At 42.7% G+C, this 57,671-nt stretch carries 58 protein-coding genes, 1 pseudogene, 1 riboswitch and 2 other annotated features; of the genes and pseudogenes, 9 read left to right on the top strand and 50 right to left on the bottom strand.

The genetic code is table 11. From position 1 onward, the window contains the following. Nucleotides 1–149 precede the first annotated feature (149 nt). From rplL to I2484_RS08070, 23 genes are all read right to left on the bottom strand, one after another. Nucleotides 150–509: a 50S ribosomal protein L7/L12 gene (rplL, locus tag I2484_RS08180; protein ID WP_207150550.1), complete on the bottom strand. Its 360-nt coding sequence runs from the start codon at nt 507–509 to the stop codon at nt 150–152. Nucleotides 510–576: 67 nt separating this feature from the next. Continuing rightward, entirely contained in the window at nt 577–1,077 is a 501-nt protein-coding gene (gene rplJ / locus I2484_RS08175; RefSeq protein WP_207150549.1) for a 50S ribosomal protein L10, read from the bottom strand. Between the two features lie 32 nt (nt 1,078–1,109). Continuing rightward, nucleotides 1,110–1,256: a sequence feature (ribosomal protein L10 leader region), on the bottom strand. A 42-nt stretch (nt 1,257–1,298) separates the two neighbouring features. After that, the gene (gene rplA, locus I2484_RS08170) at nt 1,299–2,000 is read right to left on the bottom strand and encodes a 50S ribosomal protein L1 (RefSeq protein ID WP_207150548.1); all 702 of its coding nucleotides are present in this window, start codon (nt 1,998–2,000) and stop codon (nt 1,299–1,301) included. 120 nt (nt 2,001–2,120) lie between these two features. Further along, nucleotides 2,121–2,546: a 50S ribosomal protein L11 gene (rplK, locus tag I2484_RS08165; protein WP_067204710.1), complete on the bottom strand. Its 426-nt coding sequence runs from the start codon at nt 2,544–2,546 to the stop codon at nt 2,121–2,123. Nucleotides 2,547–2,714: 168 nt separating this feature from the next. Beyond that, entirely contained in the window at nt 2,715–3,248 is a 534-nt protein-coding gene (gene nusG, locus I2484_RS08160; RefSeq protein ID WP_207150589.1) for a transcription termination/antitermination protein NusG, read from the bottom strand. A 161-nt stretch (nt 3,249–3,409) separates the two neighbouring features. Continuing rightward, complete coding sequence (gene secE, locus I2484_RS08155; protein ID WP_207150547.1) at nt 3,410–3,595, bottom strand: preprotein translocase subunit SecE; 186 nt, start codon at nt 3,593–3,595, stop codon at nt 3,410–3,412. Nucleotides 3,596–3,647: 52 nt separating this feature from the next. Beyond that, complete coding sequence (gene rpmG, locus I2484_RS08150) at nt 3,648–3,797, bottom strand: 50S ribosomal protein L33 (protein WP_207150546.1); 150 nt, start codon at nt 3,795–3,797, stop codon at nt 3,648–3,650. A 198-nt stretch (nt 3,798–3,995) separates the two neighbouring features. Further along, entirely contained in the window at nt 3,996–4,655 is a 660-nt protein-coding gene (gene sigH, locus I2484_RS08145) for an RNA polymerase sporulation sigma factor SigH (RefSeq protein WP_481886389.1), read from the bottom strand. 62 nt (nt 4,656–4,717) lie between these two features. Then, nucleotides 4,718–5,233 (bottom strand): NYN domain-containing protein, encoded by a 516-nt coding sequence (locus tag I2484_RS08140; protein WP_207150545.1) that lies wholly within the window; start codon nt 5,231–5,233, stop codon nt 4,718–4,720. Beyond that, nucleotides 5,230–6,006, bottom strand: a complete 777-nt coding sequence (gene rlmB, locus I2484_RS08135; RefSeq protein WP_207150544.1) for a 23S rRNA (guanosine(2251)-2'-O)-methyltransferase RlmB — start codon at nt 6,004–6,006, stop codon at nt 5,230–5,232. Before rlmB ends, I2484_RS08140 begins: the two co-directional genes overlap by 4 nt. After that, on the bottom strand, nt 6,003–6,434 hold the full coding sequence (locus tag I2484_RS08130) for a Mini-ribonuclease 3 (RefSeq protein ID WP_207150543.1): 432 nt from the start codon (nt 6,432–6,434) through the stop codon (nt 6,003–6,005). Before I2484_RS08130 ends, rlmB begins: the two co-directional genes overlap by 4 nt. Continuing rightward, entirely contained in the window at nt 6,431–7,831 is a 1,401-nt protein-coding gene (cysS, locus tag I2484_RS08125; RefSeq protein WP_207150542.1) for a cysteine--tRNA ligase, read from the bottom strand. The genes I2484_RS08130 and cysS overlap by 4 nt, the downstream gene beginning before the upstream one ends. Next, nucleotides 7,828–8,574, bottom strand: a complete 747-nt coding sequence (gene cysE / locus I2484_RS08120) for a serine O-acetyltransferase (protein ID WP_255551227.1) — start codon at nt 8,572–8,574, stop codon at nt 7,828–7,830. Before cysE ends, cysS begins: the two co-directional genes overlap by 4 nt. A 199-nt stretch (nt 8,575–8,773) precedes the next feature. Then, nucleotides 8,774–8,991, bottom strand: a binding site (T-box leader). A gap of 149 nt (nt 8,992–9,140) precedes the next feature. After that, complete coding sequence (gltX, locus tag I2484_RS08115) at nt 9,141–10,604, bottom strand: glutamate--tRNA ligase (protein ID WP_207150540.1); 1,464 nt, start codon at nt 10,602–10,604, stop codon at nt 9,141–9,143. A 70-nt stretch (nt 10,605–10,674) separates the two neighbouring features. After that, nucleotides 10,675–11,151 (bottom strand): 2-C-methyl-D-erythritol 2,4-cyclodiphosphate synthase, encoded by a 477-nt coding sequence (gene ispF, locus I2484_RS08110; protein ID WP_207150539.1) that lies wholly within the window; start codon nt 11,149–11,151, stop codon nt 10,675–10,677. A 150-nt stretch (nt 11,152–11,301) separates the two neighbouring features. Then, a complete protein-coding gene (gene ispD / locus I2484_RS08105) occupies nt 11,302–11,985 on the bottom strand; it encodes a 2-C-methyl-D-erythritol 4-phosphate cytidylyltransferase (RefSeq protein ID WP_207150587.1) in 684 nt (227 codons plus the stop codon). Nucleotides 11,986–12,022: 37 nt separating this feature from the next. Next, nucleotides 12,023–13,126, bottom strand: coding sequence for a PIN/TRAM domain-containing protein (locus I2484_RS08100; protein ID WP_207150538.1), 1,104 nt, complete (start codon nt 13,124–13,126; stop codon nt 12,023–12,025). Nucleotides 13,127–13,314: 188 nt separating this feature from the next. Next, nucleotides 13,315–14,691 carry a DNA repair protein RadA gene (gene radA, locus I2484_RS08095; RefSeq protein WP_207150537.1) on the bottom strand — a complete coding sequence of 459 codons (1,377 nt, stop codon included), beginning with the start codon at nt 14,689–14,691 and terminating at the stop codon, nt 13,315–13,317. A gap of 79 nt (nt 14,692–14,770) precedes the next feature. After that, entirely contained in the window at nt 14,771–17,245 is a 2,475-nt protein-coding gene (locus I2484_RS08090; RefSeq protein WP_207150536.1) for an ATP-dependent Clp protease ATP-binding subunit, read from the bottom strand. A 396-nt stretch (nt 17,246–17,641) separates the two neighbouring features. Next, nucleotides 17,642–18,730: a protein-arginine kinase McsB gene (mcsB, locus tag I2484_RS08085; RefSeq protein WP_207150535.1), complete on the bottom strand. Its 1,089-nt coding sequence runs from the start codon at nt 18,728–18,730 to the stop codon at nt 17,642–17,644. Next, nucleotides 18,720–19,274: a UvrB/UvrC motif-containing protein gene (locus tag I2484_RS08080; protein ID WP_207150534.1), complete on the bottom strand. Its 555-nt coding sequence runs from the start codon at nt 19,272–19,274 to the stop codon at nt 18,720–18,722. Before I2484_RS08080 ends, mcsB begins: the two co-directional genes overlap by 11 nt. 32 nt (nt 19,275–19,306) lie before the next feature. Continuing rightward, entirely contained in the window at nt 19,307–19,777 is a 471-nt protein-coding gene (locus I2484_RS08075) for a CtsR family transcriptional regulator (protein WP_186671403.1), read from the bottom strand. A gap of 191 nt (nt 19,778–19,968) precedes the next feature. Next, on the bottom strand, nt 19,969–21,675 hold the full coding sequence (locus tag I2484_RS08070) for a hypothetical protein (protein ID WP_207150533.1): 1,707 nt from the start codon (nt 21,673–21,675) through the stop codon (nt 19,969–19,971). 227 nt (nt 21,676–21,902) lie between these two features. Here I2484_RS08070 and I2484_RS08065 point away from each other — a divergent pair, with 227 nt between their 5' ends. Continuing rightward, entirely contained in the window at nt 21,903–22,487 is a 585-nt protein-coding gene (locus I2484_RS08065; protein ID WP_207150532.1) for a GNAT family N-acetyltransferase, read from the top strand. A gap of 41 nt (nt 22,488–22,528) precedes the next feature. On the opposite strand, the gene bioB is transcribed toward I2484_RS08065, so the two are convergent. The 5 genes from bioB to I2484_RS08040 all read right to left on the bottom strand — a co-directional run bounded on the left by bioB (nt 22,529) and on the right by I2484_RS08040 (nt 25,352). Then, nucleotides 22,529–23,533 (bottom strand): biotin synthase BioB, encoded by a 1,005-nt coding sequence (gene bioB / locus I2484_RS08060; RefSeq protein ID WP_207150531.1) that lies wholly within the window; start codon nt 23,531–23,533, stop codon nt 22,529–22,531. Nucleotide 23,534: 1 nt separating this feature from the next. Then, nucleotides 23,535–24,137: a biotin transporter BioY gene (locus tag I2484_RS08055; protein WP_207150530.1), complete on the bottom strand. Its 603-nt coding sequence runs from the start codon at nt 24,135–24,137 to the stop codon at nt 23,535–23,537. A gap of 148 nt (nt 24,138–24,285) precedes the next feature. Then, on the bottom strand, nt 24,286–24,471 hold the full coding sequence (locus tag I2484_RS08050; protein ID WP_186671398.1) for a histidine kinase: 186 nt from the start codon (nt 24,469–24,471) through the stop codon (nt 24,286–24,288). Nucleotides 24,472–24,528: 57 nt separating this feature from the next. Continuing rightward, nucleotides 24,529–24,948, bottom strand: coding sequence for a hypothetical protein (locus I2484_RS08045; RefSeq protein WP_255551222.1), 420 nt, complete (start codon nt 24,946–24,948; stop codon nt 24,529–24,531). A gap of 221 nt (nt 24,949–25,169) precedes the next feature. Continuing rightward, a complete protein-coding gene (locus I2484_RS08040) occupies nt 25,170–25,352 on the bottom strand; it encodes a hypothetical protein (protein ID WP_207150529.1) in 183 nt (60 codons plus the stop codon). 194 nt (nt 25,353–25,546) lie between these two features. Here I2484_RS08040 and I2484_RS08035 point away from each other — a divergent pair, with 194 nt between their 5' ends. Further along, the gene (locus I2484_RS08035) at nt 25,547–25,939 is read left to right on the top strand and encodes a thiol-disulfide oxidoreductase DCC family protein (protein ID WP_207150528.1); all 393 of its coding nucleotides are present in this window, start codon (nt 25,547–25,549) and stop codon (nt 25,937–25,939) included. A 54-nt stretch (nt 25,940–25,993) separates the two neighbouring features. Here the strand turns inward: I2484_RS08035 and I2484_RS08030 are convergent, their stop codons facing one another. From I2484_RS08030 to I2484_RS07995, 8 genes and pseudogenes are all read right to left on the bottom strand, one after another. Beyond that, nucleotides 25,994–26,350, bottom strand: a complete 357-nt coding sequence (locus I2484_RS08030) for a DUF779 domain-containing protein (RefSeq protein ID WP_207150527.1) — start codon at nt 26,348–26,350, stop codon at nt 25,994–25,996. A 20-nt stretch (nt 26,351–26,370) separates the two neighbouring features. Next, complete coding sequence (gene adh, locus I2484_RS08025; RefSeq protein ID WP_207150526.1) at nt 26,371–27,912, bottom strand: aldehyde dehydrogenase; 1,542 nt, start codon at nt 27,910–27,912, stop codon at nt 26,371–26,373. Between the two features lie 309 nt (nt 27,913–28,221). Next, entirely contained in the window at nt 28,222–28,989 is a 768-nt protein-coding gene (locus I2484_RS08020; RefSeq protein WP_207150525.1) for a 3-hydroxybutyrate dehydrogenase, read from the bottom strand. 20 nt (nt 28,990–29,009) lie between these two features. Beyond that, entirely contained in the window at nt 29,010–29,774 is a 765-nt protein-coding gene (locus I2484_RS08015; protein WP_207150524.1) for an SDR family NAD(P)-dependent oxidoreductase, read from the bottom strand. An 11-nt stretch (nt 29,775–29,785) separates the two neighbouring features. Next, on the bottom strand, nt 29,786–30,718 hold the full coding sequence (locus I2484_RS08010) for a 3-hydroxyacyl-CoA dehydrogenase family protein (protein ID WP_207150523.1): 933 nt from the start codon (nt 30,716–30,718) through the stop codon (nt 29,786–29,788). Between the two features lie 76 nt (nt 30,719–30,794). After that, a pseudogene (locus I2484_RS08005) lies at nt 30,795–32,108 on the bottom strand (GntP family permease). Nucleotides 32,109–32,139: 31 nt separating this feature from the next. Continuing rightward, complete coding sequence (gene hisD / locus I2484_RS08000; protein WP_207150522.1) at nt 32,140–33,420, bottom strand: histidinol dehydrogenase; 1,281 nt, start codon at nt 33,418–33,420, stop codon at nt 32,140–32,142. A gap of 86 nt (nt 33,421–33,506) precedes the next feature. Further along, complete coding sequence (locus I2484_RS07995; protein WP_346014168.1) at nt 33,507–34,490, bottom strand: LacI family DNA-binding transcriptional regulator; 984 nt, start codon at nt 34,488–34,490, stop codon at nt 33,507–33,509. A 147-nt stretch (nt 34,491–34,637) separates the two neighbouring features. Between I2484_RS07995 and I2484_RS07990 the strand changes: the two genes are divergently transcribed. From I2484_RS07990 to I2484_RS07965, 6 genes are all read left to right on the top strand, one after another. After that, nucleotides 34,638–35,804 (top strand): S1C family serine protease, encoded by a 1,167-nt coding sequence (locus I2484_RS07990; RefSeq protein WP_207150520.1) that lies wholly within the window; start codon nt 34,638–34,640, stop codon nt 35,802–35,804. Between the two features lie 114 nt (nt 35,805–35,918). Beyond that, complete coding sequence (locus tag I2484_RS07985; protein ID WP_207150519.1) at nt 35,919–36,620, top strand: winged helix-turn-helix domain-containing protein; 702 nt, start codon at nt 35,919–35,921, stop codon at nt 36,618–36,620. Further along, on the top strand, nt 36,617–38,032 hold the full coding sequence (locus I2484_RS07980; RefSeq protein ID WP_207150518.1) for an ATP-binding protein: 1,416 nt from the start codon (nt 36,617–36,619) through the stop codon (nt 38,030–38,032). The genes I2484_RS07985 and I2484_RS07980 overlap by 4 nt, the downstream gene beginning before the upstream one ends. Before the next feature lie 127 nt (nt 38,033–38,159). Further along, nucleotides 38,160–38,954: a hypothetical protein gene (locus tag I2484_RS07975; RefSeq protein WP_207150517.1), complete on the top strand. Its 795-nt coding sequence runs from the start codon at nt 38,160–38,162 to the stop codon at nt 38,952–38,954. Between the two features lie 135 nt (nt 38,955–39,089). Further along, on the top strand, nt 39,090–39,980 hold the full coding sequence (locus I2484_RS07970; protein WP_207150516.1) for a peptidylprolyl isomerase: 891 nt from the start codon (nt 39,090–39,092) through the stop codon (nt 39,978–39,980). Nucleotides 39,981–40,196: 216 nt separating this feature from the next. Beyond that, nucleotides 40,197–40,739 carry a hypothetical protein gene (locus I2484_RS07965; RefSeq protein ID WP_207150515.1) on the top strand — a complete coding sequence of 181 codons (543 nt, stop codon included), beginning with the start codon at nt 40,197–40,199 and terminating at the stop codon, nt 40,737–40,739. A 492-nt stretch (nt 40,740–41,231) separates the two neighbouring features. Here the strand turns inward: I2484_RS07965 and wrbA are convergent, their stop codons facing one another. The 14 genes from wrbA to I2484_RS07895 all read right to left on the bottom strand — a co-directional run bounded on the left by wrbA (nt 41,232) and on the right by I2484_RS07895 (nt 56,279). Then, nucleotides 41,232–41,915: an NAD(P)H:quinone oxidoreductase gene (gene wrbA / locus I2484_RS07960; RefSeq protein WP_207150514.1), complete on the bottom strand. Its 684-nt coding sequence runs from the start codon at nt 41,913–41,915 to the stop codon at nt 41,232–41,234. A 22-nt stretch (nt 41,916–41,937) separates the two neighbouring features. After that, entirely contained in the window at nt 41,938–42,549 is a 612-nt protein-coding gene (locus tag I2484_RS07955) for an alpha/beta hydrolase (protein WP_207150513.1), read from the bottom strand. A gap of 18 nt (nt 42,550–42,567) precedes the next feature. After that, on the bottom strand, nt 42,568–43,506 hold the full coding sequence (locus I2484_RS07950) for a ring-cleaving dioxygenase (protein ID WP_207150512.1): 939 nt from the start codon (nt 43,504–43,506) through the stop codon (nt 42,568–42,570). 283 nt (nt 43,507–43,789) lie between these two features. Next, a complete protein-coding gene (locus I2484_RS07945) occupies nt 43,790–44,992 on the bottom strand; it encodes a DUF3238 domain-containing protein (protein ID WP_207150511.1) in 1,203 nt (400 codons plus the stop codon). 55 nt (nt 44,993–45,047) lie between these two features. Beyond that, complete coding sequence (gene thiE / locus I2484_RS07940; protein ID WP_207150510.1) at nt 45,048–45,707, bottom strand: thiamine phosphate synthase; 660 nt, start codon at nt 45,705–45,707, stop codon at nt 45,048–45,050. Further along, nucleotides 45,700–46,530, bottom strand: a complete 831-nt coding sequence (gene thiD / locus I2484_RS07935; RefSeq protein WP_207150509.1) for a bifunctional hydroxymethylpyrimidine kinase/phosphomethylpyrimidine kinase — start codon at nt 46,528–46,530, stop codon at nt 45,700–45,702. The genes thiE and thiD overlap by 8 nt, the downstream gene beginning before the upstream one ends. Before the next feature lie 79 nt (nt 46,531–46,609). After that, nucleotides 46,610–46,715: riboswitch (TPP riboswitch) on the bottom strand. A 342-nt stretch (nt 46,716–47,057) separates the two neighbouring features. After that, nucleotides 47,058–48,332, bottom strand: coding sequence for a cation:dicarboxylate symporter family transporter (locus tag I2484_RS07930; protein WP_207150508.1), 1,275 nt, complete (start codon nt 48,330–48,332; stop codon nt 47,058–47,060). A 167-nt stretch (nt 48,333–48,499) separates the two neighbouring features. Beyond that, the gene (locus tag I2484_RS07925) at nt 48,500–49,384 is read right to left on the bottom strand and encodes a response regulator (RefSeq protein WP_207150586.1); all 885 of its coding nucleotides are present in this window, start codon (nt 49,382–49,384) and stop codon (nt 48,500–48,502) included. Between the two features lie 2 nt (nt 49,385–49,386). Continuing rightward, the gene (locus I2484_RS07920; RefSeq protein ID WP_207150507.1) at nt 49,387–50,661 is read right to left on the bottom strand and encodes a sensor histidine kinase; all 1,275 of its coding nucleotides are present in this window, start codon (nt 50,659–50,661) and stop codon (nt 49,387–49,389) included. A gap of 239 nt (nt 50,662–50,900) precedes the next feature. Continuing rightward, entirely contained in the window at nt 50,901–51,440 is a 540-nt protein-coding gene (locus I2484_RS07915) for a hypothetical protein (RefSeq protein ID WP_207150506.1), read from the bottom strand. Between the two features lie 11 nt (nt 51,441–51,451). Then, nucleotides 51,452–52,633 carry a ParM/StbA family protein gene (locus I2484_RS07910; protein ID WP_207150505.1) on the bottom strand — a complete coding sequence of 394 codons (1,182 nt, stop codon included), beginning with the start codon at nt 52,631–52,633 and terminating at the stop codon, nt 51,452–51,454. A 704-nt stretch (nt 52,634–53,337) separates the two neighbouring features. Next, nucleotides 53,338–54,252, bottom strand: coding sequence for an HPr(Ser) kinase/phosphatase (hprK, locus tag I2484_RS07905; RefSeq protein WP_207150504.1), 915 nt, complete (start codon nt 54,250–54,252; stop codon nt 53,338–53,340). A gap of 217 nt (nt 54,253–54,469) precedes the next feature. After that, nucleotides 54,470–55,588 (bottom strand): plasmid pRiA4b ORF-3 family protein, encoded by a 1,119-nt coding sequence (locus I2484_RS07900; RefSeq protein ID WP_207150503.1) that lies wholly within the window; start codon nt 55,586–55,588, stop codon nt 54,470–54,472. Between the two features lie 121 nt (nt 55,589–55,709). Continuing rightward, nucleotides 55,710–56,279, bottom strand: a complete 570-nt coding sequence (locus I2484_RS07895) for a VanZ family protein (protein WP_207150502.1) — start codon at nt 56,277–56,279, stop codon at nt 55,710–55,712. A gap of 584 nt (nt 56,280–56,863) precedes the next feature. Here I2484_RS07895 and I2484_RS07890 point away from each other — a divergent pair. After that, nucleotides 56,864–57,670 carry a YitT family protein gene (locus I2484_RS07890; protein WP_207150501.1) on the top strand — a complete coding sequence of 269 codons (807 nt, stop codon included), beginning with the start codon at nt 56,864–56,866 and terminating at the stop codon, nt 57,668–57,670. Nucleotide 57,671: the final 1 nt, after the last annotated feature.

The following is a 57,671-nucleotide window of genomic DNA, read 5'->3' as shown; positions in this document are numbered from 1 at the left end:
TCTTCCCCCTCGTATAGAGACTTGAAACGCAAAAAAATAAGATAGCTTACGTACACTATCGGTTAAATGACCTGTTTGTCACAAGTCCAGATAAAAAAACGAAGAAAAGCTCGCCCAAATCCGACAAGCTTTTCTTCATTATTCAAAAATTACTTAACTTCAATACCTGCGCCTACAGCTTCAAGCTTCGCTTTGATTTCTTCAGCTTCGTCTTTAGATACGCCTTCTTTGATTGCTTTTGGAGCTTCATCAACAACTGCTTTCGCTTCTTTCAAGCCAAGGCCTGTAATTTCGCGAACTGCTTTGATAACTTTGATTTTCTCTTGTCCAGCAGCAGTAAGAATTACGTCGAATTCAGTTTGCTCCTCTTCAACAGCAGCACCAGCACCAGCCATTGCAACAGGTGCAGCAGCAGTTACGCCAAATTCTTCTTCGATTGCTTTTACAAGGTCGTTAAGTTCAAGTACTGTCATTTCTTTGATCGCTTCAAGGATGTTTTCTTTAGTCATTATAATTTCCTCCTAATATTCTTTTTTTGTCGGGCTTAACCCGCAAGTGGTATTTCAGGCTGCTTTATTAAGCGCCTTGTTCTTCTTTTTGCTCTGCAACTGCTTTTGTTGCAAGCGCAAAGTTGCGCATTGGAGCTTGAAGTACGCTGAGAAGCATAGATAGTAGACCTTCGCGTGACGGAAGTTCCGCCAATGCTTTAATGTCTGCTTCTGATGCAAGTACGCCTTCGATTACGCCAGCTTTAATTTCAAGCTTGTCGTTTTTCTTTGCAAAATCGTTAAGGATTTTTGCAGGAGCAACAACGTCTTCATTTGAAAATGCAATTGCATTAGGGCCCGTTAGGTGTTCGCTCAACCCTTCAAGTCCTGCAGCTTCAGCAGCACGGCGTGACATCGAGTTTTTATAAACTTTGAAGTCAATACCTGCTTCACGAAGTTGTTTACGAAGTTCCGTTACTTGACCTACAGTCAGACCACGGTAGTCGACAACAACAACAGAAGCTGCTGATTTCAACTTATCAGTAATTTCACCAACTACTGCTTGTTTAGCTTCTAATACTGTGCTCATTTGGACACCTCCTAAAAAAGTTTGGGTCACTTATACCGATATGAAAAGCCCTCAATCTACAGAAGTAGACTGAGGGCTGAAAAGTCGTCATCTTTTAAAAGAAAAAGAGCGTCTTGTCCTCGGCAGGAATATTTAAGCGCATGCGCTCCTGCTGTCTACGGTACAAATGATTATATTCACAACAAGAGTCATCTTATCAAAAGATTATCTGTTTGTCAATATTATTTATTAACTACTACGCTTGAAGGATCAACTTTTACAGAAGGACCCATTGTTGTCGTAATGTTAACCGACTTCATGTATGTTCCTTTTGCAGTAGCTGGCTTCGCTTTTAGAACAGTTTCAAAAACAGTTGCGAAGTTTTCCGCAAGTTTAGCATCGTCGAATGAAACTTTTCCGATTGGAGCGTGGATAATTCCAGCTTTGTCCGCACGGTATTCAACTTTACCAGCTTTGATTTCTGCTACAGCTTTCGCTACGTCAAATGTTACTGTTCCTGTTTTCGGGTTAGGCATAAGTCCTTTTGGCCCAAGAACACGACCAATTTTCCCTACTTCACCCATCATGTCAGGTGTTGCAACGATAACGTCAAAGTCGAACCAACCTGATTGAATTTTAGCGATATATTCCGCATCTCCTGCATAGTCTGCACCAGCAGCTTCAGCTTCTTTAAGTTTTTCGCCTTTAGCAAAAACGAGAACGCGTTGAGTATTACCAGTACCGTTTGGAAGTACAACTGCCCCACGGATTTGTTGGTCATTTTTACGAGTGTCGATTCCAAGACGGAATGCAACTTCGACTGTTGCGTCGAAATTAACTGTGCTTGTTTTTTTCGCAAGTTCGATCGCTTCAGCAGCGCCGTATGCTTTCATGTGTTCAACTAGCTTTGCAGCTTCTGTGAACTTTTTACCTTTTTTAGCCATTTAAAATTTCCTCCTCGATTGTGGTTTTAACGGGTTAAACCTCCCACGAATAAGGGTTGCGCGCTCCGGAGAACAAGCGCAACCCCCACTACAAACAACTATTGATTTATAAAATCATAATCAGTCTTCGATCGTGATTCCCATACTGCGAGCAGTACCTTCAACCATTGCCATCGCTGCTTCAACTGACGCCGCGTTTAAATCTTCCATCTTTTGTTCTGCTATTTCGCGAACTTTATCACGTTTCACAGTAGCAACTTTCTTTTTATTCGGTTCACCTGAACCTTTTGTAAGATTAGCTGCAACCTTCAGCAAAACTGCTGCCGGTGGAGTTTTTGTAATAAATGTAAATGAACGGTCTTCGAATACAGAGATTTCAACAGGAATAATAAGACCTGCTTGATCTGCAGTACGCGCATTGAATTCTTTACAGAATCCCATGATGTTCACACCTGCTTGTCCTAACGCCGGTCCAACTGGTGGAGCCGGATTCGCTTTTCCTGCAGGAATTTGCAATTTAACAACCTTTATGACTTTTTTAGCCACGAGACACACCTCCTTAAGTCCGTGATGTGGTAATAGGGTTGCCCCTCCCACTCATATGTGCCTGCCGACTTACGCCGGTAGAATTTGATAGTTCGTCCAAACCATTTGTTTACAGTCTGACCTTTGAAATGATACCACTATTTCACGATATATGCAAGTAGTAAACGTTTATATCTTTTGAACTTGTTCGAAGTCGAGTTCCATATTTGTCTCTCGGCCGAACATATCGACAGATACCTTCACTTTACCTTTATCTTCATCAATTTCTTCCACTTTACCTTGGAAGTTCGCAAATGGCCCTTCAAGTACCTCAACCATTTCGCCAACAGCGAAGTCAATCTCTACTTTACGCTCTTTCACACCCATTTGTTTGAGGATGAAATCGACTTCTTCAGGAAGTAATGGTGTCGGCTTGGCGCCGCCGCCTGACGAACCGATGAAACCCGTTACGCCCGGTGTATTACGTACAACATACCAGGAATCGTCCGTCATAATAATTTCCACAAGAACATAACCTGGGAAAGTCTTTTTGAGGAGAACACGTTTCTTACCATCTTTGAAATCTGTTTCTTCTTCTTCCGGGATGACAACGCGGAATATTTTATCAGACATACCCATCGTTTCAACACGTTTTTCCAGATTGGCTTTCACCTTATTCTCATAACCGGAGTACGTATGAACGACGTACCAATTTTTTTCCATATCCATAGTGACGAGGACTAAACGTCCGTCCCTCCTTTTTCCCTACAATTAAATAAAAACGCAAGCGCCTGGACTAAAGACGTTGGAGTTTAGACAATTGAAAAATCCCGTTCATACTGTCAGACGGGATATTTTTCAAGGGGAATATTTATAGTGCTTTATTATAACGCAATGTACCATTCCAACACTCGTGAAATGCCAAGGTCAACGAGTCCGAAGTAAACTGCCATGAATACGACTGTCGAAAGAACAACAATTGTGTAACGCGTTAATTCTTTACGTCTCGGCCAGCTTACTTTTCTCATTTCCGAGACAACGTCTTTGAAAAAACCAGTTAACTTGCTCATTATACCGTAAACCTCCGAATATAAGTATGATTCTGCTTCCTAACTAACCGCTTCATGCCGTTTGCCTATGCAGTGTATGTGCATTGCAATGCCTGCAAAACTTATTAATTGACAAACGTTCTGTTGGCTTATCTTTCCGTGCCGGCACGGAATAGTTTCGTGATCCGCATGTATCGCAACTTAAAATAATTTTTTTAGACATTCCCTCACCCCTTACGACTCAGTGTTCTTAATTCGAAAAGAGTCGAGATAACGCATATTAAAATGCGTTAGGAGCGGAGATATAAGCTGATAAATAGCGCTGCAACCTTATGTCCCCGGACTTCTTGAACATCTTCTCATAGTCTTTCTAAAGCGTACCATCTAGCATACATGATGTCAATACGAGGAAAATGAAGGATTACCGCACTGCGTCTACTTGCATATACCGCTCGAGTTTACGTTTTATCCTCTGAAGCGCATTGTCCACAGACTTAACTTGCCTGTTCAGCTCCTCAGAAATTTCCTGATAAGACTGACCATCTAAGTATAGTGCTAGCACTTGCTTCTCAAGACCACTTAGTACTTTGTTCATTTCATCTTCCATTTGGACAAAATCTTCTCGGTGAATCATCAGTCCTTCAGGGTCATCCAGTACTGGTCCTGCAATTACGTCAAGTAATGTGCGGTCGGATTCTTCGTCAAATACCGGCTTGTCCAATGACACCGACGTGTTAAGCGGGATATGCTTCTGTCTTGTTGCAGTTTTAATTGCCGTGATAATCTGCCGCGTGATGCAAAGTTCCGCAAACGCCTTGAATGAACTCAATCTATCCTCTTTAAAATCACGTATTGCTTTGTATAGACCGATCATACCTTCTTGAATGATATCTTCCCGGTCTCCACCGATAAGAAAATATGAGCGTGCTTTCAATCTAACAAAAGATTGGTACTTCCTAATAAGGAAATTAAGCGCATCCGTATTGCCTTCGTGGATGATTGCTATGATTTCCCCGTCTGATAATCCGGTGAAATCTGATATGCTACCTTCAACGTAAGTTTTCTCCACCACCTGGATCACCCCGGTTCGTTATCACTATTATATAACAAGTATACCGTATGGGAAATTTTTACGTCAACCGTTCATTTCATCCCACGCCGCCATTTTTCAAATATTTCTGCAACTTCGTCAGTTAAAGGGATCTTCGAAAGTGGCCGCTGCCCTTTGATAGCCTTCACTTTCGCCGAAATGAGATCATCAATTTTATTTACTTCAAGTTCTAGCTCACGAGCTGATTTTCGGAGAGCTCCATGCGCAAAAATGACCCATTGTTCTGTCAAGTCCGATGTAGCTACATGAATTTGTACACGTCGCCCTCCCAATTCAGAGACAAGCTTTTCAATTCTTTCATCGGCTGTTTCCTTTTCTCGAGTAAAGACAATTTCGACATTATGATGCCGTTTCTTCTTTTCGATACCCGGCACAAGATGCGCATCAAAAACAATAATAACCCGCCACCCGGTATGCGCCTTGTATTCCGCCATCCGTTCAATTAGGCGGTCACGTGCATCCGCTAGCTTTTTTCGCTTCATGCCACCCAGTTCCTCCCATGCGCCAATGATGTTGTAACCATCGACCAGGAGTATATCTGTTGTCATCTGCCAGATGTATGCGGTTGACGTTTGCGCAGGACCTCATACATAAGAAGCGAAGCTGCAACAGATGCGTTTAATGATGTAACATGCCCAATCATCGGCAAATGGTATAGGAAATCACATTTCTCTTTCAAAATACGTGACATTCCTTTCCCTTCACTTCCAATAATGACGGCAAGTGGTAGTGTCGCATCCATCAGTCTGTAATCCACCGATTTCGCAGCATCTGTACCCGCGATCCACACACCCCGTTTTTTCAGGTCCTCCACCGTTTGTGAAAGATTATTCACACGAACGACAGGGATATGTTCGATTGCACCAGTCGATGACTTCGCAACAACACCTGTCAATCCGACAGCGCGACGCTTCGGAATAATGACTCCGTGCACACCCGATGCGTCAGCTGTCCGCAGAATGGAACCCAGATTATGAGGATCTTCAAGTTCATCGAGAATAAGGAAGAATGGATCTTCCCCACGCTCAGTCGCAACAGTAAATAGATCTTCAAGTTCCGCATATTCGTAAGCGGCAACCGAAGCGACAATCCCTTGGTGATTTATATCAAGCAAACCATCCAATTTTTGTTTTGGTACTGCCTGCACGATAATTCCTGCTTTTTTTGCTAAAGATAGGATTTCACCAATACTTTTCATATTTAGTCCCTCAGCAACCCATATCTTATTTAATTCCCTGCCCGAGCGCAGTGCTTCTACGACGGGATTTTTCCCACCGATTAATTCGGATTCAACTTCGTTTTCGTTTTCGTGTTCATTCATTTCGACTCTTCCTCCTTTGGCATTTCGATAAACCGTATTGACTCAACGATAATTTCTTGCACGCGTTCTGTTCTCCCTAATAAGTGTAGATAACCGATGACCGCTTCAAATCCTGAACTGTAATTATACGTTACAACATCCGTATTTTTAGGGACTGAGCCAGACTTCGCGTTGCGGCCACGTCTCATGACCGCCTCTTCTTCTTCCGTCAGAAACCCCGACGCCTGCATCATCTTAAGTGTAGCTGCCTGTGATTTCGCTGAAACATAATGCGTTGCTTCTCTGTGCAGTACATTCGGTTTTACACGACCTGAACGCAGGAGATGCTCCCGTATCGCCTGTTCATACACCGCGTCACCCATGTAAGCAAGGGCCAGCGCTTTTAGTTGTTTCACATCTATATCTCGTAAGTTATATACGTTGCTCATCCTCTTTTCCAACGCATGCCTTGTGCTGTATCTTCTAGAATGATACCTTGCGCTTTCAATTCATCACGAATTTCATCCGACCGTTTGAAATCTTTGTTACGACGTGCCGTGATTCGTTCTTCGATTAACGTTTCGACATCTTCATCCAATAGCCCTGTTTCTTCATCCATCGGCAATCCGAGAACTGTCATTAGTCCATCAAATGTATGGATGAAATGCTTAAGTACATCAGATTGTGTGTTTTTTTCTACTAAATAGACGTTTGCAAGTTTTGATAATTCGAATACCGATGCAATAGCGTTAGCCGTGTTAAAATCATCATCCATCGCCAATTCAAAATTGTTTTTAATTTCATTCACTTTATAATTCCAGATATCCTTCTGATCACCAAGATCTGCGGACGTCGCAAGTCGGTGTTTCAAATTGTTGTACGCTGTACGAATGCGCGCAAGTCCATTCTCTGCACTTACAACTAGATCTTGTGAGAAGTTGACTGGGTGTCTGTAATGAACAGATAATATGAAGAAACGAAGTACTTTCGGATCAATTTGCTTTCTTATATCGTTCACAAGTACAAAATTGCCAAGTGATTTAGACATTTTTTCATTGTCTATATTAATGTAACCATTGTGCATCCAATAGCGTGCAAATTGCTTGCCTGTCATCGCTTCGGATTGAGCAATTTCGTTTTCATGATGCGGAAACGTTAAATCTTGGCCACCTGCGTGAATATCTATTGTATCGCCGAGGTGTTCTCTTGCCATAACCGAGCATTCGATATGCCAACCCGGACGGCCCAATCCCCATGGACTTTCCCATGATATTTCACCAACCTTAACAGCTTTCCATAAGGCGAAGTCCAGTGGATTTTCTTTCTTGATACCTTCTTCGATACGCGCACCAACCTTCAGCTCATCCGTCGATTGGTGAGACAACTTTCCGTAGCCTTCGAATTTCTGAGTACGATAGTAGACATCCCCTTGCGATTCGTAAGCGAAACCTTTATCAATTAGTACTTTCACGAATTGGACGATGTCCTCGATATGATCCGTTACTCGCGGATGAACGTCCGCTTTACTGCAGCCGAGTGCCGAGACGTCTTCAAAGTAAGCGGCGATGAAGCGGTCTGTCAGCTCACCGACCTCTTCCCCTAGCTCATTTGCCGCTTTAATAATCTTATCGTCAACGTCTGTGAAATTCGAAACGTATGTTACATCATACCCACGATATTCAAGGTAGCGTCGCACTGTATCAAAAGCGATAACCGGTCGCGCATTTCCTATATGAATGTAGTTGTACACAGTCGGACCGCAGACGTACATTTTCACTTTGCCCTCTTCCAATGGAATGAAAGGCTCTTTTTTGCGTGTCAGCGTATTGTAGATTTGAATTGTCATGATAAATCTCCTTCCTTTACTTTAGAACCCTCTAATTGATTGAACCTATTTTTCAATTCGCTAATTTCATCTTCAAGCATCTGGCATCTATCTGCCACAGGATCCGGCATGTCACGGTGATCATGTTTGCTCTTCACTCTAACACCGTTCGAAATGACGACTTTCCCCGGAATACCTACAACCGTCGATTCGGGCGGAACATCTTTCAGCACAACTGAACCAGCTCCCACTTTACTACCTTCACCGATCGTGATCGAACCGAGCACTTTCGCACCAGATGCAACAAGGACATTATCATGAAGTGTCGGATGCCGCTTGCCGCATTCTTTACCTGTACCACCGAGGGTCACACCTTGGTAAATCGTTACGTCGTTGCCGATTTCACAGGTTTCCCCAATAACAACACCCATTCCATGATCTATGAAAAACCTACGTCCTATTTTTGCACCGGGATGAATTTCGATACCTGTGAAAAATCGGCTAATTTGTGAAACGAGCCGTGCCAAAAACAACAACTTCCGCTTGTATAAAGCATGTGCAATTCGATGAGACCATAATGCATGTAAACCTGAATAAGTTAGAACAACTTCAAAAATAGTACGCGCTGCCGGGTCCTGTTCAAATATGCATCGAACGTCTTCTTTCATTCTCTGAAACAACTTGTTCCCCCCCTTAAGTTCTTGTCTAGCTACGGCGGCCAGATGCGGCTGCTTCCGCATTTCTTGTCTAGCTCCAGCGGCCAGATGCTCGGGTCATAAGCCGAACTGGCTACGCGGGAAAGAGCCCCGCTTCGCCAGTCCGTCTTATGCCGGTCGCGGGCCTACTGGATGTAGGTCATGCAGCTGTTGCCACAGGAAGTGGCGCACTTAAGCTGCATTCCTTTGTAAAGGCCGCTTCCGCATTTCTTGTCTCATAAAAAAAATACGTCCCCGTCAAATAAATGACAGAGACGCATTGTATGCGCGGTTCCACTCCGCTTGGAAGGTGTTGGCCTTCCCGCTTGACGCCCATAACGCTGGCGATGCGTCCGGCCTACTTACACTTTCGGCACGGCACTCAAAGGGGCATTTCCACATTACAGAGGCACAGATCATTTACAGCCGATGATGATCCTCTCTGAAGAGCTTGCAATGTGTACTTATCCTTTTCTACGGTTTGGGCCTACAGGAGGTAGGTCATGCAGTGGAGACGGATCGAACTTCATCCCTCTTCGTTGCGACAGGACGTCGCGATTTTAGACCGCGTTCCTTGAAACGCTCTCCCATAGTTATTAGCTTTCATTTTACATTTCAAACGATGAAAGTCAACGTTATTGTTTTGCGTATTTAGCAACTCGTTCAATTGACTTTTCTTTCCCGATCAACGCAATAGACGCCTGTAATTCAGGACCATGCATTTGACCAGTTGTCACAACACGAATCGGCATAAATAAGTTTTTTCCTTTATGGCCCGTTTCCTTTTGGACTGCTTTAATCGCGTCTTTAATGGACGGTGCATCGAATGTTTCAAGTGCTTCCAGCTTTTCTTTGAATGAAGCCATTACTTCAGGCACTTGCTCAGAAGCGAGTACCGCTTGGGATTCTTCATCATATTCAATCTCGTGGTCGAAAAACTGGGCAGATAATTCAACAATTTCCGCACCAAAGCTTAACTGATCCTGATAAAGGGCGATTAAATCATGTGCCCATGCAGCTTCTGATTCAGTCATTTCTTTATTGATTAGACCCGCATCTTGCAGATGTGGCAATGCGAAATCAATTACTTCTTCAAGACTCATCTTTTTCACGTATTGATTGTTCGTCCATGTCAATTTTTGTTTATCGAACATTGAAGGTGATTTAGATAGACGACTTACGTCAAACATCTTGATAAGTTCTTCGTGCGTGAAAATCTCCTCTTCTCCACCCGGCGACCAGCCAAGCAACGCAAAGAAGTTGAACATTGCTTCAGGGAGATACCCAAGATCTTTATATTGAGAGATAAATTGAATGATCGATTCGTCACGTTTTGAAAGTTTTTTACGGTCTTCGTTGACGATTAGCGTCATGTGACCGTATTGCGGATACTGCCAGCCAAAGACGTCAAAAATCATCAGTTGTTTTGGTGTATTCGTCAAATGTTCTTCACCGCGGAATACGTGGCTGATTTTCATTAGATTATCATCGATGACAACCGCAAAGTTGTAAGTTGGGATGCCATTCGCTTTAACAAGAACCCAGTCACCTACATCTTTCGATTCGAATGATACTGTACCACGAACTAGGTCTTCCACTTTATACGTTACGTTCTCTGGTACACGCATGCGAATTGTATGTGAAAGTCCAGCAGCTTCTTTTCCTGCCGCTTCTTCCGCACTTAAATTACGGCATTTACCGCCATACATGGGCGCTGCAATTCCAGCAGCCTTCTGCGCTTCACGCTCTGCTTCCAATTCATCTGATGTACAGAAACATTTATAAGCATTACCGCTTTCCAGTATCTCTTGACCATATTTCGTATAAATGTCAAGACGCTCCATTTGACGATAGGGACCGTATGGACCTCCAATGTCGACTGACTCATCGTAATCGATGCCAAGCCATTTTAAATTTTCAAGTTGGGAAAGTTCCCCCGCTTCGATATTACGTTCAATATCAGTATCCTCGATTCGAACAATGAATTTCCCACCGTGGTTACGTGCGAAAAGATAATTAAAAAGCGCTGTCCGTGCTCCTCCAATATGTAAATGGCCGGTTGGACTTGGCGCGTAACGTACGCGTACTTCTGAAGTCATATGAATTCTCTCCAATCTAATTTTACTACTGTTTGCTATTTTACCACTTGGCGGGGCTGTTTAAAAGGTGTTACGCCTTAACAAGCAGAATCGTCGCCATGGAAGCAATTCCTTCTTCTCTTCCAGTGAAACCTAATTGTTCCGTTGTCGTAGCTTTAACATTCACTTGTGAGACATCCGCTTTTAATAAATCAGCAACACGTTTACGAATTACTTCAATATAAGGTGCCATCTTCGGCTTTTGTGCGATAATCGTGCAGTCGATATTCCCAAGTTTATAGCCTCTGTCTTCTACAAGTGTCCAAATTTTTTCTAATAGCACCGCAGAATCAGCATCTTTGAATTCCGCATCTGTATCCGGGAAATGACGTCCGATATCCCCTTCAGCAATCGCACCAAGCGCCGCGTCAGTAATTGTATGTAAGAGCACGTCTGCATCGGAATGGCCCGTCAGTCCCCTGTCATGCGGTATCGTTATGCCACCAATGATAAGTGGACGCCCCTCCTCGAATTTATGCACATCAAAACCTTGTCCTATACGAATCATCAAAAAACCTCCTATTTTTATTCTCCTGAAAAGCGCAAGCGCCTGTTCAGGAGCGACAGGCATAAGACAGAACGGCGACGTGGCGTCCTTTGCCACTTAGCCGGGCTGACTTATGACCCTAGCTCCTAGACACAAGTTCAGGTTAAAAACTTATACATTCTTTCTTTTCAATAAAACCTCTCCGAATAGGAGATCTTCCTGCGTGGTCATCTTCACATTGTCATACGTACCTTCAACGATTCGCACAGACTCGCCAAAACGTTCGACCAACATCGATTCATCCGTCCCCAGGAAACCTTGCGCTTGTGCTTCGTCAGACGCTTCTTTCAGCAAAGCATATCGAAATGCCTGAGGCGTCTGGATGATCCATAACCTGCCACGATCCACCGTCTCCTCAACGATGCCAGCCTCTGCATATTTCATCGTATCTTTTGCCCGCACACCTACGATTGCCGCACCGTGCTCGTCAGCCACTTTTACAAGCTCAGAAATAACTGTTCGACGAATGAAGGGCCTTGCAGCATCATGGACAAGGACAATGCCGCCCAAGTCATGCGCTTTCATACATGCCGCAACGCTATCTTGCCTCTCCCCACCACCATCTACCATTGCTACAACTTTCGTAATGGCAAACTGTTCAAGCATTAACTGGATTTGCATACGTTCGTCCGGTTTTACCGCAAGAATAACTCCCTCACACGCTGGATCATCTTCGAACACTTCAAGTGTATGAATCAGAATCGGTTTGTCATTTAGTTTCAAAAAAAGTTTATTGTAACCGGCGCCCATTCGCTGACCACTTCCAGCTGCCGGCATCATAACTGTATAGTTCAAGACTTCTCTTCCTTTTCTTTTCATGATTACCTACTACTTAATTTACCTTCAAAATCTTACCATTTTTAAGTTTCGCAAAAATCATTCGTCCTGCCGATGTCTGCAAGACACTTGTGACGACAACGTCGATTGCATTGCCAACGTGGTATTTCCCATCTTCAACGACAATCATTGTGCCATCATCCAAATAAGCGACACCCTGATTATGTTCTTTTCCGTCTTTGACGATAACAACATGCATATCTTCACCAGGAATAACAACCGGTTTCACTGCATTTGCAAGGTCATTAATGTTCAGCACGAATACACCGTGTAAATCTGCGACTTTATTCAAATTAAAATCATTAGTCACAACGAGTCCACCCATCTTCTTCGCTAGATGGACGAGCTTCATATCGACTTCAGGAACGCCAACAAAATCCTCATCTGTGATTAAGATATTCGGACCGTCATCAGTTTGCATACGTTTCAGAACATCCAGTCCGCGTCTGCCTTTCGTCCGCTTTAACGTATCTGAGGAATCAGCAATATGTTGTAATTCCGTCAACACAAACTGAGGTACCACAAGCACTCCTTCAAGGAAACCGGTTGCCGAAATATCAGCAATCCGACCATCTATAATAACACTTGTGTCCAATATCTTATAAAGCTTACCTTTTGTTTGAGTGGATGTATCCTCCACATCTCTCTTTTTGAGTCCACTGTTTTTTGTAGATTGGAGCGTATGGATAATTTCCTCCCGCTTCTTAAACCCAACTTGAAAACCTAAATAGCCAAGTATAATCGAGAACAGTATCGGAAGGACAGACGTGATAATTGGTATCTGAATACCACTCAAACCAAAACTGACAAGGAACGCGACACTCAAACCGACAATAAGACCGAGTGTCCCGAATATCAAATCAAAAACCGGCGCTTTCAATAATCGCTCTTCCATCCACTTAATAAAATTAATAATTGGTTCTGTTAGGAATAGGCTGAGCACAAAGAGCAAAACTGCCCCTAAGATTGCTGACACATACGGATTATTAATCCATGGGCTCGTCGTAAAAGAAAATAATTTAAATAAATGCGGTAAAAATAATACACCCAGTGTTCCACCAATAAGCAGAAATGAAACTTGAACTACCTTTTTCAACATATGAACCACCTCCTTTAATTCTTAATTATACATGTTTCCGTTTCAAACCGCCTTGATAAGGTCAGTTAAATGCGATATTTCCTTCTATTCTGTTAGGACTCCCTGCCTCATACGAAAGTTTCCCATTCATTGTATCTTTACAGTTGAAAAGTGACAGGGCCGCCATAATTGTAGCCCTGTCTTTATAGTTAATCTTTAAAAGCAATTTTCAGCGCATCACTGACTGTTTCTACGCCTACTACGCGAATGCCTTTCGGATATTCCCAGCCGCCAATATTTGAAGCAGGAATTATCGCTCGCTCAAAACCGAGTTTTGCGGCTTCGGTCACACGTTGCTCAATCCGAGAGACCCGTCGCACTTCACCCGTCAACCCGACTTCACCGATAAAGCAATCAGACAAACCAGCCGCTAAGTCGCGATAACTGGAAACGATGCTCATAAGCACAGCCAAGTCGATTGCCGGCTCATCCAATTTCACGCCGCCTGCCACTTTAATATAGGCATCCTGTGCCTGTAACAGCATCCCCATACGTTTCTCAAGCACGGCCATTAACAATGACACACGGTTCTGATCGAGCCCCGTAGCCATACGTTTCGGATAGTTAAAACTAGATGGTGTAACAAGTGCTTGTATTTCAACGAGAATCGGCCGGGTTCCTTCCATGGAAGCGACAACCGTTGAACCTGCCCCGCCCTGGGATCTTTCCCGCAGGAACAGTTCGGACGGATTCAGTACTTCTTTCAAACCGGATTGCAACATTTCAAATATCGCAATTTCGTTCGTAGAGCCAAAACGGTTTTTCACGCTACGTAAAATCCGGTACGTATGATGACGCTCCCCTTCAAAATAGAGAACGGTATCCACCATATGCTCCAGCAACCGCGGTCCTGCAATCTGTCCGTCTTTCGTTACGTGGCCAACCAGGAAAATAGCGATGTTTTGCGTTTTAGCAATGCGCATCAGCTGCGCTGTACATTCACGCACTTGAGATACACTTCCTGGTGCTGACGCTACTTCTGGATGATGAACGGTCTGGATGGAATCGACAACAACAAACGTTGGTTTCACATCGGCTATCGTTTCGTGAATTAAGCCCAAATCCGTTTCTGCATAAATATAAAGTTCATCTGATTTTACGCCAAGTCGTTCTGCACGCAATTTTGTCTGACGGATTGATTCCTCACCTGAAATATAAAGAACACGCTGCCCTTGATTCGCAAGCAGTGAAGATACTTGAAGAAGGAGTGTCGACTTTCCTATACCCGGATCTCCACCGATTAGAATAAGTGAGCCGGGGACTATTCCCCCACCTAGAACGCGGTTGAACTCCTCCAAATCCGTGCCAATTCTTGGTTCTTCTATCATTTCGATTGAACTGATGGGCAGCGCCTTTTGACGGATGCCCTCTGTATGCTGAAATGCGCCCCGTGGCCCTTTTTGTACGGCTATTTCAACTTCCTCTTCCATTGTATTCCATTCCCCGCAGCCTGGGCACCGGCCCATCCACTTCGCTGATTCATAACCACATGATTTGCACATAAACTTCGATTTTCTTTTCGCCATGGAATCCTCCGAACACGAAAAGGACAGCCCATTCCCACCGAAAAGAACTGTCGGTGGGATGGACTATCCAGTTCACACTTTATTTTTCGAGTACTTCTTCTACTTTCGTAATTTCCAGTTGCTCAGCGTCAATTCCTGTCTTGACGACAAACTCTCCATCAACCACATCGATAAGTACTTTACTACCTGCTAAAACCGTGCCTTTTAGAAGTTCTTCTGACAAACGGTCTTCGATGTGTTTTTGGATGGCGCGGCGTAGTGGCCGAGCACCATATTCCGGATCATAACCAACATCAACGATTTTTGTTTTCGCCTCATCTGTCAACTCTAGTTCAATGTCATGTTCACCTAGGCGTTTCGTCAATTCATTCGACATAAGCGTGACGATTTTACGCAAATGTTCTTTTTCGAGTGCATGGAAAACAATCATTTCATCCACACGGTTTAAAAACTCTGGACGGAACGCTTTCTTCAACTCTTCAAGCATAGCTGTTTTCATGCCTTCATAATCACGTCCTGCATCACCCAGATTGAAGCCGACATAACGATTTTTCCGTAATTCTTGTGCCCCTACGTTTGAAGTCATAATAAGAACTGTGTTTCGGAAGTCCACTAAGCGTCCTTTTGAATCCGTCAATCTGCCATCTTCCAGCACTTGAAGAAGGATGTTAAAGACATCTGGGTGAGCTTTCTCAATTTCATCTAACAATACAACTGAATAAGGTTTGCGACGAACTTTTTCTGTTAACTGTCCGCCTTCTTCGTAACCTACATACCCTGGAGGTGAGCCGACTAGACGTGATGTCGAATGTTTCTCCATGTACTCGGACATGTCAACACGAATCATTGCATCTTCATCGCCAAACATGACTTCTGCGAGCGCTCTTGCCAATTCCGTTTTCCCGATACCTGTTGGACCGAGGAAAATGAACGAGCCAATCGGGCGTTTCGGATCTTTCAAACCTGCACGTGCTCGACGTATTGCCCGGGAAATGGCTGTTACTGCCTCACTTTGGCCAATGACGCGTTCGTGCAACATTTCTTCCATATTGAGTAGTTTAGCGGATTCTGTTTCAGCTATTTTAGATACCGGTATCCCAGTCCACATCGCTACGACTTCTGCGATATCTTCAACTGTCACTTCGGACTCTTTTTGGCCTTGCTTTTCTTTCCAATCTGTTTTCGTTGTCTCAAGTTCTTCTTTCATCTTTTGTTCTTTATCACGGAACGATGCCGCTTTTTCGAATTCTTGACTCTGAACAGCGGCATTCTTTTCGGAACGAATTGCTTCCAGTTTCAATTCGAGCTCTTTCAGGTTCGGTGGTGTCGTATATGAACGAAGGCGTACTTTTGAACCCGCTTCGTCGATCAAGTCAATCGCTTTATCCGGAAGGAATCTGTCAGATATATAACGATCCGACATTTTTGCAGCTGCTTCGATTGAAGCATCCGTGATTTTCACACGGTGATGCGCTTCATAACGGTCACGCAAACCGTAAAGAATTTGGATTGTTTCATCGACAGTTGGCTCGTCGACTTGAATCGGTTGGAAGCGTCGTTCAAGCGCTGCGTCTTTTTCAATATATTTACGGTATTCGTCAAGCGTCGTTGCACCGATACATTGCAATTCACCGCGTGCCAGCGAAGGCTTTAGGATATTAGAAGCGTCTATTGCACCTTCAGCTCCCCCTGCTCCAATCAGCGTATGCAGTTCGTCGATGAACAGGATGATATTGCCCGCTTGGCGAATCTCTTCCATTACTTTTTTCATACGATCTTCAAATTCACCACGGTATTTTGTACCCGCGACTACTGTTCCCATATCAAGTGTCATAACACGCTTGTCACGGAGAATTTCCGGGACTTCGTTATTGATAACTTGCTGTGCAAGGCCTTCTGCAATTGCAGTTTTACCAACACCTGGTTCCCCGATAAGTACTGGATTATTTTTCGTTCGGCGTGCTAATACTTCAATAACACGCGTGATTTCCTTGCTACGTCCGATAACCGGATCGAGCAATCCTTCACGTGCTACTTCTGTTAAATCACGTGCCAAGCTATCCAATGTCGGCGTCGCAGCAGAATTCGAAACGCCTTGACCTGTAGCAGAGCTATCATTACTTCCCAGCAACTGAAGTACTTGTTGACGCGCTTTATTTAGACTAACTCCAGCGTTATTCAAGACACGCGCTGCGACACCTTCTCCTTCACGGATAAGTGCTAGCAAGATGTGTTCTGTTCCGATGTAAGAATGACCCAGCTTACGTGACTCATCCACCGATAATTCAATAACCTTTTTAGCCCTAGGTGTGTAATGAACGATTGGACCGACATCCTTTGTTCCAGCACCTACAAGTTTTTCTACACCTTGTACGATTGTTTCAAAGTTGACACCTATCGCTTCAAGCGCTTTTGCAGCAATGCCTCCGCCTTCACGAATTAGTCCAAGTAAAATATGTTCTGTTCCAATGGACTCGTGTTTCATCCGGATTGCCTCTTCTTGGGCAAGTTGCAATACTTTCTGTGCACGCTGTGTAAATCGATTAAACATCATATTCAGTCCTCTCCTTCTATACTATATATATACAATCCATTCCCCAAAAACCCGTACATTACTCAAATTGATACCTTTTCTAGAAAAGTGCAGGGCACCGTTTAGCCCCGACAAGGAGGTGGGATGCAGTTCAATCCCTCCCTGCTGAAAGCCTTAAAGATAAAGGCGTACTATGCCTTTTCGGCAAGACTAAAGCGACTCTAAGGGCTGGCGTCTTGACACAAATCCATGTAGAAAAACTTATACTTTCTTGCTTTTCTAGAAAGGTGTAAGAAAACTTCCACCCTTTTATACGTATTCAACCGAGCACGCAGGAACTCCTTTATTGGAAAAATTGACTTTGACTATCTTTGACCTAACTATACCTAAACGAAAGGTAATCTGCAAAATACCTGCTCACTCTTCCGAATTAATCTCAGTCGGAGGCGAGGGTTTCTCCACATTGAGTCGTTCTCGAAACAGTTTCGCTCTGAATATATCCCGTTCTTCTTGTGATAACTCCGTGCTTGCATATTGTTGTAGGAAACCTGCCTGCATGAAAATCATCAGTTCGTTCAAAATCGACATATCAACGTCTTGGATGATGCCAAGGTCAATACCCAGTCTGACGTCCGATAGACACCGTGCTGCCTCGCCTGACGGCAGAAGTCGCGCATAACTAATCGTACCCAACGATCGGAATAGCCTGTTCTCAAGCGCAATTCGCGACTTCGAAAGTAACAGTTCCCGCGATTTCCGCTCATGCCCAATTAACCGAGATGCAATGTTTTCGAGATCCATAAGAATCTCCTGCTCCGTCTTACCAAGCGTCGTCTGATTTGACACTTGATAGACGTTGCCAGGTGCTTCACTTCCTTCGCCATAACTCCCTCGGACGATGATTCCGAGCCGCGAGATAGCCGGGATAATACGGTCAATCTGTTTTGTCATTGTGAGTGCCGGTAAATGCATCATCACCGATGCACGCATGCCCGTTCCCGTATTCGATGGACAGCTCGTCAAATAACCGAAGTCTTCATCGAAAGCATACGGTAGTTCTTTTTCAAGGTAATCATCAACCTGATCAGCCTGTTTATAGGCGTCCTCGAGTTGCAATCCAGGATAGATGCACTGGATACGGATATGATCTTCCTCATTCACCATGACACTTATGGTCTCATCTTCTGATAGAAGAACTGCGCCGTGCCGATCAGGAGTTGCGAGTTGCGGACTAATTAGATGCTTTTCAACAAGTACTTGACGTTCCAACGCAGGAAGATCAGACATCTTGGTGTAGGAATAGCCACTCTGCATGGTATCTAGCAAAACACCCGTAACCGCTCTGTCTACCGCCATCGCTTCTTCTTCAGTGAACGCGATAGGAAAACGATAACCCGTCAAGTTGCGCGCAAGGCGAATCCGCGTCGACATAACGATGTCTGAGTGCTCTCCATAAGCAGTCATCCAAGGAGTTACCGCGTTACGCATAAATTTTTCAATTGACATCGTCTTCTTCACCTCCAAGGGAAAGGTGTTCCTTTAGTGTATTCGCTTCATCACGCAAAGCTGCCGCTTCTTCAAAATGCTCAGCTTCTACAGCCTCTTTCATCTTCACCCGGATCTCTTCAATTTTCTTTTTAACTGCATATAGTTCATTAAATGAAACCGGTACTTTCCCTGTATGAGTTGAATGACCATTGTGAAGCTTGCCAAAAACTTGCGGTAAGCTGCCACGAAATGTGTCATAACAGTCGGCACAGCCAAACTTACCTATATCGAGGAACTTTGGAAACGTTAGACCACACGAGGGACATTTGGGTCCTTCTATTGATTCTCCCCGCGTTTGCGGTTGTACCTGGAAAGGATCAGAGCCGCTAAACCAGTGAGATAGGAACTGTTGAATAGACAACGGTTCTTGATTAGGGTCGAAATGGAATGTTTGTGATTGGAATGCGCACTTTTCGCACAAATGACGTTCTAGCGACCCGACTACACTTTCTTGCGTGATCGTAATGGACGCAGGTCGTTCTTTACAATTTTCACAGATCATCGAAAGCCACCTCATATCAGTTGGATTGGTGATTAGTTAAGCTGCTCGTAAATAAGCGTCAAGAGCATTGCTTGTAAAATGCGTGCACGCATGATATCTCGGTCTGGTAGTGGCTGATGGATAGTCCTTCGATCAACCGCAGCAAGAATGAGCTTTGATTCGCGCTCCGTTATGACTTCTTCTTCAATTAGTCTATAAACGACATCCAAAGCCATCGTATAAGAGGCTCCCGATTGGATACCATCTAAAATATGTTCTATTAATTCTTTACGGGAATTCGCCTGAACGCGGAAAATACGTATGTAGCCACCGCCTCCACGCTTCGATTCAACCGCATAACCACGCTCCGCCGTGAAGCGGGTCTTAATGACGTAATTGATCTGAGACGGGACGCACTGGAACTTCTCGGCGACTTCATTACGCTTAATTTCGATGGTGCCACACTGTCCCTCTTCAATTATTGCCTTCAAATACCCTTCAATAATGTCGGAAATGTTTCTCATGCCCTCACCTCTTTCATACGGGGGATAAGCCGTTGACTTTGACTATCTTTGACTTGATTGTACATGATATTCCGCATGTTCTGCAATCGATACGCACCAGACTTAGCCAGTATCGGCATGAGGCAATACCTTTTAACCGTAGCAACTAAAAATGGAGCACAGGGCGAATTCGCCTTGCACTCCACTCCCCATTATTCCATGCTAACATTCGTCAACTCTTTCACAGGCAAGAATAGTTCACCCGTCTCTAAATACGTCACAACAAGCTTATCGCCTTGTTGAATATAGATCGAGAGTGGCACAGTTTCCGAAGTCACGATGAAGTTGCGTCCATCATCCGCTAAAAACGAAATTAGTGTAAAGTCACCGACGCGCTCTTTGAAAACACGCACGACCGTTACCGCGGCTTTCGCCTCTTCCGCACTAGAGCTACCTTCTACACTACTCCCCCCGCGTTGCAGCGCTGTCTTATATAGCTTCAATGCTTCGTTCGGCGAGTTACCGTATACCGATATCTCCGGATTAGCAGCTGATACAATAAAGTAATTTTGCAGGAATCCATTCGAATCGAGCACCGGCGTTAGCCAACTCGCTTCTCCGTAGAAGTTATACAAGACCGGCATTTCACCGGACCATTTCTTTTCGATGAATTTCTTTTCAATAATCTGCAGTGCACCTTGTGAATCCATATATGACTCTTCCAGATTACCTGAATAATACGTTGCTTTTCCTGTCTTACCATCCGTCAACGCATAGCCAAGCATCGAGTCGACACCTTCTTTTGGACTTGTGAAATCTGTGAAGTAATACATATGCCCATTTTCATCGAAGATCGGACTGACATTCGCCTCTGTTCCTTCATCAGATGGCAGCTTGACATCTTTCTTCCCTATGACTGAATTCCAGAAACCGTGGATATAGTTCCCGAAGTAACTATTTTGCAAGCTAACCGCTTCAGGCGAAACAGCTCCGTCGATAAAGTCTGGTACATCTGCAAGCGCATATTTTTTCACCTCGCCAGTAGCAGGATCGACCGTTACAATCCCTTTTACATCAAAGCCATTACGCGCGGAAATGAATTCCCCATAAGAACGGATATAATGCGGTTTTCCTTCATCGTCAATTTCAAGTTGAACATCCCCGTAAAAGATGAGGTTCGGCATTTTCATCCGTATATGACGCTCCACTTGTTTGTGGAAGAATGACGATGGTGTATAAGCCATTTCAGCTTTCACAAATTTCGGGTTATCTGCTGAATCAGTCGCACTCATAGTGAAATATCCCGGCGTAGTATCAGCACTTAACCATTTAAAGAAGCCCGAAAACTCTACGGGTGCAATGTAGACAAATTTGCCATCGACTTTTTGAATTTGCAGACTGCCGAGCTCATAGTAACTCGTATTCGGAACTTGCCCGAATGCTTTCTTCATCTTATTGCGTGCAAACTTCGGTGGAACACTAGCAGGTGTTTTTGTTTCATCGAACGCTGTGATTTCCACTTGCTGATCCATTTCAACCGCTTTGTATTTCTTATCGGCATTGAATAGCGGCGCGCTGAGTATATATGCTCCAAAAACAAGCGCCCCCAGGAACAGAACCAGCTTCACTTTTCGGTCTTTGCCACCTGCTGACAATGCACCCAACAAAGTAACTACTAAAATCGCCATCCAGAGAGACGTCCAGTTGCGGTCCATGTTTGTAGCATAGTAAAACACGAACACGACTACTGCAGACAATATGGCTACAGAAGCAATTGCCGCTCCTCTATTAAAGGGAACTCTTACAGTCGCCTTTGCCTCATCCGTACTATTTTTCGCTTGTGTACTTAGAATAAACGGGACAATCACTAGACTGAACACGATGCCCACAATAATTGAGAATATAAGTAAGTTAAACATAAATACACCCTTTTCCATTAATCAAGATTTTTTGTTGATAGCTAAGTATACGGATAATCAGGGGAATAGTTTCATTAATCCTTTATTAAAACCAAGCAAGTTTACTTATTTGAAATAATGGGTAGACAGTAGAGTAAGAGGATTTTTTTCTGCCCTTCTTTTTTCCTCGGTCTCACAATCCAAAACAAAAAACTCCGGGGTAAATAAACCATTGGAGGTAACACATTTTGAATTGGTATGAGAAGCTAAATGAATACTTCCCCGTTGAAGAAATGAAGTCAAAGGAACATATGGATGCGTTACTAACAGACAAGATGAGCGTTTACAAGAAGGATGAAGGACCCCATCATGTACTCATGTATGTCGAGTTCGAGAAGTTTATTTTCGTCGACTACTTATTTGTTTCAACACAATCTCGCGGCATGGGACTTGGCGGCAAATTGTTAACGATGTTAAAGGCCAAGAATAAACCGATCCTCCTTGAAGTGGAGCCGGTCGATTATGAAGATACAGATACCGCAAAACGACTCAAATTTTACTCACGCGAGAACTTCACTCACGCACAGCGTATTGGCTATAATCGCCGTTCTCTTGCAACAGGTGAAAACACAGTACTTGAAATTTTATACTGGTCACCCACTCATTCTGGTGAAGAAGAAATCTATAATGCGATGACACAAACTTACGATGAAATCCACACCTATAAAGATGAAACGTTTTACGGTAAAAAATACGATCCGACTCATGAGGTACTTGTTTTTCACACAAAGGGCAAAAGAGATATTCTGCAACCGTTTGATACACTCGAATGAAAAAATGGACATCCCGTTGAAATGGGATGTCCATTTTTCATTCACACTGAAACAGGCTTTTTTGCTAAAGGTTCTAAATCAATTTCGAATCCCATATCCTTTAACATTTGATAGTCCTTGTCGCTTTCCTGACCTTCTGTCGTCAAATAATCTCCGATAAATATTGAGTTCGCTGGGTATAATCCTAACGGCTGAAGACTGCGTAAGTTCACTTCACGTCCGCCAGAAATCCTGATTTCCTTTGTAGGGTTAATGAACCTAAACAAGCACAACACTTTCAAACAATAAAGCGGTGTCAATTCATCCGTACCGCCAAGAGGCGTCCCGTCTACGGCATGTAAAAAGTTAACTGGAATTGAATCTGCATCCATCGCGTTCAAACTACGCGCCATTGAGACGACATCTTGTTTGGTTTCACGCATCCCAATGATGACGCCTGAACACGGTGAAATACCCGACTGTTTGACCAGATCAACCGTGTTTACACGGTCCTCATATGTATGAGATGTTGTGATGCTTTCATGATGGGATGCTGACGTATTAATGTTGTGGTTGTAACGGTCAACGCCTGCTTCTTTCAATCGCGACGCCTGTTCCGGTTTCAACAGTCCAAGACAAGCACAGACAGTCATACGCTCATGTTTCGACTTGATTTCCTTCACAGAATCAATGACGATTTCAAGTTCACGGTTGAGAGGTCCTCTCCCACTCGCCACGATACAGTAAGTTCCCGCATTCAATTCCGCCGCTCTTGCTGCACCCGCTACAATCTCCTCTTTTTTCATCATGGAGTACTTTTCAATGGGTGCTGTAGAAATGATTGACTGTGCGCAATAACCGCAGTTTTCAGGGCATAAGCCAGATTTCGTATTCATGATCATATTGAGTTTCACTTTATTCCCATAATAACGTTTTCGAATTGTATAAGCTGCATGCAGAAGCGTTAGTAAGTCCTCGTCTGAAACGTTCAGAACAGAAAGTGCTTCCTCATCCGTTAACTCATGCCCCTTGAGTACTCGTTCAGCTAAATCAGCATATTTCGTCATACTAGCGCCTCACTTTCAACACTTTGTACATACGGTGTCCAAAAACTCCGGCCAGGACTGCCAGAATGATGTCTTTCGGTAGCGGCGGCACCATCAATGCCCACGCAACTTTATACGAAAAGGCATCCGGGGCAGCAGCCCAAAACTTAAACGCGAAGTACATCCAATTTGTTCCGATTAGGTAATTCACACTCATGGCAACAAGTGCCGCGATAATGTACCCCTGTAATTTACCATTCTTTTCAACGATTTTCCCGGCAATGAACGCTACCAAAATGAAAGATACGATAAATCCGAATGTCGGACTGATAATCGATCCAAAGCCACCGCTGAATCTTGCAAATACAGGCGCCCCCGCCAGCCCGATGAACATATAAACCGTCATTGCCAGTGCGCCCCTGCGACTGCCAAGAATAAGTCCTGCAAGTATCGCGAAAAATGTTTGCAATGTTATCGGCACATTACCAACGACTAAAAATGGTACAAACGCTGTAATATTTGCTCCAATCATCATCAGCGCCGCGAACATTCCACTGTAGACAAGTGTTAACGGACTCATTACATTTTTACTTTTACTTTTCGTTGTTATTGTAGTTGTTGTCATAATACACCCCTAAAGTTTATGTTGTCTTTAACAGAATAATAGATAACCCATTATGAGTCAACATATAATCATTACAAGTTAACACAAGTGGCGTGATTTTTAAAAGCGAATTAAAAGGACCGATAGCAAATTCGCTATCGGTCCTTTTTCAAGATTTTTCGCCTTCGTCTTTTGGAAATAAAAAGTAAGAAATGACCCCACTTAAAATCATCGCACCAATTATTATAGCCAAGCGCGTTAATCCGGGCACTTCTTGGAATTCTTTCGTCAATTTCATCCAGCCAAACCCTCCAACGAGTAGCATGACTGGAATGACAAATTTAAAAGCTCTCAATAGATTCACCTACTGTATATCATTATGGTAGCTTTATTCTACCATAACTCTGACCTATCACCAGCCGCGGCGATTTCCACAGCCACAGCCTGGTCGATGTCCACAGCCCGGTCGATTACCGATACCGCCAACTTGTGGACCGTATCCGCCCATTCCTGGACCCATTCCTTGACCGACTCCGCCCATTCCCGGACCGAAACCAGGTCGAGCAGGGAGTGTTTGCCCCATCACATTCTGTGTTGTTTCTGTGACATAGTGACGTGGAATTTCAACTGTATGCACCCGATTCACATTGACGATCGGATGGATATAAGGAACTTCACGCGGTACAAATCGATCGTGACAACGATACTGCGTCGGACATACAACCGGCCGCACTTGGTTGCCACCCATCATATTACCCTGATTACAATTTGGTTGCTGCCAATTGCCTTGTTGCATATGGTTACCTTGTTGCCAATTACCTTGTTGCATCATACTATCACCTCCTCCTTCTAGTAGATGTGAAAAGAAGGAAGACAAACGGGCGATAGACACTATGGATATTAATGAATATTGGAAAGTCTACTAACTATAGATGTTGCAATCAGGATTCCATTCAATTCCGCTGCGCTGCGGCAGATTCAATGGGGGCTCTTTATTTCAACTTATATAGCCCGCATATAAACAGAAAAACCTCACATCTCTGTGAGGTCTGATCATTGGTAATTTCGCGGAAGTTTTTCTTCATCCTCGAAAACATGGGACTCTTCTCGCCTTTTCTCGAGCATCTCAGATTGATCATAAATCGGACCGCCTTCACCAATCATATTTAACTTATTGATGTAGTCCTTGTTACGCCTTAGTTCCATTTCAGATGGTTCAATAGGTAAACGTTCCATAGTCTATCATCCTCTCATCATTTTGCCGGGGCTAAATGCGGTGGAAAACATCCAAACGCTTATTGTACGTACTATTTCTTCTACATACTATTATACTAAACATTCCCTCACCTGTAAACAGTTACAACTTTACCGTTTTATAGATACACTAACAGGCTATACTATAAGAGATAAGCACGCCGGGAGGTCATTTTATGAAAAGAATTATTTTATTTGACGGTGTTTGTAACTTTTGTGATGCAAGTGTGCAATTCATTATCAAGCGAGATCCTACCGCCCATTTCCTATTTACTTCATTGCAAAGCGAAAAAGGGCTCGAACTCACGAGAAAATATGCCATTCCGGAAGACGTTGACAGCTTGGTTTTGATTGAAAACGGTAAAGCGTTCACCAAGTCTTCAGCGGCACTCCGTATCGCAAAAAAACTGGACGGATTATGGCATCTGTTCTTTGTATGTATACTCGTACCACGTAAAATCCGTGACATTTTCTATGATTATTTTGCAGCAAATCGCTATAAATGGTTTGGTAAGAAAGAAGATGCGTGTATGTTGCCATCAATAGAACAGCGTAAACGTTTTATGTAACCAACGACAAAAGGAGGTCTCCGAGTATTCATCGGGGCCTCCTTTGTCATTCACTTACACCTGTAATTCTTTGTTCTCCTCTACCGTAAACGCACGTGACCTGGTCAAAAAGCGTTTGCCTTCGACCCCTTCGAGCGAAAACATGCCACCGCGACCTTTGACGACGTCAATGATCAGCTGTGTATGCTTCCAATACTCGAATTGGTTTTTGTGCATATAGAACGGTGTTTCACCGATATTGCCAAGTAGGACGTCCTGACCACCTATAATCAGCTCCCCATTCGGATAACACATAGGCGATGAGCCATCACAGCAGCCGCCCGACTGGTGAAACATAAGGGGACCGTGTTTCTCTTTCAAAAACGCAATGAGTTCCAGTGCAGCGTCAGTTGCCAGTACGCGTTCCGTCATCCGCACTACCTGCTTTCCGCTTAAAAGAAGCCTTGTTTGTTTTCGCTGTAACTAACCAGCATGTTTTTCGTTTGTTGATAGTGGCTCAACATCATTAAGTGGTTTTCACGACCGACACCGGATGCTTTGTAACCACCGAACGCGGCATGCGCCGGGTACATGTGATAACAATTTGTCCAGACTCGTCCCGCTTGGATACCGCGGCCGAAACGATATGCCGTATTCATGTCGCGCGTCCAGACACCAGATCCTAAGCCATATAGCGTATCGTTCGCAATTTCAAGCGCTTCTTCTTTTGTTTTGAACGTTGTAACCGAAACGACAGGACCAAATATTTCTTCCTGGAAAATCCGCATTTTATTATCCCCTTTAAAGACAGTCGGCTTGACGTAGTAGCCGTCTTTTAAATCGCCTTCAAGTTGATTTTGCTCTCCACCAATCAGGCATTCCGCGCCTTCCTGTTTGCCGATATCCAGATAAGAAAGGATTTTCTCCAGCTGTTCAGTTGACGTTTGCGCACCCATCATAACAGTCGGGTCAAGCGGGTTTCCTGTTTTGATCGCTTTTACACGCTCAATTGCACGGTCCATGAATTTATCGTAAATGGATTCTTGAATCAGCGCACGTGAAGGGCATGTACATACTTCACCCTGGTTAAGTGCAAACATGACAAAGCCTTCTACTGCTTTATCCAAGAACGAATCGTCTTCGTCCATGATGTCTTCAAAGAAGATGTTCGGTGATTTACCGCCTAATTCAAGCGTAACAGGGATCGCATTTTGTGAAGCATATTGCATAATCAGACGCCCTGTTGTTGTTTCACCTGTGAATGCAATTTTCCCAATACGTGAACTCGATGCAAGTGGTTTACCTGCTTCAAGACCGAAACCGTTCACGACATTCAGAACGCCTGGAGGCAATAGATCTGCAATCAATTCTACAAGTACAAGAATCGATGCCGGCGTCTGTTCCGCTGGCTTCAGCACAACACAGTTTCCGGCAGCAAGCGCGGGTGCGAGCTTCCATACCGCCATCAGAATCGGAAAATTCCATGGAATAATTTGTCCAACGACACCGATTGGCTCATGGAAATGGTACGCTACTGTATCGTCGTCAATCTGACTAACTCCGCCTTCTTGCGCGCGAATCGCACCAGCGAAATAGCGGAAATGGTCGATAGCAAGCGGCAAATCCGCATTCAAGGTTTCACGAATCGCTTTGCCATTGTCCCACGTTTCAGCAACAGCTAGCATTTCTAAGTTTTGCTCGATGCGATCAGCAATTTTCAGTAATGTATTTGAGCGCACCGTAACAGACGTTTTTCCCCAAGCATCTTTTGCAGCATGTGCCGCATCCAACGCAAGTTCAATATCCTCTGCAGTTGAGCGCGCTACTTCTGTAAATACTTTCCCCGTTACCGGCGTCACGTTATCAAAGTATTCCCCTTTAACTGGCGCTGTCCATTTTCCACCAATAAAGTTATCATAGCGTTCCTTAAAGTTTACTTTCGCACCTTCTGTATTCGGAAAAGAATAAATCTGATTTTCTACCGCTTGTACCATATTTCCATTCCTCCCTGTTAGTTGAATTTTTCACACAATGCCACTATACGTCGCAAACTTCTTCCGTATGCACGCCTACCCCAAAAAAAGTAATGTATGCGCTTACAACTCTTTTAAAATAAAAAAGAAGCTTGTCCTCCCATTCTGTCAGACTACATTAATTATTTCAACTACTTACCATTAAAATCGTTCGACATAGATTGACATGTTCTTCGGAAGCTACATTACTATCGCTGTTTGGTGAAATAAAGGACCCACACATCAGTCTATAAATCGACTTACTGGAAGGCCCTTGAAATAAAAGTGGTTTTATTGAGCGGTATAGCCGCCATCCAAAATAATCGCTTGTCCAGTCATACCTTTCGCGGAGCCACTTGCAATATACAAAGCTAAATCTGTTATCTCCTTCACATCCAGCAGTCTTTTTTGAGGAACTAATGGATATAGCACTTCTTCCAAAACTTGTGCAACTTCAATATTTCTTGTTTTCGCTAGATCCGCAAACTGGTTCCTCACTAATGGTGTATCGACATATCCCGGACATATCGCATTGACAGTAATTCCATCTGCAGCAGATTCGAGAGCAGCTACTTTCGTTAAACCAATTACCCCATGTTTGGCAGAGTTGTAAGCGGCCTTTCCCGCAAATCCAATCACACCATTAATAGAAGACATGTTAATGATTCTTCCAAACTGTTGTTTCTTCATATAAGGCAGTGCATGTTTAATGGCTATAAACGGTGCAGTCAACATAATTTTCACGAGCAGTTCAAATTTTTCAGTAGGGAAATCTTCGATAAATGATACATGTTGCATCCCTGCGTTATTGACGAGAATATCAATTCGCCCAAACTTCTCCACCGTAAATACAATAGCATTATTAATGTCTTCTTCTTTCGTTACATCACAGACAATTCCTTCAACATTTTTCCCGAATTTGGAAAGTGCTTCATCAATTGCTTGTTGCGTTAAATCAGAGATGACAACTTTGGCACCAGCTTCTGAAAAAGCTTTTGCAATATCGAATCCAATTCCCCGTGCCGCTCCGGTTATAAATAACACTTGATCCTGTATCATTTTTTTGCCACCTTTATTATTTAAATCGCTGTCCATCCACCATCTACTTTAATCGTTTCACCTGTAACAAAATTCGATAGATTCGACGCCAAGTAAAGAACAGCTCCCGAAATATCTGTCGGTTGTGCCAGTTTCCCTAAAAGAATTCGACTTTCTACATCATTTTTAAATGCTTCATCTTCAAACATTTTAGTTGTCAATTCTGTTTCAATAAATGTTGGAGCAACAGCATTTACATTAATTCCACTTTGCGCCCATTCGACTGCCAACGCTTTTGTCAGTTGAACCGCTCCACCTTTACTTGCACAATAAGCTGCCCTTTTATAATAACCAACAAATGCCATTTGAGAAACAATAGTGATAATCCTTCCACTGCCTTGCGCAATCATGTAAGTAGCAGCTGCCTGACTGCAAAAGAACGTAGACTTTAAATTTGTATCCAACACTTGATCCCAATCATCTTCCGTCACTTCTATCGCCGGTTTAGCGATATTAACCCCCGCATTGTTCACCAATACATCAACCGTTCCAAATTGGGCCGCTGCCTCATCAACCATCGCCCGAACCTGCTTGATATCCTTTAAGTCCGCTTGTATCGACTTACACTTCTTATTGTACTCTTGTAATTCTATCAGCGTGCTATGTAGCGCTTTCTCATCTCGACCTACGATAACGACATTCGCTTTTAGTTCGGCAAATACCCGGGCGATTTCTTTTCCAATCCCTTTACTTCCGCCTGTTACGATAACCGTTTTGTTTTCTAAATCTGAAAAGTATGGTTTCATGTTAGCATCTCCTACTCTTTTCGATCGTTTTTCAGGAAGTGAATAAGCGTTTTCTCCCGCTCTGCATTGATTGCTTCAGAAGTTTCCTGATCCCATATATAGAATCCTTCTCCACTCTTATCACCGAACTTCTGTTGATCGACCAGGTTCGATAGGTAAGCTCCCGATTTATCTTCAGTACTAAGATCTTCAAACAAGTAATTTGAAATCGCGGAGAAAACGTCAAGACCCCCCATGTCTGCAGTCATTAACGGTCCGGTTATCGGCAAACGTCTTCCAATGCTATACGTCACAGCAGCGTCGATATCTTCTTTTGTCGCAACACCTTCATCGAGCAGTGATTGTGCCTCACGGAATAGAGCATACTGCAGGCGGTTCCCAATGAATCCCGGAATTTCTTTGTTTATTAAAATCGGTTTTTTATTCATTTCGTTCAATAGATTCATAGTACGCTCAACCGTTTTTTGATCGGTCTTTTCCCCTTTAACTACTTCGACAAGAGGGATTAAATGTCCTGGATTCCAAAAGTGTGTAACGATAAAGCGATTCGGGTACGCCATTTCTTCTGCTAAGGAAGTTGGTGTAAATCCTGACGTATTACTCGCAAGAATAGTATCTTTACCACATATTGCTTCAATCTCTTTATACAATTTCCGCTTCATTTGACTATTCTCCGGAATGACTTCAATTATAAATGTTGCATCTTGTACAACCTGTTCCAATGAAGTTGAAAATATAATGCGCTTACGAATCTCTTCAGCCATTGCTTCATTAAACAACTCATTTTGTACCATCACCCTTAATTTAGTGCGAAGCCCTTTGTCGGCCGTTGCAAGGTCTTGTTCATTTACACCAGAGATTTCGACTTCAATTCCCGCCCACGCTGCCGATAGCGCAATTGAATGTCCCATCGTGCCACAACCGATGATTGATAGTTTTTCCATAACAGTCTACCTCCGTTTTTTCATATGATAAAATACCCAACAAACTATAACAAATAGCTTGTTGGGTATCTATTACTTACATGCCTAACGAGAATAATACGACAGCCAATATCACACCTAATAATGGCACGATAACTGTTAATGCACCAAACGCAGGATAAGCATCCTTATGCGTTTCACCGGCAATTGACCGGATTGTCGTTACAACATAACCGCCTTGCGGCAATGAATCCAACGAACCTGAAGAAATTGCGACAACACGGTGTAACGCATCCGGATCGACGCCCATATCTAAGTAATGCGGTGCAAGTAATGGCAATGCAATTGCCTGCCCACCAGAGGATGAACCCGTTAAACCTGCAATAACAGCAACTGCAAGTCCACCTCCAATGAGTGGGCTACCTGGTATAGCAGTCATAAAGCTAACTGCTTACCCAAATGCAGGCGTCGCTTTTACAACTCCGCCAAATCCTACAACCGCAGCCGTATTGGCAATCGCAATAACCGCACCCATAGTTCCGTCTGAAACCGCTTTCCCGAAGTTCAAGAAATACTTTCTGTTGATTAAATACGTTGCAATCACACCACTTGTAAGTGCAACAATCAATGCAGATGTCCCCAATGAATTATGGAATATAAATGAAATAATCAACACAACAAGTAATGGAATTACACTTAATAAGGGATTCGGTAAATCTTCCCTCACCTCATGGCGATCCGTTTCTCTAGCAACAAAATGTTCGCCTTTTGCCATTGCTTTTGCAATCATCTTCTTCAGCCACCAATAGCCGAAAACTGCCATAAATACAGCAACAATTGCACTTACTTGAAATCCTGCATACGCAGTCGTTCCTAAAAATTCAATTGGAATCCAGTTTTGGATTTCAGGTGAACCAGCTGAAGTCATTGTAAACGTTGTAGATCCAAACGCTAATGCCGCTGGAATGAATCTCCTTGGCAAGTTTGCTTCTTTAAACAAACTAATCGCCATTGGATAAACAGAAAACGCAACGACGAATAGGCTAACACCGCCATACGTTAAGATTGCACATGCGATTACGACCGCAAGAGCTGCTCGTTTCATACCGAGCTTGCTCACAATCCATTTTGAAACACTATCAGCTGCACCGCTATCTTCCATGACTTTACCGAAAATGGCCCCCGTCAAGAACATCAGATACCATGATCCGATGAATCCTGAAAATCCGCCCATATAGTTCGTCAGAAAGTTAGCTACACCCTCTCCCGCCAGTTGCGGGAATAAAGGTAAACCGCTTAATAGCGCAACGACAAGCGCTGATAGCGGTGCCGCTATTAATAAGTTCATGCCTTTCATCGTCAAAAAAATTAATAATGCTAATCCCCCAAATAACCCTATCATCCCTAACATCTAATCGCCTGCCCCCTTTGCAGAAAAGAAATTATGCTTTCTTTCCGTACCTTCTTACTCGTAATAATGCTTGTTCAGCGTGACCTGCAAAGTTCTCCAATTGACATAAACGCGCTGCATATTCGCCAATATAAGCACTCGCTTCAGGCGTTACTTTTTGATACGTTACCGTTTTGATGAACTTACCTACCCATAGACCGCCAGTATAACGAGCTGCGCCTTTTGTTGGTAATGTATGGTTCGTTCCAATCACTTTATCGCCGTATGCAACGTTTGTTTCAGGTCCCAAGAATAGGCAACCATAATTTGTCATGTTTTCTAAGAAGTAATTTGGATCTGCTGTTAGAATTTCAACGTGTTCAAATGCCAGTCGGTCTGCTTCTACTCGCGCTTCTTCGATGCTATCCACTAATAGGATTTGGCCGTAATCATCCCATGAAACACGCGCAACGTCAGCCGTTGGTAGCACTTTAAGTTGTCTTTCGATTTCTTCTACAGTTTCGTAAGCAAGTTTTTCCGAAGTAGTGATTAAAGCACCCGGAGATGTTGGACCGTGTTCACCTTGTCCAAGAATATCCGTAGCAATCATTTCTGCATCTGCTGTTTCATCCGCAACAACTAATGTTTCAGTAGGTCCTGCAAACAAGTCAATTCCTACGCGACCGAATAATTGTCTTTTTGCTTCTGCCACGAAAGCGTTTCCAGGCCCGACAATCATATCGACTGATTGGATCGTTTCAGTTCCAATCGCCATAGCAGCCATCGCTTGGATCCCACCCAATAAGTAAATTTCATCCGCACCTGCTAAATACATTGCAGTGATTGTTGCATTTGGTATTTCACCATTAATTGGTGGCGTGCAAGCGATTACACGTTTAACACCAGCAACTTTAGCTGTCAACACGCTCATATGTGCCGAAGCAACCATTGGGTAACGTCCACCTGGAATATAACAACCGACACTACTTACAGGGATATTTTTATGCCCTAAAATAACGCCTGGAATATTTTCTACTTCTACATCGTTCATTGACGCTAATTGCGCTTCTGCAAATTCACGAATATTCTTTTGAGCAAATTTAATGTCTTCGATTACTTCCGCAGGTACTTGCGCTACGATTTCTTTAATTTGTTCTTCAGTTAATCTGAATGCTTCGGGTGACCATTTATCAAATTTCTCGGAGAACTCACGAACCGCTTCGTCCCCTCTACTTTCAATTTCCTGAATAGCATTAGCTACAATTTTAGATACCTCAAGACTGTTTTTAGTCAATTCTTCTTGCGATTTACCAGCTTTCAATACTCTAACCATTTTACTTCCTCCTATTATCTGCATACGTATGCAAAACACTTTATAGGTAAAGAGTATTTCAAATACTCTTGAAAGTCAACCTTTTTTTACGTTGTTTTACGTTCAATCAAAACACCATTTACTTCCACATTCTCAGCGAAACCTGTGTACTCTTCTATTTCCGACATTAAATAAACGACTGTTTGATCCACCATTTCTTTAATCGGTTGTGCCCAAGTCGTTAGACTGTACGACGGCCATGAAGCCATTTCAATATTATCGAACCCTATCACTTTCGTAGCTCTTGGAATAGTAATCGAACTTTCACGCAGTGCATCCAACACGCCAAGTGCCATGATATCGTTCGCTACAAAAAATGCATCCGGAATTCTAGTTTCATTTATCACTTGCTGAGCAATCCTGTATCCGCCCTCATATGTATAATCCGATTCCAATATCTCCAAGGAGATGTTATTTTTCTTAAGTACTTCAGTAAAGCCATGTTCCCGCTCTTTACTTGTCGATGTATTTTGATTCCCTGCGATATAAATGATATCCGAACTACCTTTATCAATAAGGTAGCGTCCAATTTCCTTACTAGCCTCTAAGTTATTACAACACACAGAGTAAAAATCATTACTCGCAATTTTTCTATTAAAAAGGACCAAAGGAATTTTATATTTTTTAAAGTCCTCGATAGCATTTAAAGACAGTGATGCGTCTGTAATGATGACACCCGCAACATTATAATTAAATAGAGTATCAATATCTTCTTTTTGTATTTCATCATTATTCGTGTACACAAACATAATGCTATAGCCCAAACTTTTAAAGGTTGTTGTAAATTGCTTTAGAACTTGAGGATAAAAAGGATTTTGAATCCCCTTCATTACAATGCCAATGATTTTCGTTCGATTCGTAATTAAACTCCTCGCTAACTCATTTGGCCGATAGCCTAATTCTTTCGCGGCGGCTAGAACCTTCCCCCTTGTTTTTGCAGATACGGTAGCACCTTCAAAGTATACTCTGGACACCGATGATTGAGAGACACCCGCATACTTTGCGACATCCATCGCTGTTATCAATTTCACCAACTCACTCACACCTTTAAAAGTCATATTATTTATTCAACTATACCCCCAAAATGGCTACTTCATCAATTGTTAACTTCTTGGTAATAGTTTGTTCATATATTCCAACTAAAATAAAGGGTATCAGACGACACGGGAGGAATTAGCATGGAGACAGAAATTAAAAATAAACCAGGCAAACGATTTTTAGCAACATTAGGTGCAGGTGTTATTGGTTCGGTATTAACGTTAGCAGTCGTAGTCAATACAGATTTACTACAAGGCAGTTCTGCCGAAACGGTTCCGGTCACTACGGATAAAGTTCCCTATATTGTACAGCAAACAGGCACTAAGGATACACCGTCACTATCCGATATGGTAGAAAAATCATCCAGCGCGATTGTCGGGATTGTTAATTACCAAAAAGATAGTAATCCTTTTTCACAGCAAGCCGGTAACGCCAAGAGCGGTTCTGGTTCGGGTGTCATTTATAAAATAAAAGGTGACAAAGCGTATATCGTGACGAATAACCACGTCATTGAAGGTGCTGAAAAAATTGAAGTTTCACTTGAAAACGGAGAGTCAACGATGGCCACACTTGTCGGGAAAGATGCACTAAGCGACCTCGCTGTTCTCACAATCGATGCTAAGTTTGCAGACACTTCCCTTGAATTCGGCGACTCCGATAAACTTCGTGCAGGAGACGAGGTTATCGCCATCGGTAATCCACTTGGCCTCGACTTCTCCGGTACAGTGACCCAAGGAATTGTAAGTGCAGTTAATCGATCCATTAATGTGAAGACATCTGCAGGCGAATGGGAAATGAATGTTATCCAAACCGACGCCGCCATTAACCCGGGCAACAGCGGTGGTGCACTCCTCAACGCGGCAGGACAAGTTATAGGCATTAACAGCTTGAAAATTTCAGAAAGTGGTGTTGAAGGTCTTGGCTTTGCGATTCCGAGTAACGAAGTGGTTCCACTTATTGAAGAAATGACAGCAAACGGGCAAGTTGAACGTCCCTATATCGGTATCGGACTTGCGGATCTTGATCAGGTGCCACGTACCTACTTGCAAGGTCTTCCAAATGAAGTTACAGCCGGTGTGGTAATTGCAACTATTGATCCTGCATCCGCAGCAGGAAAAGCAGGCCTCGATGTAGAAGATATAATAACTGCGATAAACGGCACTGAAGTGAAGAATTCAACAGAGCTGCGAAAGTTCTTGTACACGAATCTTTCAGTCGGTGATAAAGCAACATTTACAATCTATCGCGGTGCAGAGTTAAAAACGGTTGATGTTTTACTTACGAGCAATGTATCCACGGCAAATTAATATATTCGTGCAAACACCTCTCCCTCATTTCATGGGAGGGGTGTTTGCAGTTGCTAATTTCCCGTTTTCGATTTAACTTGAAAGGAATGGAAGTGCAACAGGAGGCGTATTTCAGTGAAAATTTTAGTAATCGAAGACAATGAGAGTGTATCTACCATGATTGAGCTATTTTTTTTAAAGGAAGAAATTGATGGTTCATTCATTAAAAACGGTTTAGAAGGCTTCGAACTTGCGAAGCAGGGCGGCTGGGATTGCATCATTATTGACTGGATGCTGCCTGGCATGGACGGTATTTCAATTTGCCATAAACTACGATTAGCAAGCATTGCTACGCCAATTATTATGCTAACCGCAAAAGACGGTGAATCAGACCAGGTGCTCGGACTAGAAATGGGGGCAGATGATTATGTCACAAAACCATTTAGTCCACTGGCGCTTATGGCCCGTATTAAAGCGGTAACACGGAGGTATTCAACACTGAAAGACAAACCGCTGCAAGATGGCGTCGTCGAAACAGCCCATTTTAAGATTAACCTACACACACGTGATGTATTGCTCGACGGAGTGCCCGTACAAAACCTGACGCCAAAAGAGTTCGATCTGCTCTACCATTTTGTCCAGCATCCGAAACAAGTTTTCTCACGTGAACAATTGCTGGACAATGTCTGGGGATATGACTTTTACGGCGATGACCGAACTGTCGACGTGCATATCAAACGGCTTCGCACGAAAGTCTCAACGGATGAACAGCCATTCTTCCATACTGTTTGGGGTGTCGGTTACCGATTCGACGAAACCTTAGGTGACTCAAAGTGAGAGTAAAGTATTTATACCAACAACTTGTCAGTCACTTCAGCGTAATCGTCATAGCCTTTTTATTATTAAGCTTGCTATTTTCACACTATATCGAGCGGTTTGTCTATGCTAATAAAACAGAAGAACTAGCGACATATGGTCAATCTATTTTACGAGACATCCAACAAGACCAAAGAAGTTCTGACAGGATTTTAAAGGCTTACGGACAAGTCCTAAATGGTCGGGATATTCAATATAGTTTATTCGACGAGAATTCAGCCATCATTTATTCGACAGGCATAAAAACGCCACTTATTAGTCTGAGTGAAGAGGAATGGCACGATATTAAAAATGGTGAGCCTGTAACTGTGAAGCAGGATTTCAAACGATTCAACGAAGCCGTCACATTCGTTCTTCTTCCCTATGTACAAAATAATCGATTTGTTGGCGGCATACTTTTGACATCTCCCATAAAGGGTTCACGTGAAGTAATTTCGCAAATGAACACTTATTTGCTTATTACAACGTTCATCGCGCTGGCCATTTCGCTTCTAATCAGCTGGATTTTATCGACTTTCCACGTAAGGCGTATTAAACGGCTTCAAGCAGCAACTTCTGCCGTTGCACAAGGTGATTACTCGGTACGTATCCCCTCTTCGAATTTTGATGAAATCAGCGAGCTTGCGGGTGATTTCAACAAAATGGTTGAGAAGCTGGACGCCTCAATGGAGGAAATTGAAAATCTTGAAAACAGGCGTCGCCAATTCATGGCCGATGTATCACACGAATTGCGAACACCACTTACAACGATTAGAGGCATGATTGAGGGCCTGAAAAATAATATGATCCCTGAATCTGAAAAAGAAAAGGGATTGCAGCTTGCCACTAATGAAACGTTGCGACTTATCCGTCTGGTCAATGAAAATTTGGATTACGAAAAAATTCGCTCCAACCAAGTTACACTCATTAAACAGGACATCCAGCTCTTTGAATTGTTGGAAATTATTAAGGATCAACTCGATGGCGTTGCGGCAGAACGAAATAATGAGATTTTTGTGGATGTAGACCCCACCGTTTTAGTGTTTGCAGATTACGACAGACTCACCCAGATATTGATCAACATTACGAAAAACAGTATCCAATTTGCCGAAAATGGCAGGATCTACCTTCGTGGTTATATGAGCGACACTAACTGTGTCATCGAAATTGAAGATACCGGTATCGGCATTGACCCTGACGATATTGAGAAAATTTGGAGTCGATTTTATAAAGCGATTGTATCTAGAACAACGAATCCCTACGGCGAATTCGGACTTGGCTTATCAATTGTAAAAAGCCTTGTTATGATGCATAACGGCGCAATCGATGTCACTAGTGAAAAAGGGAAAGGGACAAAGTTTACGTTGTCGTTTCCCGCACAAAACCAAAACTAAAAATCTGTTTTAGCTGTTATGCATTGCGCATAGCAGCCTTTTTATATCTCGTTCACACCTTGGTCATAATTCGTTCATATTTATCGGGCATACTAAAATTAATTAGAACCCTGAAGGAGGAAATTAAATGAAGAAGAATGCAATAAAGTATGGTTTAGCAACGGTGTTGACACTAGGTGTAATTGGGTCGGCTACAGCCTATGCGAATGCGGATAGCGAGACGAAAAAATCCCCTTCGCTCGAACATAAACACGGAGAACAAGGTGACGCTACAAAGTTCATTTCGGAGAAAGCAGAAGAACTTGGAATTAAAACTGACGGTAAGAACGCCAAAGAAATTTTCGAAGAAGTACAAAAAGCCATGACCCTTAAACACGCGAAAGAACTAGGGATTGAAACTGAAGGAAAAGAAATAAAAGCCCTTCAAAAAGAAATTTGGAATGTGAAACTCCAAAGAGAAGCAACAGAATTAGGCATTGATGCAACTGGCAAGGATGAAGAAACGTTAGCAAAAGAAATTCGAGAAACACAAATTATGAAAGAAGCGAAAGAACTTGGCATCTCCACTAACGGCAAAGACTTCAAAGCACTTGCAAAAGAAGTCGGGGAAGCTAAAGTCTTACAAAAAGCAAAAGAACTGGGTATTGAAACTGACGGCAAAGATAAACATGCCTTGATGGAAGAAGTACGGGACAAAGAAGTTTTCAATGCTGCAGAAAAACTAGGCATCAATACAGCCAACAAATCCGCACGTGAACTGATGGATGAAATCCGTACAAATTACGCCGACAAAGCTGAAGAATTGGACCTCTTCCATTCAAGAGGAAAAAAAGACTTTTTCTTCGATAGACCACGTGATGGTAAAGGAAAACATTTTGAAGGTGGACATGAACATGGCAAAGGTGAGCGAGAAGGAAAATAACACTCAGAAATAAATCGACTGAACGGAAAAACGAATCTGTTTTTCCGTTTTTTTATTCTATTTCATTCTCTGTAATAGTTTGTTCATATTTCTGCTGTAGAATGAATGTATATCAAACATTGGAGGAATTAAAATATGCGTAAAAAGAAGTTATTCCCATTGTTAGCAGTCAGTCTACTCGCAATTATTCTAACTGTCACAACGGGCTGCTCAAAAGATTCAAAGGCAACAGATGAAACCGTAGCAACTATAGGTGATGAAAAAATTACGAAAGATGAATTATATGAAGTTCTCGTTCAATCAGCTGGGCAAGAAGCGCTTACTGCAATGATTGATGATAAAGTCGTTGTACTCGAGTTAAAAAAAGAAAAAGTCTCCGTTTCCGATAAAGAAGTAGATGCAGAACTTGCAATATACGTCGAAAATGCCGGTGGGCAGGAAGCTTTTGACGCTGCACTCAAGACAAATGCTATGACAGAGAAAGAGTTCAAGGAGAATATTGTTGATTATTTGTCTATCCGAAAAATAATTGAACCACGGATTGAGATAACTGATGAGGATATCAAAGCATACTTCGAAGAAAACAAAGAGTCTTTCAACGAGGAAGAACAAGTAGCAGCTAGCCATATATTAGTGGAAGATGAAGCCACAGCGAAAAAAGTTGCGAAGAAACTTGCAGACGGAGAGGATTTCGCTACACTTGCAAAAGAATTCTCAACGGATACAATGAGTGCAGAAAATGGCGGAGAATTAGGCCTTTTCCCACGCGGTAAAATGGTAGCTGAATTTGAAGATGTAGCATTTTCAATGAAAGTTGATGCAATTAGCGACCCTGTAAAAACAGAACACGGTTATCATATTATTCACGTAACCGATAAGAAAGCAGCAAAAAAAGCAGTATTAAGTGAGCTTAAGGAAGAAATTAAAGGGCTATTACTAGAAGAAGGTGTACAAGTAGAGTACGTTAATTGGTTAGATGAAGTTAAGTTGGACTATAAAATTGAGAATTCGTTACTAACAAAATAAGAAACTTATCCATCAAACTTAACTCCCTTCAATGCAGAATGATAGATACTGCGTGGGCTTATTTGAATAAGTGATTGATTGAAGGAACGGAAAAGCTGAATCAGCTTTTCCGTTCTTTTTGTGCTTGTCGGTGATAAATCAGCAACCGTTAACCATATAATCAGTGTGCTATGATAAACCTACTTACCTACAACTCGATGAAAAAGAGGTGTTCCTATGAATTTCATTGCTTGGACAATCGTCGCCTGTGAAATTGGTTTCTGGGTCGTCATTGCTCTCGGGCTTATCACTCGCTACATTTTCAAACGAAAAAAGCTCGGTTTTTTCTTTCTTGCTTTGACGCCAGTTGTCGATTTAATCTTACTCATCGTCACAGCAACCGACCTATACAACGGGGCAACCGCAACGCAAGTACACGCCATCGCGGCAATCTATCTCGGTTCTTCCATCGCGTTCGGCAAAAGCATGATCCGTTGGGCTGATGAACGGTTTCAATTCTACATTCAAAAAACGGGCACAAAACCTGTACGTAAGGTCGGATTCGAATACGCTCGCCACTCGATGAAAGGTACATTGCAACATCTGCTTGCTTATATAATCGGCGGCGCTTTCCTTGTCGCTATGATTTATTTCATCGGGGATCCAGCAAGAACAGAGGTACTATACGCCACCTTGAAAGTATGGGCACTCGTTCTCGGGATTGACTTTATTATTTCTATTTCGTACTTCATCTGGCCGCGGCCGAAGAAAGTTAAATAGGTTAATTGCATTGGTTTATGATCGGGTGCGCGGAGTTTATGATCGCTTAACAACTTATATGATCGCGCGTGCGGGGTTTATGATTGGTTTACAACTTATATGATCACGCGTGCGGGACTTATGATCGCTTAACAACTTATATGATCGCGCGTGCGGGGTTTATGATCGCTTAACAACTTATATGATCGCGCGTGCGGGGTTTATGATCGGTTTACAACTTATATGATCGCGCGTGCGGGGTTTATGATCGGTTTACAACTTATATGATCGCGCGTGCGTGGGGTTTACGATCGCGCAACAACTTATATGATCGCGCGCGCGGGGTTTACGATCGCGCAAAGACTTATATGATCGCGCGCGCGAGGTTTACGATCGCGCAACAACTTATATGATCGCGCGCGCGAGGTTTACGATCGGTCATTTTCCAAATATAGATCAACCCATTTCTAAACACAAAAAAACCGACCCATCACAGGCCGGCTTCAGTCACACTTATGCGTTCATACTCTTCAATGCCGCTCCAACTTTTACTGTACGTCCAGCTTGATGAGCAACCGCTGCTTTAATTACCCCTTCGTCGTCCGCGATTTTTCCGTCTTGTCCGACTGTCACACTTGTGCCGTACGGGTTACCGCCAGCTGCAAATGTAACCGCGTCTGTATATCCAGGCGCTGCAACAACTGCACCCCAATGGTACATCGTTGTGTAAAGGGACAGGATTGTCGCTTCCTGGCCGCCATGCGGGTTTTGTGCAGATGACATTGCGCTTACTGCTTTGTTAGCGAGCTTGCCTTGGAACCAAAAACCACCTAATGTATCAAAGAAACTTTGGATTTGCCCAGGTACATTACCGAAACGCGTTGGTACACTAAAGATAATTGCATCTGCCCACTCAAGATCTTCTCCTGTTGCAACAGGAACGTCTTTCGTTGCTTCAGCATTAGCTTTCCAGCCTGGAGATGAATCGATTGCAGCTTGTGGAGCTGTTTCAGCCACTTTCATCAGTCTAACTTCAGAACCTGCTGCTTCAGCAGCCTCTGCCGCCCATTGTGCTAATTGATAGTTCGTACCGCCTGAACTGTAGTATACGATTGCTGTTTTTGTTTTTGTCATGTTTACCGTCTCCTCTTTAGTTGTTGTAGTGGACTTGCCGAATAACCTGTCTAAAAAACTCATTTTTTTGTCTCCACTTCTTGTTTCATTTCCCGAAAATTGTTTTGTACCATTCCGCCGCCGCATCCACTTCTGTACGCGTCAACGAATGACCGTTCATTTCCCAGTGAACTTCCGTCACCGCACCCGCGCCTACCAACAATTCATCCAGATCTTCCGACTCCTTAGCAGGACAAATCGGATCATTTTTCCCTGCGGTGATGAACACCGGTATGCCAGCTAAATCGGGCAAGTCGATTCCACGTCGCGGAACCATAGGATGATGAAGAATTGCTCCTTTTAAAGCCTCTGCATAATGGAACAGCAAACTTGCTGCGATGTTCGCTCCATTAGAATAGCCAACCGCAATGACATTCAACCTGTCAAAACCGTTTTCTTTTGCAGATTCATCCAAAAATGCATTCAATTCCTTCGTACGGAAGATTAAATCCTCTTCATCAAATACCCCTTCCGCCAATCTACGGAAGAAACGCGGCATGCCGTTTTCAAGGACATTTCCTCGGACACTTAGTACACCTGCATCCGGGTCGATCAAGTCGGCAAGTCCCAGTAAATCCTGTTCCGTGCCCCCTGTGCCATGAAGCAATAGCAACACCGGTTTCGATGCATCTTTTCCTGGTTTATAAATATGTTTCATAGCTCACTCTCTCCTTATTCAATCAATTTCGCGCACTTCAAAAGGGATCAAAGACGATTCCAATTGTTCGCGATTTTTTTCATATTGCGCTGGAAGCATAAGATTTTCGCCCATCGTTTCCACTGACTCGTCATGTGCAAAGCCTGGTGTGTCCGTTGCAATTTCAAACAAAATATCCCCGTGTTCCCGGAAGTAAATCGCATTGAAATAGTTTCTGTCTTTCACCGGTGTCACACCGTAACCGTTCTCTTCAACAAGTGATTTCCAGTCCAGTTGATCCGCATCATCTTCAGCACGCCAAGCGATATGGTGAACTGTGCCTACACCCATTTGTGCACGACCTGATGATGTCATTTTCACATCAACGACATTGCCAATGTCTGCTGTTGAGCGAAACCGGATGTATTCGCCTTCTTCACCGATTTTTTCAAGCCCCATAACCTGTTCAAGAAGATGAGCCGTTTTTTCAGGTTGAGTAGATAATAGCGTTGCACCACCGAACCCTTTTATGGCGACATCCGCAGTTACTTCACCAATCATCCATTCATTCTTTACCCCATCTTCTCGCTCGACAATTTCAATTCTCAAACCATGTGGATCATCAAATGATACATATGTTTCGCCAAAACGGTTTGATTTGCTAAACGCAATCTTAAATTTCTTAAGACGGTTTTCCCAGAAAGTCATTGCCCCGACTGGCACCGCGTACGACGTAACACCGACTTGACCATCCCCAATTGTTCCTTTTCGAGCATTAGCCCATGTGAAAAATGTAATGATCGTACCCGGTGCACCGTTTCCATCACCAAAATATAGATGGTACGTCCCCGGATCATCGAAGTTGACGGTTTTCTTGACAAGACGTAACCCAAGAACTCCCGCGTAAAAGTCGACGTTTTCTTGCGGATGTCCGACGATTGCAGTTATATGGTGAATACCCATTGATTTCTTCGTCATATCAAATCTCTCCTCAAATTAGTAGAAAGTTATTTATCTTGAATTCAAGGTAATCATAACAAGTGGCCTTTTCATTGTCAATCAGTTGGCTTAAGGAGCGTATATTAGTGAAAGAAAACTACCACGGCTAACTTGATCAACAATAGGACGCAAAAAAAAACAAATAAAGAGGCTATCCGAGTTAGTTAGGATAACCTCTTTATTGCCTACTCAATCATGCCATTGTGTAAAGGTTGTATTGATTCTTGCCACTTTTCGCAGTGTATTAAGTGTGCTCGATTCACTATTCAAAATTAGAAATCCGCCAGTATCGCCAAGCAATTACTTCCGACATCCACGCAAGCCCCTTACTTTCCGCCTGGTGGATTGGCTTCCAGTCATCCCTTGCTCCGCGCATCAAGTAAATCTCATGATGAGGCGCCTGATCGTGGTAGCCTGTCATATCAAACGTTCCGTCTCGCCGCATAACTGCCCGTACTTCATAGTTAATGTCAGGTGCCGTTGTAAGGGGGTTCCCAACAGCGTGCATGAGATGAAACCCAGCCTCGTCTTCTCCGTGATTTGTCCGTTTCAACGTAATCCCGTCGTGTGAAGCAGTTGCTTGTTTCCTAAAGCGCTTGAATGCATCATAGGCAATCGACGGCCCAACATCCCTCGTAAACGTCAGCGGAGAACGTTCAAGATCATATGCCAGCTCAACGTCGACCCATGTGCGATAACGGGGCCCATTTGGATCGAATCCCCTGTCATCTCCTTTGAAATAACGATTCCATGACAGTGGATTCGGATTCAACACCCAGTCTTCCTCCAAAAACGTCATGTAGCGAAATTCCCATCTGTCCACATTTGGGAGACGGAATCTATCTTGAACTGACGTCAGCAACTCAAGTGGCTTAGCGATAACTTTTGTCACCGAAAACTGTTCAATCGCTGCCACTTCCTTCGATGAAACCGGATTCAACATCCCAAAAATAGTGGCGATAATCGACTGAAACACATTGAATCGTTCTTCTGACTTCGCAAGCGAGCGCTTCGATTCAATGGTATACGTATAGATTTCATCTAACGAAAAGTCCCTGTCAATGTAACGATTGTCGTTCACCGTTGTCATATGCGTCCCATTTCGGTAGATGTCATATTCAGCGACATCTCTGATTTCCTCCCAGGACAATGCAATTTGCGTCTTTGCGACAATCGTTGTCATGACGAGCGACTGGAGCGGACTTTCTTTGTTCTTCTGTTCAGCAAATGCTGACGTCTGCAAGGTAATAACGTCAACAACGACGCCGTCTTCAATACGTTCGATTACGTAATTATATAGTTTCGCATGCTTGAAATCACCGTCACTAAATTCAGAGACCGTTCCTTCATACAAATGATGCCCGTCTTTATAGACTTTGTAGGTTCCTCCGACATCATTCCATGTGAAATAGATTAAATCCGTTTCATGCAAAACAGTTTGTATTTCAAACAGTTTCTTTTTCATCCACACACCACGCCCCTTGTTTGGAAGTGTGGTGTATTTTGCGAACGGTTAAACATCACATTTCGATACCTGTCAATGACAGAAGAACTGCGCCTTTTAAACGACTTGCTGCTTCTCCGGGATCTTCTTCTCCGGAAATTGCGGAAATAACCGCTATCCCAGATGCACCCGCTTTAATGACAGCACCGGCTCTGTGTTCTGTAATTCCCCCAACAGCAACAATTGGTAATCCAGGTAGCAATGACACCACCTCACTAATTGTTTCGATACCAATAACAGGTTGCGTATCCGCTTTTGTTTGCGTCTCGTAAACTGGACCCAGACCGATATAATCTGCCCCGGCATCAGCTGCCGCAATCGCTTCAGTTACATTATGCGTAGAAACACCAATCAGCATATCTGGACCGACCTTATCACGCACTACTGATATATATCCGTCTTCCTGCCCGATATGAATACCATCCGCACCAATCTCAATCGCAAGATCTATATCATCATTGACGATGAAGGGCACACTATACTTTTCACACAGTTGCTGGCACGCAAGTGCAAAAGCCTTCAATTCTTCACCCACTAATGCGCTAGGCCCTTTTTCACGTAATTGAAAGCTCGTTACGCCACCCTTTAGCGCTTCTTCTAAGACATGCAACGGATCGCGTCCCGCCAAATTCACTGTGCCCATGATGAAATACAAGTTAACTGTTTGCTTATCCATAAACTACAACCCCTTCCATTGTCTTGTTGCCGCGGCGTCCATAAGCCCAGTGATTCGTCGGACCATGACCGCCACCAATTTTAAGTCCATCTTCAATTGCTGTATGGATGAAACACTTTGCAGAAACAACTGCATTCGCTGCTGTTTCCCCATTTGCCAAAAACGCTGTCAGTGCCGCTGAATACGTGCACCCTGTTCCATGCGTGTCTTTCGTATCAATCCACGGTGCACGAACCGAAAACCGTTCCCCATCCGATCCCATGAACAAATCTTCCGCATAGGGCGCATCTTTTCGATGGCCCCCTTTAATAAGGACCGCCCCCGCACCCAATGCTAGTATATGTTTCGCTGCTTTCTCTATGTCTGCATTCGTCTTTATTTCCATTCCTGCAAGCACTTCTGCTTCCGGAATATTAGGTGTAACAATAGCCGCAAGGGGTATTAGTACTGCCTTCAATGCTTCAACCGCATCCTTTTCCAGCAAGGAAGCACCGCCTTTCGCAATCATTACCGGATCAATAATGAGCGGAATGCCACGCCAATGAAATGCATCGGCCACTGCATGGATAATTTCCGCCGAAAATAACATTCCCGTCTTTATCGCTTTAACGTCGAAATCTTCCATAACCGCCTGAATTTGCGCTGTAACAATAGCCGCATCAATTGGCTGTATCGCCTTCACTCCAAATGTATTTTGCGCCGTTACCGCCGTCAATGCTGACGCACCAAACACACCTAGTTCCTGAAACGTCTTCAAGTCCGCCTGTATACCTGCCCCGCCGCCACTATCCGACCCCGCAATTGTTAATGCCACACGTACCATTCGATTCGCCACCCTTTAATTTGTACTAAAAAGCCGCTTTCCGGTGGCGTAAGAAAGCGGCTAGCCATTTAACTATTCGTAAAAGGCGTACCCACTTTCCTACGCCGGTATAATCCGGATCAGGTTCCAAGGGTCCGCGCATTCATGCACGTCTCAGCCTAAAAAAGGCTCCCCTAGTGGTTGTTAAACTATTCAGCTTTGTAGCAAGTGTAACATAGTTGATGTAGAGACGTGGGAATGATTGGTCTATTTCTGCTAAATAGTTTATTCTATCCCAGGCTCGGGAAGAGTATAGGTGAATACATAAACCGAAAGAAGGTCAAACCTATGCACAGAGCAGACAGCAGGCCGAATAATCCCGACAAATCCATGTGGTTCAGTCTTTTCGGGACACTCGTTATTATCGCAGTGGTCATTATTAGGAGTCTTACATCGAGTTAACATTTACCCCAAAAGGCAGTTTCACCAAACCGATAAGGGTAGAGAAGCTGCCCACTTTTTGTCTATCTTATAAGTTAAACATAGCCTTATGCCAATTTCTCAGTAGCAGCGAAGTACGTATCCTCTTTCTCAGGGTCAAAACGACCTTCCCACTTCGACATCACAACAGTCGCCAGCGAATTGCCGATAACGTTGACAACCGTTCGTGCCATATCTAGAATGCGATCAATTCCTGCAATAAACGCCAGGCCTTCGAGTGGTATACCGACAGTTCCCAAAGTCGCTAATAAAACAACGAACGAAGCGCCCGGCACACCCGCCATTCCTTTTGACGTCACCATTAAGACCAACACTAATGTAATTTGTTCCGTAATACTCAATTCAATCCCATACATCTGAGCGATGAAAATTGCCGCCAACGCCTGGTACAACGTTGAACCATCCAAGTTAAATGAATATCCCGTCGGAATAACAAATGAGACGATATCTTTCGGACAACCGAACTTCTCCATTTTCTCCATAATTCTAGGCAACACCGTTTCTGAACTAGCTGTCGTAAACGCCAAAAGCAGTTCGTCTTTCAGCACTTTCATAAGACGGAAAATACTCGTACCCACCATCTTTGCAATGATACCCAATACAACAATAATAAAGAATATCATCGTCGCATAGACAAGTAGCGCCAGTTTCCCAAGTGGGATCAATGATTGCAATCCAAATTTCGAAACCGTTACACCGATTAAACCAAATACTCCAATGGGCGCAAATTTCATAACCAAGTTCGTGACCCAAAACATGGCATCCGCAGTTCCTTGGAAAAATGCCAGCACCGGTTTTCCTCTGTCACCGATCGCAGCAACTCCTAAACCAAACAAAACGGAGAAGAAAATGATCGCCAACATATCCCCCTCACCCAAGGATTGAATAATATTCGTCGGAACAATATTGACAATGATGTCAATGAGACCGTTATCCACCATCGATTCAGTCGTTTCAACATGCTTCGATATATCCGTTTTCGTAAGCGCAGACATGTCGATGCCCGTACCTGGTTGGAATATGTTAGCTGCCAACAAACCGACAAGTATCGCAATCGTCGTAACAACTTCAAAATAGATCAATGTTTTCCCGCCGAGTTTACCTAACTGCTTGATATCCCCAGTCCCAGCAACGCCAATAATTAATGTAGAAACGATAATTGGAACCACAATCATTTTAATCATGCTAATGAAGATTGTACCAAGTGGTTGCAAATAGGTTTCCACCGCCGGATTCCCGTAAAAAATGCCACCCACAGCAATCCCTAAAATTAATCCTGCAAGAATTTGATAGGCTAAAGTAAATTTAAACTTCTTCTTCATCAATAACTCACCCCTTATACCCAATGAAACCGCTTCCACAACTTCGGAAGTAGGTTTATAGAATATACTATGGGCAACTTATCAAATCCGACGAAATCCGACATTTAATTATTCAGTATCTTTAAAAAACTTTAATTTCATATAGACAATTAATCATATTTCCCCGATCAAGACTGACCAAGTTTATCAACTGCTTCAAGGTATAATACTTGTATAAATTTTTTAGTATTTATTTTCACTTTTACGGGCTCATGACAGTCTTCTTGAATCTGTTTCATTCGATTGCGTATTTCTTGAAAGTCGAAATAACGAGGTGCATAATACTCAAACTCCAGTGTCGTGTAATCCACTGCCCCTAAAGAAGCCAAATTATTAACGGCAGCAAGAATCGTTCTGCGAATCCGTTGCTCAATAGCTTTGCTTTCTTTTGCTACGTCAACATTGTTCATCTTGCTTGCAACCGCTTCATATAGCCCTTTTAATGGTGGCAATTGGCTACCCCGATCTCGCTGGCTCATTAGGATTTCAATCATCGTGACAATATCGTCGCTACCCGCTTCCCCAATAATCCCCATGTCGTTCAATATGGATAAAACGATTTCTTTCACATTTCGCTGCTTCGTCGTTTTAACAGCCGGCCCAATATGTGCCAATGATTCGCGGATTGCAATCAACGAATTTTTCAACCGTAATTTCTCTGCGGTCTTCCTTAAGATACTTTGCACTTCCACGCGGTTAATTGGCTTATGTATAAAAAACTCTACCCCTTTTTCATATGCTTCTCCGACCATTTCTTTATTGACGACTTGAGAAATCATTATGAATTGCCCTTGGTAACCTTGCTTTTTCAACTGCTCCATCGTTTCAATTCCATCCAGCTCCGGCATTAACAAATCGACCAAAACAATATCAGGTTGCAATGAAAGGACGGGCGAAAGAGCCTTCATCCCACTTTCGGCATCGCCAATTACTATGCCTAGATCCCCCTCCATTATGACTTTCTCCAACATTCTTCGACTTGCCATGTCATCATCAATTATAAAATAGCGCAGCGTTATTCAACTCTCTTTCGAATGTTATGAATCGGAATCCAAACATAAAAAATCGTTCCTTTTTCCAGAGTTTCGATTTGAATTTGTCCTTCCAACGTCTGAAGGATTTCCTGTACATGAGATAAACCGATTCCCGTTGCGGCAACACCACGGTCGTTAAACTTCGTTGTATAGCCCGGTTCAAAAATGATTGGAACATCCTCTTTCGGAATGCCTTTGCCGGTATCCTTTATCTTGAAACAAATGATTTCCCCATCCTTGTGAATTTCAAAATCAATTTCCCCCATATCCGCAATGGATTCAACAGCGTTGGCGGTAAGATTATTTAACAACGCAAGTAGTGGGATATGTTGGTCCGTTTCAAAATCGACAGCCGCCGACAACCGGAAAGTAATCGTCCTCTTTAACAACTCACTATATTTTTCATTTGCTGTCACAACAAATCCAAGCAGTTCGGTAAGTAAGAACACATCATTCCTTTTTACGTACGTAATTTTGGAAAGCCCCGACAAAATACGCTGTGAATCCTTCTTCACTTCATGGATTTCTTGCGCTATGGCTAACGCTTGTACACTTAACGCCTGAAGGTTCCCCTTTTTCAGCTTACGATAAAGATCATGGCTTGATGCCGTAATTTGTTCAATATGATTCATCGATTTCTGCAAATAGAGCGTTTCCGCATATAATTCAGAACCGACACCAAGCATTTCTTGCATGCGCTTCTTTTGTTCCGATATTGTAATGGAGCTATACAGCCCCACAACAAAGTAACTGCGGAATAAAGCCACCCCGCTGACCAATGCTAAGTCCCCTGCATTTAAGCCTCCGCGATGTAACAGCAAGTCGCGAATCAAGAACTCGGCGCTGTTACCTATAAAATCGAATAGTGCCACCCAAGCCCCTAACAGTAACGGTAGCGTTTTGTACGTCTCTATATTGATGATACTTACCCCAAGTGCAAACAGAAAGTAAAATAGGAATGTAGGCAAGTGATTGTGCAAACTTGCCAATAAATTAAACTCTACGAGCGTCATGTCAATGAATAGACGAAAACAAACAACTGTTATTCCTGTTACGAGTCCCGTTAAGATAGGAAACGCAGGCGGTCGAATAAGAATCAACAGAAAGTAAACAATACTTCCCATCCCAAAACGAAAAACCTCTCCGCTAAATGGAATCACTTTAAATTCACCAACAACCGCCGTCAATACTGCCGTCAAAACCAATGCGGCTCCATTCGACCTAATTAATTTTTGATTGCAGACTTTTTTTAACATGATACTCTCCCATTTAAAATTATGTATAGTGACGCGTGTAAAAGAACCTTACACTATGCGATAATAACTACCTTTAATTGAAATTATATCACGACTTGCGATAAGCACTATCCAAATTCAAAAATACCCTACGTACTTGTATTTTAGTGACTGGAAAAACCATTACAAAAAACGCCTGCACAACAAACCATCGTGAAAATTTAAACATTCACGGAGGTTTATTATGCAGGCACTCACTATTACTTATTCATCTGAGCAAGAAATTCACCTAAAGGGTCTTCTTCCTCTTCTTCGACAAGCGTGTTTTCTGGTCCTTTTAACTGTTCCCAATCAAAGTTATCCAAATCATCATCAATATCAGTATTTATTAAGTGATCTTCTATCTCCAGTTCTACGTCGGCGCTCGTTTCTTCCTGAAGATATAAAGCATCATCTACGTTTATCGCATTGCTATTCAGTGATGCAAAGAGTGCAGCCGTACGGTTCGGATCAGCCATCAGTTGATACACGATACTCCCCAAAAGCGCCTCGGAATGTTCATGTTTCAACCAATCACGTTGCGCTTTTGTCAGTCCTTTTGGTAAAGGAATTACGATGACCTCTTTATGCTTTATTAGAGAATCATTCACACCGTCTATCACGAACTCCGCAATTTTACTGGAAAAGTTTCTTCTTTCGACTTCTTTCAACTTTTGCAGTTGCCTTAATGTGTGGTCAGATGTGTCTGACGGCAGACGAAACGTAATGGGCTGACCCCTCTTCAATCCTGTCTCACTCATGAATGATCACCTTACTTTGTTTTAACTAATTTTTCTTCTTCTTTGTATTTTGCTTTCTGGCTTTTTCTTGCAAAGTCTGAAATCAATTTGTAGTAGGCATTGGCCATCATCCAAACGCTTTCTTTTTCATCTTCAAAGAAATCAATATTGAAGCCATCTAAGCTATTATTTAGTGTTTTAAGGTAATCTTTCAGGACAATAGAGCCCCCGCCGATGAAATAGCAGATCTCAGATTGTGAGTTTCTTGCCCACACATTCCGTAAATGACGGTATTGCTTTTTCGCTAATTCCAATAGAATCCGGTCTACAATGTCATGCACGCTTGTCCGGCTTCCTTTTACCATGATGTGATTACGGTTGTTTTTCTTCGTAATAATATCCACAACGTCTAGACGGCTGTCCAACTCTACACCATGTCTAGCATAAATTTCTTCCCGAATAGCATCAAGAGACTCTGAAACACCTAAGTTGAAGCCTTGTGCCTTATCATCATCAACTTTACGGTTTCTAATGACCGCAACATCCGTTGATAACCCACCGATGTCTTGTATCAAGATTTGTTTATCGATTAGTTCTTTATTAATGATATTTAAATTATTATCCATTACAAGGTTGATAAATGCAGCAAATCCTTCCGGATAAACCTTTACTTCATCAAATTTAATATTTACTTTTATACCTTGATATTTAGGTGTAACTAAAAACTCTACTTGGTGAACAGAGCTAAGCAACTGGGATCGATAACCAACGTCTTTCCCTTCCTTTACTTCCCTAAGTGGAAGTCCTGTTCCTAGTGTATACGTAGCTTCGATTACATTATTATTACGCTTGAAAATACCTTTATTCTCGTCACGAGCTGCATCTAACGCAAGTGCCGCGAACAACATTACCAAGGTCTGGTCTTCCTCAGACTTGTTGCTACCTGGATCTAGTTCAGTTGAATTACCACTTTTCGTAGCAAGATTCCCAACACGATAAATAGCGTTGTTATCTTTTAGTGTTGGGGAGTGCAAACGAATATGAATGCCTTCAGTAGGCTCTTGGTTGTCGAGTTCTTCAATTCCGATAATCGGACGATCTGCAACATCTTGTGCAATTACATTCGGTATATTTAGTTCTGCTTCCAACTTACCGAAAATGGCTTTCAATGAATCATTTCCTACGTCTATTGCTGCAATGCGAGTTTCTGTCATAAAAATCATCCTCCCCAATTATTCTGGCTTTCTATTGAAATGGTACTGGAACTTTGTTTGCAGGTCAATCCTATTCAACTACTTAACACACAAATGTAATATTGTGTACTCATCCGTAAACTTGTAAACATTAATGTGTACCTATATAAACACTGGTTGTGTACTAGTTTGTATACTTGTACACGTTAATGTTTACAAACGTGTACACTAATGTGTACAACGTGACTATTAATGTATACTTCAAAAAAACGGAGTTGCTATGATCATTTATTAAAGTTCGATGTAAGCTCTTTTCCCCCTCCCCTCTCCAACTATAAGGCGAAGCAGAACTCACTTTCCATTCAATCAAACGTTTTTTATAGATGACATTCAGTATATGTTATCCCCCTAGTCTAAAAATTCTGTATCCAAATATTGCTAGTGGATCTGTTTCCACTCTCATCGGTGGCATTTTAGCTGGTCGCCAAGCAATTCCGACTTCTCAGCACTCTCTCTAACATACCTCTACGAGATGAACAATATCAATCTGTACGGATCGACTTAAGTCGCACACTGGTAATCCAGGCGCGTCTAGTGATAGGTAGACTAATGATAAGTACCCGAACAAGACAAAGCGAAAAAGAGTAGACAGTTTAAATTGCACATCTACTCTTTTTCACCCTTTATGCAATTGTGATTCATTTCCCAAATCGCACTACTCATTACTAAGGAGTATCCGATTCAATTCGTTTCATGAATTCCTCTACTGCACTATAACCCTGCTGCTTTAAATACCAGTTATTCGCCGCGGCTTCGATCAAGCCTGCGATATCACGACCCGGTTGAAGTTGGATTTGGATATGTGGAATCTGAACGTCCATGTATTCCACAAACTTTGTTTCCTGTTCCAACTCATTATTCAAGTCATTTTCCTTCCACTTGGTCAATTCGATGTCCAACGCAATCCTCGTTTCATCCTGGAAAGCAGCTCTTCCATAAAGGCGCACCACGTTTAACAAGCCGATACTACGTAAAGCAAGAAATTCTTTGCTGTTTTCGTCGTGCGTGCCGAGCAAGGTTTGTGGGCTAAGCTTTTTCAACACCACGACATCATCCGCTACCAGCCGATGTCCCCGACCAATCAATGTATGAGCGGTCTCACTTTTCCCTACACCAGACTTGCCGCGCAGTAGAATACCCATCCCCGATACATTGACACAAACACCGTGTATTGCAATTTCTGGAGCCATTGCTTTCACAACATACGCATCCAATTTCGCGCTCAGTTCACTCGTGGAATCACGAGTACGTAGCACCGGTATCTTCTCTTCCGTACAGTATTGGATCAGTCCCAGTGGCTCCTCCTGTTGGGATGTAATAATGATACAAGGAGGAGCGTATTGAACAATATTTGCAATCCGTAGCTTGCACTCCTCAAACGTCAGCGTATGAAGATAATTAACTTCGTTTTTACCAAGTATCTGAACATGTTCCGTTGCAATGAAATCAAATTTATCCATAAACTCTAATCCCGGACGGCGCACTTTGGATTTTTTTATAATTCGATGCAATTGGTCGTGCCCGCTTAACACTTCCAATGAAAACGTATTACTAATTTCTTCAATCGTAATGTTTTTCATGACGGTCCCCTATTCTTCGGTCAACATAAATCGACATCTTTCCTTAATCCTACACTTAATGTGCTGCCAATAGGTCCTACAATTTTGTGTCCAAATAGGATTTCACACTACTATATAAATTGATATAAAATAACCCTTTCAAATCCGCTTCACTATCAGTCTTACGGCTTCGGCTACCCCCAACGCTAGTTGGAGTCGGAAACTTATTCCCTTATAATCACTTCAACTGTAAATTAACACTAGTAATAGAAAAATCCCTATACTGCTGCATCCGGCCCCACGTCACCATATGCTCATATTCTGGGTGGTCGGGATTAGTAAGAACTTTGAGGAATTGTTCATATCCATGCTCGCCACCTACATCTTCTGGTGGTGTGCTCCCTTCGCCCTCCAAGCAAACAGAATGGTTGGCATCATAGTTCTCTATAATGCTTTCTAGTTCGATATCATGTTGCCAGTCATCACCGAAATCATAACTATACGTCAGCTTGTCGTAGGCAGGGATATATTCCGATAGCTTCACGTCTTTTTCAAGCTTCCTATCCACTTTACCTGGATAGGAAAAAGCCTCCTGATCACAAACAAGGTTGATGATTGGTTTCTGGACTTCGTTATTAAGTCCTACTGCGACGAGCTCTTTCGGAGTAACCGCCTTATCATAAATAGTAAAATCATGAAGGTGGTAATCCTGCCATCCAAAAGCTGTCTGCAGAATTCGATGCAACTCGTTAAACGTTTTGTTTATAGGAACCACTAGTCGCCGCCACACTTGATGATTTTCAAGCCTAAGTGTAACTTTCAGAACTGCTGCTTTCGTTTCAAAAATTGGTTGACCAGCAAAAAGTTTGAGATCCTTATACAACTCTTCATGCGGGAGTAAATAACTGTTCTTTCCGTCCCCGACTAAAATACGGCTAATCCTGATACCCATTTCCGGCTGAAAAATAGAATCACTATCCCATAACTCATCATAAAAGTAGACATTTTCACAAGCCTTGTTCATCCTTGCCACAGAAGTCCGGTCCTTTGTCTTCGTAATGGAAACTTCCTTGGAGTGCAGTAAATACTGCTTAATTACCTCGTCCTTTATCCCCTCGCCCTGGAAAGCTTCGCGGATTCCTTGCAAGGCAATCTCGTTAAATCTTGTAAATTCTTTTGCTTTTAGCCCGTACAGCACAACAGCATAACGATTATGATCGTTCATAAGTACAACCACTTTCCTGCGATTAACTATGATTATATTCGCGTGCCAAGAGAAAAATGGATCTACCTCCGCAACTGATTCAGCTTCGACTTTGAGTTCAACTAACATTTTTTTCGTACAGCGTATTAACATAATTGAACACTCCTCTTCTTTTCGGGGACTGGCCCTGAAATTTTGGTGATTATTTATAATAAAACCAAAGTACACCTACTAAAAAAACGGCTTCATTCAATAGTAAGTTATTGTTTGCTACCTAGAAGTTTTTTGATTTCCCATTTCCATCAATGGACCTGGAGGTAAACATTTTCTTCATGAATTCGAAAACCATAAAGCCTAGCACACCCCCTAAAGTATTTAACAATAAATCATCCACATTGAATGTTCGTCCCCATAGAAAACCCACACTGCTGAAGATGAGTTGACTACTTTCAATAGATAAACTTGATAAGAAGATTAAAAAAGCCGCCTTTTTCATTCCTTTAATATTAAATAGTAGCGATAAATATACGCCTAAAGGAAACAACATAATCAAATTATTAAAAGACAATTTTACTGAATTCCAAAAGAACCAATCGCCTACATCAAAATTAAGCAGATCCCATAAAAAATAAAAAGGGATTAATTGCATACGTAGCGAGCCATCTGCAATTGGAGGTATAATAATCCGCCCTGTTGTAAGTGTAATTACAGTAATCAGATAGAAAATGAAACTATAAAAAACGAGTCGCCTTAACATACTACTGAATCTTCTTTTTACAAAATCAACTATTATGTAAATTAGTAGACCTGTTAAACCAATCAAAGTAATAATATTTATGCCCATGCTAATCTCCTACTTTCAGAGCAGGATATGCTGATTCTTCCACAATACGAAGTTGTGTTAGTACCAGCTTACCCTAAACTTACCCATTCAAATTTGCAGATATTCAAATTGTACCAAATGAACTTGGACTTTTCCTACTTATCAGCTGATGACTATCTCCTTAGAATTCTATTTATTAATTTAAAGTCGCCAGTATATCCCCCTAAATTGAATTGAAAGCATATTCAATTAATAGTTGGAATTGAAGGTATATATTGACATCTTCATTTTTCTCTGCTAAATTAACATCTAACAATTAAAGTCTGTGACGAGAAATGGTAGGAAAAGAACCCTGTTCTCTAGAGAGTTGACACTTGCTGAAGTCGACGAACAATCCTTATCAGAAAGTCATCTTTGAAATACAAAGCCGAAAAGTTAGTAATCTTCGACGGTTTTCCACCGTTATCTGGAGCACATATGAGAATATGTTGACTGAAAGCCGTTTTTTGAAAATTGCTGAGTTATGGGTATTGCGAGCACAAACTCGTCCCTTTTTCAGGGTCGGGTTTTTTAATTTACCAAAGCCGGAAGGGGATTTACTAGTTATGAAAAATTTAATTGTCGTCTTAGGCTCTCTCATTATTGCATTTGCTTTTAACTGCTTTCTCGTTCCTTTCGGGATTTTAAGTAGTGGTATTAGCGGAATCGCAATTTTACTCGGGCTAATCAGCCCCTTTAATACCGGTCTATTGAATCTAGTGCTTAACTTGCCTTTGATTGTTTTAGGCTACTACAAACTCGGAAAAACAATCACCATCAACACACTGGTTTGCGTCGTTTCGCTTTCGGCATTCTTATATTTGATACCAGTCGCTCCCGTTACAGACAACATTCTGTTGTCTACGGTTTTCGGTGGGGGCATTGGTGGTATGGGCGTTGGTCTTATCCTTAAATACTCGGGTACTTCTGGCGGTTTGGATATTATTGCGATTATCGTTTCCCGTACAAGTTCTTTCAGTATCGGCCTTCTCCTTACGGGGATGAATGGCATAATTGTGCTACTTTCAGGATTTGTCTTCGACTGGGAAATCGCTTTGTATACCCTGTTATCGATTTATATCACAGGTAAAATGATCGATACAATCTTCACGGACCACGTCAAATTGACGATGCAGATTGTATCGACAAAAGGCGATATCATTCGCGATGAGTTATTGGAGTCCATCTATCGTGGTATTACGATTACAGAGGGCTACGGCGGCTATACACGGGAGAAGAAAGACATTTTAATGATGGTTGTTACACGATACGAAACGTTGCATGTTAAAAATATTGTCCGAAAGCATGATGAAGACGCGTTTATTAATATTTATGAGACAGTTGAGGTAGACGGCAAGTTTTCGGTTAACTAGT

This window comes from Sporosarcina sp. E16_8 (assembly GCF_017347095.1).
GTDB lineage: Bacteria > Bacillota > Bacilli > Bacillales_A > Planococcaceae > Sporosarcina.
Note: the sequence above shows the minus strand (reverse complement) of the source record. Positions and strands in the feature narration are given on the sequence as shown.

Coding starts and splice junctions, on each gene's coding strand:
- rplL (WP_207150550.1), bottom strand. CDS start 509: ATGACTAAAGAAAACATCCTTGAAGCGATCAAAGAAATGACAGTACTT.
- rplJ (WP_207150549.1), bottom strand. CDS start 1,077: ATGAGCACAGTATTAGAAGCTAAACAAGCAGTAGTTGGTGAAATTACT.
- rplA (WP_207150548.1), bottom strand. CDS start 2,000: ATGGCTAAAAAAGGTAAAAAGTTCACAGAAGCTGCAAAGCTAGTTGAA.
- nusG (WP_207150589.1), bottom strand. CDS start 3,248: ATGGAAAAAAATTGGTACGTCGTTCATACGTACTCCGGTTATGAGAAT.
- secE (WP_207150547.1), bottom strand. CDS start 3,595: ATGAGCAAGTTAACTGGTTTTTTCAAAGACGTTGTCTCGGAAATGAGA.
- rpmG (WP_207150546.1), bottom strand. CDS start 3,797: ATGTCTAAAAAAATTATTTTAAGTTGCGATACATGCGGATCACGAAAC.
- I2484_RS08140 (WP_207150545.1), bottom strand. CDS start 5,233: ATGACAACAGATATACTCCTGGTCGATGGTTACAACATCATTGGCGCA.
- rlmB (WP_207150544.1), bottom strand. CDS start 6,006: ATGAATGAACACGAAAACGAAAACGAAGTTGAATCCGAATTAATCGGT.
- I2484_RS08130 (WP_207150543.1), bottom strand. CDS start 6,434: ATGAGCAACGTATATAACTTACGAGATATAGATGTGAAACAACTAAAA.
- cysS (WP_207150542.1), bottom strand. CDS start 7,831: ATGACAATTCAAATCTACAATACGCTGACACGCAAAAAAGAGCCTTTC.
- gltX (WP_207150540.1), bottom strand. CDS start 10,604: ATGACTTCAGAAGTACGCGTACGTTACGCGCCAAGTCCAACCGGCCAT.
- ispF (WP_207150539.1), bottom strand. CDS start 11,151: ATGATTCGTATAGGACAAGGTTTTGATGTGCATAAATTCGAGGAGGGG.
- I2484_RS08100 (WP_207150538.1), bottom strand. CDS start 13,126: ATGTTGAAAAAGGTAGTTCAAGTTTCATTTCTGCTTATTGGTGGAACA.
- radA (WP_207150537.1), bottom strand. CDS start 14,691: ATGGCGAAAAGAAAATCGAAGTTTATGTGCAAATCATGTGGTTATGAA.
- I2484_RS08090 (WP_207150536.1), bottom strand. CDS start 17,245: ATGATGTTTAATCGATTTACACAGCGTGCACAGAAAGTATTGCAACTT.
- mcsB (WP_207150535.1), bottom strand. CDS start 18,730: ATGTCAATTGAAAAATTTATGCGTAACGCGGTAACTCCTTGGATGACT.
- I2484_RS08080 (WP_207150534.1), bottom strand. CDS start 19,274: ATGATCTGTGAAAATTGTAAAGAACGACCTGCGTCCATTACGATCACG.
- I2484_RS08075 (WP_186671403.1), bottom strand. CDS start 19,777: ATGAGAAACATTTCCGACATTATTGAAGGGTATTTGAAGGCAATAATT.
- I2484_RS08070 (WP_207150533.1), bottom strand. CDS start 21,675: ATGTTTAACTTACTTATATTCTCAATTATTGTGGGCATCGTGTTCAGT.
- bioB (WP_207150531.1), bottom strand. CDS start 23,533: ATGACGAAATATGCTGATTTAGCTGAACGAGTACTCAAGGGGCATGAG.
- I2484_RS08055 (WP_207150530.1), bottom strand. CDS start 24,137: ATGACAACAACTACAATAACAACGAAAAGTAAAAGTAAAAATGTAATG.
- I2484_RS08045 (WP_255551222.1), bottom strand. CDS start 24,948: ATGATGCAACAAGGTAATTGGCAACAAGGTAACCATATGCAACAAGGC.
- I2484_RS08040 (WP_207150529.1), bottom strand. CDS start 25,352: ATGGAACGTTTACCTATTGAACCATCTGAAATGGAACTAAGGCGTAAC.
- I2484_RS08035 (WP_207150528.1), top strand. CDS start 25,547: ATGAAAAGAATTATTTTATTTGACGGTGTTTGTAACTTTTGTGATGCA.
- I2484_RS08030 (WP_207150527.1), bottom strand. CDS start 26,350: ATGACGGAACGCGTACTGGCAACTGACGCTGCACTGGAACTCATTGCG.
- adh (WP_207150526.1), bottom strand. CDS start 27,912: ATGGTACAAGCGGTAGAAAATCAGATTTATTCTTTTCCGAATACAGAA.
- I2484_RS08020 (WP_207150525.1), bottom strand. CDS start 28,989: ATGATACAGGATCAAGTGTTATTTATAACCGGAGCGGCACGGGGAATT.
- I2484_RS08015 (WP_207150524.1), bottom strand. CDS start 29,774: ATGAAACCATACTTTTCAGATTTAGAAAACAAAACGGTTATCGTAACA.
- I2484_RS08010 (WP_207150523.1), bottom strand. CDS start 30,718: ATGGAAAAACTATCAATCATCGGTTGTGGCACGATGGGACATTCAATT.
- hisD (WP_207150522.1), bottom strand. CDS start 33,420: ATGGTTAGAGTATTGAAAGCTGGTAAATCGCAAGAAGAATTGACTAAA.
- I2484_RS07990 (WP_207150520.1), top strand. CDS start 34,638: ATGGAGACAGAAATTAAAAATAAACCAGGCAAACGATTTTTAGCAACA.
- I2484_RS07975 (WP_207150517.1), top strand. CDS start 38,160: ATGAAGAAGAATGCAATAAAGTATGGTTTAGCAACGGTGTTGACACTA.
- I2484_RS07970 (WP_207150516.1), top strand. CDS start 39,090: ATGCGTAAAAAGAAGTTATTCCCATTGTTAGCAGTCAGTCTACTCGCA.
- I2484_RS07965 (WP_207150515.1), top strand. CDS start 40,197: ATGAATTTCATTGCTTGGACAATCGTCGCCTGTGAAATTGGTTTCTGG.
- wrbA (WP_207150514.1), bottom strand. CDS start 41,915: ATGAGTTTTTTAGACAGGTTATTCGGCAAGTCCACTACAACAACTAAA.
- I2484_RS07955 (WP_207150513.1), bottom strand. CDS start 42,549: ATGAAACATATTTATAAACCAGGAAAAGATGCATCGAAACCGGTGTTG.
- I2484_RS07950 (WP_207150512.1), bottom strand. CDS start 43,506: ATGACGAAGAAATCAATGGGTATTCACCATATAACTGCAATCGTCGGA.
- I2484_RS07945 (WP_207150511.1), bottom strand. CDS start 44,992: ATGAAAAAGAAACTGTTTGAAATACAAACTGTTTTGCATGAAACGGAT.
- thiE (WP_207150510.1), bottom strand. CDS start 45,707: ATGGATAAGCAAACAGTTAACTTGTATTTCATCATGGGCACAGTGAAT.
- thiD (WP_207150509.1), bottom strand. CDS start 46,530: ATGGTACGTGTGGCATTAACAATTGCGGGGTCGGATAGTGGCGGCGGG.
- I2484_RS07930 (WP_207150508.1), bottom strand. CDS start 48,332: ATGAAGAAGAAGTTTAAATTTACTTTAGCCTATCAAATTCTTGCAGGA.
- I2484_RS07920 (WP_207150507.1), bottom strand. CDS start 50,661: ATGTTAAAAAAAGTCTGCAATCAAAAATTAATTAGGTCGAATGGAGCC.
- I2484_RS07915 (WP_207150506.1), bottom strand. CDS start 51,440: ATGAGTGAGACAGGATTGAAGAGGGGTCAGCCCATTACGTTTCGTCTG.
- I2484_RS07910 (WP_207150505.1), bottom strand. CDS start 52,633: ATGACAGAAACTCGCATTGCAGCAATAGACGTAGGAAATGATTCATTG.
- hprK (WP_207150504.1), bottom strand. CDS start 54,252: ATGAAAAACATTACGATTGAAGAAATTAGTAATACGTTTTCATTGGAA.
- I2484_RS07900 (WP_207150503.1), bottom strand. CDS start 55,588: ATGTTAATACGCTGTACGAAAAAAATGTTAGTTGAACTCAAAGTCGAA.
- I2484_RS07895 (WP_207150502.1), bottom strand. CDS start 56,279: ATGGGCATAAATATTATTACTTTGATTGGTTTAACAGGTCTACTAATT.
- I2484_RS07890 (WP_207150501.1), top strand. CDS start 56,864: ATGAAAAATTTAATTGTCGTCTTAGGCTCTCTCATTATTGCATTTGCT.